Source organism: Sporolactobacillus terrae DSM 11697, assembly GCF_000648615.1.
Lineage (GTDB): Bacteria > Bacillota > Bacilli > Bacillales > Sporolactobacillaceae > Sporolactobacillus > Sporolactobacillus terrae.
Map to the genome: position 1 here is coordinate 1 of NZ_JFZC01000054.1, position 43,306 is coordinate 43,306.

General features: G+C 47.7%; 42 protein-coding genes and 1 pseudogene. 12 read left to right on the forward strand and 31 right to left on the reverse strand.

Going from position 1 to position 43,306, the window contains the following annotated elements; translation table 11 throughout:
• Positions 1 to 145 precede the first annotated feature (145 nt).
• The 5 genes from AA84_RS0111195 to AA84_RS0111220 all read right to left on the reverse strand — a co-directional run bounded on the left by AA84_RS0111195 (position 146) and on the right by AA84_RS0111220 (position 4,807).
• On the reverse strand, positions 146 to 1,597 hold the full coding sequence (locus AA84_RS0111195; protein ID WP_037563521.1) for a glycoside hydrolase family 68 protein: 1,452 nt from the start codon (positions 1,595 to 1,597) through the stop codon (positions 146 to 148).
• 700 nt (positions 1,598 to 2,297) lie between these two features.
• A complete protein-coding gene (gene htpX, locus AA84_RS0111205) occupies positions 2,298 to 3,188 on the reverse strand; it encodes a zinc metalloprotease HtpX (RefSeq protein WP_028977275.1) in 891 nt (296 codons plus the stop codon).
• A 12-nt stretch (positions 3,189 to 3,200) separates the two neighbouring features.
• Positions 3,201 to 3,746, reverse strand: a complete 546-nt coding sequence (locus AA84_RS0111210) for a LemA family protein (RefSeq protein ID WP_028977276.1) — start codon at positions 3,744 to 3,746, stop codon at positions 3,201 to 3,203.
• A gap of 51 nt (positions 3,747 to 3,797) precedes the next feature.
• Positions 3,798 to 3,992 carry a hypothetical protein gene (locus tag AA84_RS0111215; protein WP_028977277.1) on the reverse strand — a complete coding sequence of 65 codons (195 nt, stop codon included), beginning with the start codon at positions 3,990 to 3,992 and terminating at the stop codon, positions 3,798 to 3,800.
• A gap of 38 nt (positions 3,993 to 4,030) precedes the next feature.
• Positions 4,031 to 4,807, reverse strand: a complete 777-nt coding sequence (locus AA84_RS0111220) for a tyrosine-protein phosphatase (protein ID WP_028977278.1) — start codon at positions 4,805 to 4,807, stop codon at positions 4,031 to 4,033.
• Between the two features lie 361 nt (positions 4,808 to 5,168).
• Here AA84_RS0111220 and bla point away from each other — a divergent pair.
• Positions 5,169 to 6,080: pseudogene (gene bla, locus AA84_RS17720) on the forward strand (class A beta-lactamase).
• Between the two features lie 159 nt (positions 6,081 to 6,239).
• Here the strand turns inward: bla and AA84_RS0111230 are convergent.
• Both AA84_RS0111230 and AA84_RS0111235 read right to left on the reverse strand, forming a co-directional pair.
• A complete protein-coding gene (locus tag AA84_RS0111230) occupies positions 6,240 to 6,872 on the reverse strand; it encodes an NUDIX hydrolase N-terminal domain-containing protein (RefSeq protein ID WP_028977279.1) in 633 nt (210 codons plus the stop codon).
• A 7-nt stretch (positions 6,873 to 6,879) separates the two neighbouring features.
• On the reverse strand, positions 6,880 to 7,665 hold the full coding sequence (locus tag AA84_RS0111235) for a glucose-1-dehydrogenase (protein WP_028977280.1): 786 nt from the start codon (positions 7,663 to 7,665) through the stop codon (positions 6,880 to 6,882).
• Positions 7,666 to 7,833: 168 nt separating this feature from the next.
• Here AA84_RS0111235 and AA84_RS0111240 point away from each other — a divergent pair, with 168 nt between their 5' ends.
• Positions 7,834 to 8,517 (forward strand): NAD(P)H-dependent oxidoreductase, encoded by a 684-nt coding sequence (locus AA84_RS0111240; RefSeq protein WP_028977281.1) that lies wholly within the window; start codon positions 7,834 to 7,836, stop codon positions 8,515 to 8,517.
• Between the two features lie 142 nt (positions 8,518 to 8,659).
• Here AA84_RS0111240 and AA84_RS0111245 read toward each other — a convergent pair whose 3' ends face one another.
• Both AA84_RS0111245 and AA84_RS0111250 read right to left on the reverse strand, forming a co-directional pair.
• Positions 8,660 to 9,598 carry a coiled-coil domain-containing protein gene (locus tag AA84_RS0111245; RefSeq protein ID WP_028977282.1) on the reverse strand — a complete coding sequence of 313 codons (939 nt, stop codon included), beginning with the start codon at positions 9,596 to 9,598 and terminating at the stop codon, positions 8,660 to 8,662.
• A 213-nt stretch (positions 9,599 to 9,811) separates the two neighbouring features.
• Positions 9,812 to 10,450: a GNAT family N-acetyltransferase gene (locus AA84_RS0111250; protein WP_028977283.1), complete on the reverse strand. Its 639-nt coding sequence runs from the start codon at positions 10,448 to 10,450 to the stop codon at positions 9,812 to 9,814.
• Between the two features lie 173 nt (positions 10,451 to 10,623).
• On the opposite strand from AA84_RS0111250, the gene AA84_RS0111255 reads away from it, so the two are divergent.
• Positions 10,624 to 10,980, forward strand: coding sequence for a hypothetical protein (locus AA84_RS0111255; RefSeq protein ID WP_028977284.1), 357 nt, complete (start codon positions 10,624 to 10,626; stop codon positions 10,978 to 10,980).
• A 513-nt stretch (positions 10,981 to 11,493) separates the two neighbouring features.
• Here the strand turns inward: AA84_RS0111255 and trpB are convergent.
• Together trpB and AA84_RS0111265 are read right to left on the reverse strand one after the other, a co-directional pair.
• Positions 11,494 to 12,666, reverse strand: a complete 1,173-nt coding sequence (gene trpB, locus AA84_RS0111260) for a tryptophan synthase subunit beta (protein ID WP_028977285.1) — start codon at positions 12,664 to 12,666, stop codon at positions 11,494 to 11,496.
• Between the two features lie 132 nt (positions 12,667 to 12,798).
• Positions 12,799 to 13,170, reverse strand: a complete 372-nt coding sequence (locus tag AA84_RS0111265) for a DUF2500 domain-containing protein (protein ID WP_028977286.1) — start codon at positions 13,168 to 13,170, stop codon at positions 12,799 to 12,801.
• 117 nt (positions 13,171 to 13,287) lie between these two features.
• On the opposite strand from AA84_RS0111265, the gene AA84_RS0111270 reads away from it, so the two are divergent.
• Complete coding sequence (locus AA84_RS0111270) at positions 13,288 to 14,160, forward strand: cation diffusion facilitator family transporter (protein WP_028977287.1); 873 nt, start codon at positions 13,288 to 13,290, stop codon at positions 14,158 to 14,160.
• A 67-nt stretch (positions 14,161 to 14,227) separates the two neighbouring features.
• Positions 14,228 to 14,845 carry a cupin domain-containing protein gene (locus AA84_RS17725; protein WP_037563525.1) on the forward strand — a complete coding sequence of 206 codons (618 nt, stop codon included), beginning with the start codon at positions 14,228 to 14,230 and terminating at the stop codon, positions 14,843 to 14,845.
• 220 nt (positions 14,846 to 15,065) lie between these two features.
• Here AA84_RS17725 and AA84_RS0111280 read toward each other — a convergent pair whose 3' ends face one another.
• The 10 genes from AA84_RS0111280 to AA84_RS0111330 form a co-directional block, all read right to left on the reverse strand.
• Positions 15,066 to 16,391 carry a 6-phospho-alpha-glucosidase gene (locus tag AA84_RS0111280; protein WP_028977288.1) on the reverse strand — a complete coding sequence of 442 codons (1,326 nt, stop codon included), beginning with the start codon at positions 16,389 to 16,391 and terminating at the stop codon, positions 15,066 to 15,068.
• 21 nt (positions 16,392 to 16,412) lie between these two features.
• The gene (locus AA84_RS0111285; RefSeq protein ID WP_028977289.1) at positions 16,413 to 18,008 is read right to left on the reverse strand and encodes a PTS transporter subunit EIIC; all 1,596 of its coding nucleotides are present in this window, start codon (positions 18,006 to 18,008) and stop codon (positions 16,413 to 16,415) included.
• 151 nt (positions 18,009 to 18,159) lie between these two features.
• Positions 18,160 to 18,912, reverse strand: a complete 753-nt coding sequence (locus AA84_RS0111290; protein ID WP_051577961.1) for a MurR/RpiR family transcriptional regulator — start codon at positions 18,910 to 18,912, stop codon at positions 18,160 to 18,162.
• A 235-nt stretch (positions 18,913 to 19,147) separates the two neighbouring features.
• Complete coding sequence (locus AA84_RS0111295) at positions 19,148 to 20,518, reverse strand: amino acid permease (RefSeq protein WP_028977291.1); 1,371 nt, start codon at positions 20,516 to 20,518, stop codon at positions 19,148 to 19,150.
• Between the two features lie 245 nt (positions 20,519 to 20,763).
• A complete protein-coding gene (locus AA84_RS0111300; RefSeq protein WP_028977292.1) occupies positions 20,764 to 22,233 on the reverse strand; it encodes an MDR family MFS transporter in 1,470 nt (489 codons plus the stop codon).
• 203 nt (positions 22,234 to 22,436) lie between these two features.
• Positions 22,437 to 23,012: a DUF4811 domain-containing protein gene (locus AA84_RS17730; RefSeq protein ID WP_051577962.1), complete on the reverse strand. Its 576-nt coding sequence runs from the start codon at positions 23,010 to 23,012 to the stop codon at positions 22,437 to 22,439.
• A 45-nt stretch (positions 23,013 to 23,057) separates the two neighbouring features.
• Entirely contained in the window at positions 23,058 to 24,533 is a 1,476-nt protein-coding gene (locus tag AA84_RS0111310; RefSeq protein WP_028977293.1) for an MDR family MFS transporter, read from the reverse strand.
• A gap of 273 nt (positions 24,534 to 24,806) precedes the next feature.
• Positions 24,807 to 25,844, reverse strand: a complete 1,038-nt coding sequence (locus tag AA84_RS0111320; protein WP_028977294.1) for an NADH:flavin oxidoreductase/NADH oxidase — start codon at positions 25,842 to 25,844, stop codon at positions 24,807 to 24,809.
• A 6-nt stretch (positions 25,845 to 25,850) separates the two neighbouring features.
• A complete protein-coding gene (locus tag AA84_RS0111325; RefSeq protein WP_028977295.1) occupies positions 25,851 to 26,888 on the reverse strand; it encodes a DUF1835 domain-containing protein in 1,038 nt (345 codons plus the stop codon).
• A gap of 278 nt (positions 26,889 to 27,166) precedes the next feature.
• Positions 27,167 to 28,084 (reverse strand): ketopantoate reductase family protein, encoded by a 918-nt coding sequence (locus AA84_RS0111330; protein ID WP_028977296.1) that lies wholly within the window; start codon positions 28,082 to 28,084, stop codon positions 27,167 to 27,169.
• Between the two features lie 161 nt (positions 28,085 to 28,245).
• Here AA84_RS0111330 and AA84_RS0111335 point away from each other — a divergent pair, with 161 nt between their 5' ends.
• The 4 genes from AA84_RS0111335 to AA84_RS17735 all read left to right on the forward strand — a co-directional run bounded on the left by AA84_RS0111335 (position 28,246) and on the right by AA84_RS17735 (position 31,246).
• Positions 28,246 to 28,872: a DUF421 domain-containing protein gene (locus AA84_RS0111335; protein ID WP_028977297.1), complete on the forward strand. Its 627-nt coding sequence runs from the start codon at positions 28,246 to 28,248 to the stop codon at positions 28,870 to 28,872.
• A 257-nt stretch (positions 28,873 to 29,129) separates the two neighbouring features.
• Positions 29,130 to 29,516: a GntR family transcriptional regulator gene (locus AA84_RS0111340; protein ID WP_028977298.1), complete on the forward strand. Its 387-nt coding sequence runs from the start codon at positions 29,130 to 29,132 to the stop codon at positions 29,514 to 29,516.
• Positions 29,517 to 29,679: 163 nt separating this feature from the next.
• Positions 29,680 to 30,723 carry a DUF5808 domain-containing protein gene (locus AA84_RS0111350; protein WP_028977299.1) on the forward strand — a complete coding sequence of 348 codons (1,044 nt, stop codon included), beginning with the start codon at positions 29,680 to 29,682 and terminating at the stop codon, positions 30,721 to 30,723.
• 76 nt (positions 30,724 to 30,799) lie between these two features.
• Positions 30,800 to 31,246, forward strand: a complete 447-nt coding sequence (locus AA84_RS17735) for a ferritin family protein (RefSeq protein ID WP_051575075.1) — start codon at positions 30,800 to 30,802, stop codon at positions 31,244 to 31,246.
• A gap of 9 nt (positions 31,247 to 31,255) precedes the next feature.
• On the opposite strand, the gene AA84_RS18850 is transcribed toward AA84_RS17735, so the two are convergent.
• Entirely contained in the window at positions 31,256 to 31,453 is a 198-nt protein-coding gene (locus AA84_RS18850) for a hypothetical protein (protein ID WP_139693408.1), read from the reverse strand.
• A 101-nt stretch (positions 31,454 to 31,554) separates the two neighbouring features.
• On the opposite strand from AA84_RS18850, the gene AA84_RS0111360 reads away from it, so the two are divergent.
• The gene (locus tag AA84_RS0111360; RefSeq protein ID WP_028977300.1) at positions 31,555 to 32,649 is read left to right on the forward strand and encodes a metallophosphoesterase; all 1,095 of its coding nucleotides are present in this window, start codon (positions 31,555 to 31,557) and stop codon (positions 32,647 to 32,649) included.
• Positions 32,650 to 32,795: 146 nt separating this feature from the next.
• Here the strand turns inward: AA84_RS0111360 and AA84_RS0111365 are convergent, their stop codons facing one another.
• From AA84_RS0111365 to AA84_RS0111405, 9 genes are all read right to left on the reverse strand, one after another.
• On the reverse strand, positions 32,796 to 33,188 hold the full coding sequence (locus tag AA84_RS0111365; RefSeq protein WP_081791776.1) for a PTS glucitol/sorbitol transporter subunit IIA: 393 nt from the start codon (positions 33,186 to 33,188) through the stop codon (positions 32,796 to 32,798).
• Positions 33,189 to 33,242: 54 nt separating this feature from the next.
• A complete protein-coding gene (gene srlE / locus AA84_RS0111370) occupies positions 33,243 to 34,244 on the reverse strand; it encodes a PTS glucitol/sorbitol transporter subunit IIB (protein WP_028977302.1) in 1,002 nt (333 codons plus the stop codon).
• 14 nt (positions 34,245 to 34,258) lie between these two features.
• Positions 34,259 to 34,813, reverse strand: a complete 555-nt coding sequence (srlA, locus tag AA84_RS0111375; protein WP_028977303.1) for a PTS glucitol/sorbitol transporter subunit IIC — start codon at positions 34,811 to 34,813, stop codon at positions 34,259 to 34,261.
• 15 nt (positions 34,814 to 34,828) lie between these two features.
• Positions 34,829 to 35,293, reverse strand: a complete 465-nt coding sequence (locus AA84_RS0111380) for a transcriptional regulator GutM (protein WP_028977304.1) — start codon at positions 35,291 to 35,293, stop codon at positions 34,829 to 34,831.
• A 15-nt stretch (positions 35,294 to 35,308) separates the two neighbouring features.
• A complete protein-coding gene (locus AA84_RS17740) occupies positions 35,309 to 37,222 on the reverse strand; it encodes a BglG family transcription antiterminator (RefSeq protein WP_051577964.1) in 1,914 nt (637 codons plus the stop codon).
• Positions 37,223 to 37,271: 49 nt separating this feature from the next.
• Entirely contained in the window at positions 37,272 to 38,078 is an 807-nt protein-coding gene (locus tag AA84_RS0111390) for an SDR family oxidoreductase (protein WP_028977305.1), read from the reverse strand.
• Positions 38,079 to 38,406: 328 nt separating this feature from the next.
• On the reverse strand, positions 38,407 to 38,787 hold the full coding sequence (gene crcB, locus AA84_RS0111395; protein ID WP_037563527.1) for a fluoride efflux transporter CrcB: 381 nt from the start codon (positions 38,785 to 38,787) through the stop codon (positions 38,407 to 38,409).
• A complete protein-coding gene (locus AA84_RS0111400) occupies positions 38,777 to 39,175 on the reverse strand; it encodes a fluoride efflux transporter FluC (protein WP_028977307.1) in 399 nt (132 codons plus the stop codon). Before AA84_RS0111400 ends, crcB begins: the two co-directional genes overlap by 11 nt.
• A gap of 395 nt (positions 39,176 to 39,570) precedes the next feature.
• Entirely contained in the window at positions 39,571 to 41,238 is a 1,668-nt protein-coding gene (locus tag AA84_RS0111405) for an alpha-keto acid decarboxylase family protein (RefSeq protein WP_152540367.1), read from the reverse strand.
• 190 nt (positions 41,239 to 41,428) lie between these two features.
• On the opposite strand from AA84_RS0111405, the gene AA84_RS0111410 reads away from it, so the two are divergent.
• Positions 41,429 to 42,151, forward strand: a complete 723-nt coding sequence (locus tag AA84_RS0111410) for an MBL fold metallo-hydrolase (protein ID WP_028977309.1) — start codon at positions 41,429 to 41,431, stop codon at positions 42,149 to 42,151.
• On the forward strand, positions 42,144 to 42,707 hold the full coding sequence (locus tag AA84_RS0111415) for a TetR/AcrR family transcriptional regulator (RefSeq protein WP_028977310.1): 564 nt from the start codon (positions 42,144 to 42,146) through the stop codon (positions 42,705 to 42,707). Before AA84_RS0111410 ends, AA84_RS0111415 begins: the two co-directional genes overlap by 8 nt.
• Positions 42,708 to 43,306: the final 599 nt, after the last annotated feature.

Sequence of the window (43,306 nt, forward strand, 5' to 3'; positions counted from 1 at the left end):
TCCCGCAGGCGTCTCGCACCTCCGCTTTGTTTCTCGGCCAAGACACTGGGCTATTGGTTTGAAGACAGGGCAAAATCATATACTTTCTTATCCTGCAAAAAAATGTCACCGATAGGCGACATTTTTCAAAATCTATTCCGTTTAATCAGTCAATCGTGAGCTGTCCTTGATCAAGCGTACTGTCAGGAACGACCGAGCTGCGTGATCCTTGCAACTTCACGAGGAAGCTTGGTGCAAACGTTGAGTGTTGATCGTCAAATGTACCGCGGTTGGTCATATAGCTCGTAATCACTACGTTGTTGCCGCGCTTTTGCGGTACGGCAAAGTGCGAGTAATTCCAAGTGATGTCATCGGTATCCAAGTCCATGTGGAGCACTAGACCGCTGCCATTCATTGGACGATAGGTTCCGGTCAGCGAGTTGGACACGTAACCGAGCATGTAGATATCTTTGTCTCCGATTCCGTCAATCGTCATTTTCGCGCCGCGTGAATCGGTAAACAGATACCATTTGCCATTCTTTTTAAAGAGGTTCGCCCTCTCGATTTCATCGGTGACCGTATTCGATGTAATCAATGGTTTCATGACTTTTTTCAGCGTGTAATCGTTATTCAGCTCAATGATGCCCAAGGCCCCATTGGCCAGCGATGCCAGATTCTTTTTCGGGCTTTCGAGCAGTGCTTTTCGCTCTTTTTGGAAATACCGGAGCCCGCCGCCGTAGTAGGCCCGGTTGTCCAGCTGGTTGTCTCCCTGATAGCCGACCTTCGTCCCGGTATTTGCTTCAAAGACAAGGTATTTGTGCCCTTTATCTTCTACGTAATGTGGATCACGCAGCGTATGGTTATCTGCGCCCTTGTCACCGGCCACGAATTGATCAACGGTTTGATAATATTTGCCGTCGCCATCAAAAATTGATTTCAAATCTTCGATGCCGTCAACCTTTAAGGTCGTTGCATCAGGCTGTGACAGATTGATCTGCGCAGTCGTTAAGGTTTGTTTTCCGTAGAGTTTCTTGCCTTCGTCCCATGGATGACGGTTTGTGTAAAACAAACGCACTTTGCCGTCCGAGGTCAGCGTTGCCGATCCCGACCATTCCTCTGCCTGATTCTTCAAGATTTCATCATTCGTTTTCAAGTGATCATCCGCTTGGAAAACGCGACCTGCGTTCTTCCAGCTGTCAATCGATGTGTCGCCTTTCTTTTGGTAAAAAAGGTAAATGAATGTGTCGCTGCCGACATTCGGATCACCGGCGAGTGCAAAGACAATGTTATAGCCTTTATAGTTGGCTACCGTGCCGTCCGCGTTCTGCAGCGGCCAGCTGTCCCAAACATCCAAATCGATTTCGTTTCCATCTTTATCCTTGCCAACTGCCGATGGTAAATTTTCAATCGTTGATTCATCAAATTGCGGAACTTCGAAGCGTTCGTTCCCCTGCTGATCGGGAATTTTACTCATATCATAGCGTGTAATATGGGAAACGCCATAAGTCTGGTTCTTCCCAAAAGCATCAATTGGTTTCGCGGATACATTGCCTGCACCTACAATCAAAAAGGTTGCGGTAAGCAGTCCTGCAATAAGCTTCTTTGGCTGTTTTCTCACGGTATTCTTCTCTCCTCCGACGATTTTGGATTCATCGTTTCATAAACGTTGCCCTATTCACTTTTTCTCTGTTGTGCGCACAGGATAAGAACAATTGTCAACCGGTTGTCAATCAATCGATGACTGGGCACCTCTAGAATACGGTGAAGCCAGCTGTCTGTCAATTCACCAAAATATGTCGGTAAGCGTTTCCCAAACTAGACCTTATTAAGCCTTTAGTCCCTCTTTAGATGACTGATGTAACAAACTATGCAATCTTTTGTTTTTGCCCCGTTCAAGTCGATATACAAATTAATCTGCCCTAGTCCATAACGGACTGGGATTTTCAAGCGCGCAACGCAACGAATGGACAGTACTTTTGAACCATTCGTAAAATTTCAATGATCGTTACACAAACGCAACAAAAACGGGTCTATAGCCCCCAATTCATTCCAGAAAAATTTACATTACATTTTATTATCAACCGCATTTTGTCAACCGATTGACAATTGAATCATCCTTAATCGATAGGACCGTTCACTAGCATTCATCTCCATCCATGTGTAATGGGCTTTCGTCTTTTCGGTGCTGAATCCCGCAAACGCCGGAGCATCTGCGCGTTGATGCACGGGTTTTTTGCATGTCCAAAAATCACATCCTGTCTTTACCTGCAAAAAAAATTCCTCGCACAACGTTCTGTACGAGGAATTTTTCATTATGATTACATGGCCCTGAGCCGTTCAATCCGGCTTTCGATCGGTGGATGCGTTGCGAACCAGTTCGTTTTTTTCTTGTTTTTGCCGAATGGATTGGAGATGTACATTGAGGCCGTCGCGTCCTTGACCCGTTTCATTCCTTTGTCGTCGCTGCTGATTTTGGTAAGCGCGTTGATCAGTCCTTGCGGATCGCGGGTCAGTTCAACCGCTGAGGCATCTGCCAAATATTCACGATTTCGCGAGACAGCAAGCTGGACGAATTGTGCAACAAGCGGCGCAAGTATGATCAGAACCAGTGCAAGAATCATAAAGATTGGATTTGACTTTTCATTATTGCGTTTGTTGTTTCGCGCGCCGCCCCAGAAAAGCATGCGCTGTCCGATGTCGGCAACAACCACAATAACGCCGACAAGTGCAATGCAAAGCGTCATCAAACGAATGTCGTAATTGCGAATATGAGAAAATTCGTGTGCAGCAACTGCGGCAATTTCCTCACGGTTCAACCGTTCGAGTAAGCCGCTGGTGAACGCAATCACGCTTGACTCCGGTTTCATTCCGGTCGCAAACGCATTGGGCGACGGATCGTTGACAATATAGATTTTCGGCATTGGCACATTGGCGGCCAGCGCCAGTTCCTCGACAACATTGAACAGCATCGGGTTGTCCTTTTTCTCAATCGGATGCGCACCGGCCATGCTGAGCACTTGCGCACGCGCACTGGCAAAGGTGATCGGCACGTAAACAGCAAGCACAACCGCTGCAATGATTGGCCCGGAGAACAGGTCGCCGTTCAGAAAATAGCCGACCGCCCAGCCGATCGCCAGTACAAGCACGCAGAAAAAAGTAAGCAAAACAAGCGTTTTCCGCTTATTTTGTTGAATTTGCTGATAGAGCATACGCCGCCTCCGTTAGAACGTAACCTTAGGCACGTCGCGTTCGGCTTCCGGAATCGAGAGCAGTTCTTCTCTTTGGAAGTTGAACAATTTTGCAATAATGTTCGATGGGAACGATTCACGCTTAATGTTGTAATCTTTAACCGTTTTGTTGTACAGCTGGCGCGAATAAGCAACCTTGTTCTCAGTCGTCGCCAGTTCTTCCTGCAGGCTGAGAAAATTCTGATTGGCTTTCAAATCCGGATAGGATTCCGCCAATGCAAAAATTGACTTCAATGCACCTTCAAGTTGATTGTCCGCTTCAATCCGCTGCTGCGGCGTTCCGCTCACCAGGCCATTGCGCGCAGCAATGACTTGATTAAGCGTTTCTTTTTCATGTTTGGCATAGCCTTTGACCGTTTCGACAAGATTTGGGATCAGGTCATGGCGCCGTTTCAGCTGGACATCAATCTGGCTGAATGATTCCTGCACCCAGTTACGCAGCTTGACCAAACCGTTGTATTGCGCAATAAAATAGATCACAATAATCGCAATGATCGCAATAATAATCCAAGTTGCCATCTTTTTTCTCCTCTTTAAATCATTTTCTTAAGTATAGCATTGGAACGCCGCTTATAAATGATTCATCGTAAAATTCCCATAAGCGATGCGCGCAAAAAATGTACTGAAGTGGCAATACGCTTCGATTGGCCATGCCGACGGGCGAATGCCCTGACCGCGGCTCAAGCCATTGCCGCGGGTTCGCTGATTTGTAAACGTCCCGCCGGCATGATTGATCGCCTGGAAGTGAATTTCGCTACTCTGCATTTAAAAACAGCAGCTTCTCAAAGCCGCTGTTCCAACCTTTATTCGAGGCAGTATGCTTGAAGGCGCCGGCGATCCGCGCGGGTAATTCCGAACTCTGTTTCCAAGTACTTGCCGAACTTGCCATAGCTGCTGAAGATCGCGCCAATCGCTGCGTCCAGATATTCTTCATGAACGAGGAAGCCCTCCTCGAACCGCTTCAGCTGCGGCCCGCTCACGTAGCGTGCAGCATCCGCGAATGTTTCCTCGTGGTAGCGAGTAAGCGTTTGATTCGAGAGCAAATAATCATCCATAATTGTCTCAAAGGAGACACCGAGCGTACGCAGCAGCAGCATGGCGCCGACCCCGGTGCGATCACGGCCGCCGGCACAGTGATGCAGTACCGGCAGATTTTCCTCCGGGTTCTTGAACAACTGCATCAGCCGGTAGTACGATTTGTTGTGCACCGGCATTTCTCGATAGACTTGCGCAAATTTTTCTCGTGTAAACGTTTTATAAAAAGTCGCCGGATCCCATTCCTCGCGCGCCGTCGTTTTGTCCTCGCCGTTAACCGCAATCCGCTCATGGCGCTCGCCGCCGATTTGCGGATCCGGCCGCGCATCTGCTTCTGCTTTATCACGATAGTCGTAAATGACTTTGAGATTCAGATCCTGAATATGTTTTCTATCTTGCTCGGTACTATCTGTTAAATCGGCCGACCGGAAGAGCAGACCGCGTTTCACTTTCCGACCATCCCGCGTTTTGATTCCGCCCATATCACGGAAATTATAGACGCCTTTTAAAGGCAGTACACGTTCCATTAATCCGTTTGTTTCCATCGGATCCCCTCTTTCCATCCACTTTTTTTCTGTTTTCATTTATCATATCATAGTTTATAAGCGGAATTATTTCGTGTATGCAAACGAATCGTAAACATTTTCGGGACCGTTCACGCAGCGGAGATTCGCTTTCGCTTTTTGCGATTTCGCTTTAACCTCGCGGATCAGTCGATCGCTTACGGTACATCACAAAATCACGACTCTATAGGCGCAACCTGGTGAATTTTCTGGAGGAAGTGATGCGTTGAAATAAAGCGATTTACTAGACAAATCGTCAACACTAACCACCTTAGCCATCTTATTCTCATTGAACAACACACTATGATTTTTAGGATTATAAAATCCGAAAAAAGTGACCCTTTTGAAAAGGACAAGGTTGTTAACAATAGGGATTTGTACGGGCCTGCTAACTTTAAGTCGTATAGGCGCAAAACCTTTCACGGGCAGATCAGTGCAGGTGGAAGCAAAAAAAATAGCGCAGCGAACAAACCGTCCGACTGATCAAGCGTTCGTTCAACTTGAGAAAAAGTTCGACGCCCGGATTGGCGTTTATGCTTTCGATAGCGGTACACAACGGACAGTCGCTTATCGACCGGATGACCGGTTCGCCTATGCCTCTACCTATAAGGCCCTAGCTGCAGGAGCCGTGCTGCAACAAAGCTCGATTCACCAATTAAATGAAGTCATCCTGTTTAGCAAAGATGACTTAGTCACGTATTCTCCAATCGCTGAAAATCGCGTGAATAGCGGCATGACCCTTGGTGAAATTTGCGAGGCTGCCATTCGCTACAGCGCTAACACTGCGGGCAACCTTTTACTTAAGAAACTAGGCGGTTCTAATGGATTTGAAAAAACACTCAATAAGATTGGCGACAATGTTACGAAGGCGAACCGCTTTGAGACAGATTTGAATGAAGCGATTCCCGGAGACCTCCGTGACACAAGCACGGCAAGCGCACTTGCTACCGATCTTAAAGCTTTCTCGGTTGGCAAGGCACCGCCAACTCATAAACGTAAAATGCTCGCCGATTGGATGCGTGGAAACACTACTGGAGACCAACTCATTCGTGCCGGCGTGCCAAAAGGCTGAGCGGTCGCTGATAAGTCCGGAGCCGGCGGTTATGGAACGCGAAACGACCTTGCCATCGTTTGGCCACCGAAAAGATTGCCCATTATCCTTGCAATTCTGTCCAGCCGTGATACAAAAGATGCCCCCTATCATAACGAACTTATTGCGGAGGCTGCGAAGCTCACAATCAGCACCCTTAAGTGAGTGTAGCGATTGGAATACTAAAAATAACGGATTCAAGCGTCTAGAGTGACGGTTAATCAAACTTATTCTGAACCAACAAAGGTCCTTCAAACCATTATTGCGCGATTGGCAGTGAGATCGTCAAGATCAGAAACAAAGGTATATAATAAGGTCCGCGCGTTAGTCAAACACGGCGGTCCAATTTGGATCGTGATATGCGGCGAAGCACATCTGAATTTGTTCCTTTGTATTTTTTTCTTCGGCGAGCGTCGGCAGCTCGTCCAGTGCGAAGCAGCGGCTCTCGGTGGTTTCACTGTTCGCTTGGAATTGTCCGCCGATTCGTCTGCATTGGACGAAAACTTTGCATACCCCGTACGCGTAGCGCGGTCGGTTGTGCGCATTGCGGTCGTGAATCGCAATGATCCGCATCGGTTCAACCTCCAGCCCTGCCTCTTCTTTTACTTCTTTTTTCGTATTGGATTTAATCGATTGATCAACATCGACCCAACCACCGGGCAGCGACCAGGTGCTGTTGTTTTCTTTGACAAGCACTATTTTTTCATCTTGAAAAATGGCGGCTCGCGTATCGAGCTTCGGCGTCTGATAGCCGGTTTCGTTGCAGAAAAGGTCATGAACCTGCTCTAGCGAGAGGCCGCTTTTCGTGGCAAGCATTTCCGCGGCGATTTCGCGAATGCGGGTGAACCGCTCCTGATCAAAACGGTCCTTCGAGTAAGCGAGCCCTGCTTGGGCAAGCGACTGAAGCTCAATCGCCCAGTCCAGCCAAGGCTTATAAAGCGCTTCTTTTTGCTCCATGTATGGCTCAGCCCTTTCCCTCTTCGAATTCGGAATAAAGCGACATGCCGCCGTCGACGAAAAGGGTTGTCCCGGTGACATAGCTCGATTCACTTGACGCCAGCCATGCAGCGGCGGCAGCCACTTCTTCCGGCTTCCCAATGGCGTTGATCGGAATCATCTCCAACGTACTCTGTTTCTGCTGCGGATCAGCGAATTTTTCCGCATTAATCGGCGTTTCAATCGCGCCCGGGGCAATACTGTTGACGCGAATGCCGCGTTTTGCATACTCCAAAGCAATCGTTTCGCTAAACAGCTTGACCCCGCCCTTGCTCGCCGCATAGTGGGCAAATGTCGGCCACGGAATCCGCTCATGAACCGAAGACATGTTAATGATGTTCCCTTTCTTCTGATGCTTTAGAAAATGGTTGATCGCCGCCCGCGCACCGAGAAAAACACCGGTTAGGTTGACGTTGATCACCTGCTCCCATTCTTTGAGGCTCATCTCATGCGTGGGGACGCGATTCTCCATGCCGGCGTTATTGACCCAGACGTCCAGAGCGCCGAAATGCTGTTCAGCCGCATCAAGAAGTGCCTGAATCCCTTGCTCGCTACCGACATCTGCTTGAATCGCAACCGCGTCGCCGCCGGCTTTTTTCAATTCTTCAGCGGTTTGTTCCGCCTGCTCACGGTCGCTGTGGTAATTGATCACAACGGCCATTTTTTCTTCAGCCAGTCGGCGCGAGATCGCATTTCCAATCCCCTTTGAGCCGCCGGTCACGACCGCTACTTTTCCTGCCAGATCTGAATACATCGAAAAACCTCCGATCATACGTCTTCTTTTTATTGTGAAAAAGAAATGGCTCAATTGCAAGCCATCCGCAAAGGTCTACCCGTTCGCTCAAGCCTTCTCGCTCATTTTTCCCGCCAAACTGATTTATAATAACCGTTGGGAACACGATTGAAGAAAGAGGGATTGTTCATGGAAACCACAAGAAACAAAGAGCAAATTAAAGCGCAGATTTTGTCCGCGTTTCACTTCCGCCATGCCTGCAAGGCGTTCGATTCGACCAAGAAAATCAGTGATGACGATTTTCGCTTCATTCTGGAAACCGCGCGACTGTCGCCGAGCTCATTTGGCCTTGAGCCGTGGAAATTCGTCGTTGTACAATCTAAGGCTCTGCGGGAAAAAATCGCCCCAGATGCATGGGGTGCAACCGAAAAACTGAAAACAGCCAGCCACTTCGTCCTCGTTCTGTCGCGTCTGAAATCGGGACTTGCAGCAAACGCGCCGCATGTTCAGCACATGATCCGTGAGGTACAGAAGTGTCCGCCGGATATTGCCAAGATGATGACCGGCGCGATCGATAATTTTCAAAAGGTTGATTTTGATCTTGCAAGCAATGATCGTGTCTTCTTCGAATGGGGCTGCCGGCAATGCTACCTTGCCCTCGCCAACATGATGACCGCTGCTGCTGAAATCGGCATCGACTCCTGCCCAATTGAAGGATTTAATAAAGAAAAAGTTGAAAAAGTGCTAAAAGATGAAGGGATCATCAAAGGCGGCGACTTCGGCATCGCCTGCATGGCGGCGTTCGGCTACCGCGCCAAAGAGCCGCGGCCGAAAACGCGCCAACCGATCGAAGACATCGTCGACTGGCGTTAAGGAAGTGAATCATCCTTGAAAAGCGCAGCCAGCTCAGGCTGTGTTTTTTTTGCACGATTAGAAGGATAAGCGCCCTAAGGCTTCTCCAAATTCTCTTTATAGGCGCGACTGCAACGGTACCCCGCTCAATCTTTGGGCGTGCTCAATAGTTCTCGATCATTTTCGTTCGTCGCTTTTCCGTTTCTTCAAGCTTCTTTTTCAGATCAGCGCTTTGTTGGCGGAGCTGATCAAGCAATTGAGCAATCTGCTGCAGAATTCGCTCGATCTGCGCGCTGGATTTCTGAATCTTCGTGTGCACCATCCAATCGGTCACCACGTTATCAAAAAAATAGTCGGCAAAGGTTAGCAGCCCATTGCTTTCGAGCTCAGAAAACGACGCGCCGGTCACGTCACTTAATTCCTTTTCAAAGCGGCGCAGTGCTTGCTGGGCATCATGAATATCGCCGCGTGCGCCGTCCATTCGCTCATGCTTCATCGCGGTTGAGATAAATCCTCCGCCAAACAGGTCGAGATTGGACCAATTTTTCGCTGTGTTGAGCGAAGCTTGGGCGTGCTCCAATGCCTCGTGCGCCTGTTGACCTGCCGCAATCGCTTCCTTATGTTCCTTGAGTCCTGCACGCAGATCTGCTTCCTGATCGAGCAGCTGGTACAGCGCTTTACTTATTGGCGATGCCGTATCATGAATCAATTGCTCTTTATGCTGCATCCAAGCCTCGTAGCGCGTGTCTGCACCGGCAACCTGTTTCAGTTTTTCAACGAGCTCCGCTTGCTCTTTTTTCATATCTTCCAGTGTTCGTCGCGCTTCCTGTTCCTTCAACTGTGCCGTTATCGCTTCCTGCTTCTCTTTGTCGATCTTCTCTAGTTTGCGGCCGATCAACGTATAGAGAATCGATGGCACACTTAACGATTCCATCCGCGTGACGTCCTTCTGCTCTTTGGTCAACGTTGCTTGAAGCCTCGCCCATTTTTGTTCCTGCTGCTGCGTCTCGTCCTTCAGACGCGCCAGCTGGGCTTCCCACTTCTTCTTATTTTTCACCTGTTCTTTAATTTCTTGAAGTTCTTGGTTGAATGCATCAAACATAGCCTCTCCTCCATTTTAAGAAAAACCAAGCTGTACTTGGCACTTAAACCATCTTATTTTTGTGTACGCTCCGATTGCTCGCTTGCCGCGGGCGCCCGTGCACCTCCGTTTTGATTCTCGGTCAAGACACGGGTCTATTGGTTTGAAGGCGGAGCAACATCCTATTCTTTCTTTGAATCGTGACGGATAGGGGGATGTGTATGTTTTTATTTTTCACTTTTCTCGTGGCGCGGTCGCGGCCCATTCTGAATCGAGCACACCGTAAACGACATGATCCACGTAATGATCGTAGAGCCACTCGCCGGAACGGATGCAGCCTTCCTGCTTAAAGCCAAGCCGCTCAGGAATCGCGCGGCTCTTCGAATTTCCAAGCGCAGCGCGGATTTCCACCTTATGCAAACCGAGTTCTCGAAATGCGTAATCCGTTAATGCTGATGCGGCGCGTGTCATGATCCCTCGGCCTTGGTATTGCGAACCGAGCCAATAGCCGATTTGCGCGGTTTTGTTCGCCCAATTGATTTCGTTAAAACTGATCAGCCCCGCTGTCTCGTTATAAAGGAAACTTGGTGAAGCCAAGTTTTCAGGCACCGGCTGGGCCTTCGTGGCCTTTACACGATCTTTTCTTATTCTATGAAAAAGGATGACCGCCGTCATGCTTCGGTTCTCGCCATAGCCTTTGCGCGCTGCTCGAATAAACGCTTGAGTATCCGTGACCGCGCGCGTCACATCCAGCCACGGCAGCCATTCGCGCAGCGAATGCCGCGACTGTTCCGTCAAATCGAAAATCGCTTCCGCATCTTGCGGCTCCACGAGTTTCAGAACAAGTTCATCGTCAATCTTATGAAGAAACATAAGTAAGCATCCTTTCTGTTTTTTCATTATTGTATCATGCATGGGTTGAATAGTTGGGTTAAAATGGAAGAAAAACATTGGAGGGAACGGTTTGAAAAAATTAGTCCTGCTTTTCGTATGCATGATGCTTTTCACCGTTTCATCGTGCACCTCACTCAGCGCAGAGCCGCCAAATGTACAAGTCACCGTGCAACACAAAAAAAACGGAAACACGCAAGGGCGGCTATGAATGGAGCTACGGGTTGTTCAGCCGCACCTCTGTCGTCGCCGATGTTTCATCGCAATGGACGGAAACTATGCACCGGCGGTCTATTGATCCCGGTCAAAAAGCAACCGTCTCCTTTTCCGATCGTTCCCATCCGAAATTCAGTGCGCATCTCTATAATCAGTACCGCAAAGGATCAGCGCTCCCGGTTCATAAAAACACGATAACGTTGCCAACAAAACCAGGAATTTATGTGATCCTGATTCAAGCACATTGGCGATCCGGCAAATCAGATTATGCATTTTCTGTTAACGTAGACAAATAGACACTTTGATTTTCATAGGAACGTTCCGTATCGATAAGCATCTGAGAAAAGCTGTCATCTTCATCACCGGCATGTCGGGAGCCTAGAAGATCCACCTTGCGTGATGAAGTTTAGTGCAGAGGGTACAAAGCTGTCGATACCGCCAATAACGCCTTCATTTGGGAAGTGCTGCTTCCTGACGGACCAGGTTTTGAGCAGCGCTGGAAGGAGCAGCAAATAAGCAATCTTCTTTCAAATCATGATGAAAGTTGTATGGCTTCTCTTGAGATACGTTCCGAATCAAGTGACGTTTTATCCTCAATTCGATGCAATTGTACTTATTTAAGTGCAACACACGGTCGCTATGAAAAGTCGGTTTAACGTACGAAAATACAAGCTCAATGCGCGCGAGCTGTTCTTCACTTAGGAAAAAAGCGGCTTAAGCATTTGAATGCCAAGCCGCCTTTTTGATCACGCCTGCATGAGCGTTCCTTTTCTTTTACAAATCGTAGCGTTAAACCTTATTTCAACCTTTTATTTTTTGTTCAGCATTTCATAGACTTGCTTGACGTCTTTGTCGCCGCGGCCGGAAAGGTTGACGATGATGCTTTCGTCCTTTGGCAAGGTCTTGGCGAGCTTCGTCGCATAGGCGACGGCATGCGCGCTTTCGAGCGCCGGGATGATCCCTTCGACCTTGGACAGATTCAGGAAGGCATCCAGCGCTTCTTTGCCGGTGACCGTGACGTATTCGCCGCGCCCCGATGCTTTCAGGTAGCTGTGTTCCGGACCGACACCCGGATAATCAAGACCGGCGGCAATGGAGTAAGTCGGCTTCGGATTGTTGTTTTCATCGACAAGCGCGTAGCATTTGAAGCCGTGAATCACGGCCGGTACGCCTTCGGCAATGCTTGCGGCTTCTGCCGGCTCGACGCCGATAAGGCGGACGCTCAGCTCGTCAATGTAATGGGCAAAGGCCCCGATTGCGTTGCTGCCGCCGCCGACACAAGCAACAACCGCAGCAGGAAGTTTGCCTTCTTTTTCAAGAATCTGCCGCTTCGACTCTTCGCTGATAATCGACTGGAAATGATGCACCATCGTTGGGTACGGGTGCGGACCAACCGCTGACCCCAGTAAGTAGAACGTTGTCTCATGATTTTGCACCAAATCTGCCAGCGCAACATCAACTGCGTCCTTCAAACGGCCCTGACCCTTTTCTACAGGCACGACTTTAGCGCCAAGCAATTCCATCCTGAAGACGTTCAGTGCTTGACGTTCGGTATCGTATTTACCCATGTAGATCGTACATGGCAGACCGAATAGTGCGGCAACGGTGGCTGTTGCGACGCCATGCTGTCCGGCGCCGGTTTCTGCGATGATGCGCTTTGCACCCATCCGTTTGGCCAGCAGAATCTGACCGATTGTGTTATTAATCTTGTGCGCACCGGTGTGGTTCAAATCCTCTCTTTTCAGATAGATTTTGGCACCACCGGCTTGTTCCGTCAGGTTTTTTGCAAAAGTCAACGGATTTTCGCGTCCGACATAGTCTTTCATGTAGCCACGCAGTTCTCTGTTAAATTCCGGGTCGTCCTTATATCGGTCGAAGGCTTCGGCAAGCCTTGCCAAGACCTTCTGCAATGCTTCGGGGACATAGCTGCCGCCGAATTCACCAAATGTTCCTACTGATGCTGTACTTAAATGATTACTCAACTCTGCTCAGCTCCTGTTCTTTTTCGTACCCGCCCTCCGGAAGGTACCGAAAATGTAGTGCTCTTTTAGTCTCTAACTTTCAAAAACGATTGTCAATCGATTTTTTAATTGACAAAAAGTTTTCAACCTCGGTCACGGTTCAAGGCTTCCCCCGGCATTGCGCTGATAACCCAGATAGCGTGTGCCTTGAAATTCGAGCATGCCATGATCGCCTTCTGCAAGCATGCCGTATTCTGACCCAGACACTTCAAACTCGATCCGGTCGCCACTCTCCATCTCAAATGTGGCATAATAGTGGGTAATCACAGGTCTTTCGTTTCCTCCGGCCGTTCCGGTTCTTTTGCCAACAACCTGTGCTGGAACACGAAGACGCGGCTTTTGCTTGTTGGATGACCACGTTGCCGCTCGCTTTACAAAACTGAAAATAATGCCGCCGATCACAAGCGCAAAGCCAATAAAAATAATGATTTGCACCATTTGAAATGAAGCATCAACCGTATCCAATAAACCAACCTCCACATGCAGATTCATTCATTTGTTTATGGGGTATAGATGAAACGTTGCGCTTAGTATAACAAATGATTCACAATCTTTTTATGAAAAGAAAGTCTGGTGTCCGCTATGATTCAAGACCGATATTTGAACCTGAAATTAAGTGAACGCGGTGCAATCATAAGTATCATCACTTACTTGATTTTATCTGCGCTCAAGCTGTTTGTCGGTATTTCAATGGGCTCGCGCGCGCTTCGTGCCGATGGTTTTAACAATGTCACCGATATTTTCGCTTCGGTTGCTGTGCTGATTGGCTTGAAACTTTCCCAGCGTCCGGCTGACAGCGACCACCCGTACGGGCATTGGAAAAGCGAGACGATCGCCTCGCTCTTTGCCTCATTCGTCATGATGGCGGTCGGTGTTCAAGTGCTTTTCGACGGCGCGCAATCCATTTTTAACGGGCATGAAGAACGTCCGGATCTGCTCGCCGCTTGGATTGGCCTTCTCTGTGCAGCGATCATGTTCTCCGTTTACGCATACAATAAACGGCTGTCCAAGAAAACCGGCAGCACCTCGGTCCTTGCTGCAGCAAAGGACAATTTTTCTGATGGCTGCGTGAGCATTGGCGCCAGTATTGGTATTTTCGGTGCACAAATCCACTTAAACTGGCTGGACTCGGCGGCAGCGTTTGTGATCGGACTGCTCATCTGCAAAACCGCCTGGGACATTTTCAGAGAATCCTCATACTATCTGTCGGACGGCTTTGATGACAAAACGCTGCATGCCTTTAACCATTTGGTCCATTCGGTGCCCGGCGTTGAAGGTGTGCGCGATATCCGCGGGCGGAAATATGGCAATAACACGGTTATTGATTTAGTCATCGTTGTCAACCCGGACATGAGCTTGCGCGAAGCACATCGCATTTCTTCTCGTGTTGAAGCCGTATTGATGGATAAATATGACGTCTTCGAGGTCCATGTACACGTCGAACCGAATGAATAGGCGTTTCACCCTTGGCCGGCTTCAGGCATAAAGTAGAGAGAAATGAATCAAAAAAGGGATGATGCTTATGCCGGTTAATCCATCCGACCCGTCTTTTACCCTGTTCGGCGATTCGATGCGAACCGTTACGGAACAACGCGATGCAAACAACTACATTTTCCAGCTGTTCGGGCCGCAGCTTCCGACAATCAAAACCGGTTTTTTCAACGCCCGCATGACGCGCGGAATCATTATTCAGCCGCACTGGCACACCAATGCTTCTGAAATGGTCTTCGTGATCAGCGGTACGGTGGTCACATCGGTGTTCAATCCATTTACGCAAAAGGTGATGACCTATCGTCTCAATCCAGGTCAGGTGTGCGTTCTGCCGAAAGGATGGTTCCACTGGATCCTTGCCTTGACGGATGACGTGCACCTACTGACAATCTTTGATCAGCCGACTCCGGACGTTGTCTTTGGTTCCGATTTTCTACGCGTCATACCGGCAGAAGTCATGAACCGTGCCTATTGTGTTGATCCGTCCGCCTATGCTCAAACCGTTGCGCCCATTCAGCAGTCTACCATTCTCGGTCCACCGGTCAGCTGCACCAATCAAAAGCAGCCCAACGAAGCGGGCCCGCAGCCGAAGCCGTACCCCTCCTCCTATTTCGCAGGACCGGCCGCGCCGATACCTTATGACGCATAAAAGTAAAAAGACGCAGATCCCGATAATCTGCGTCTTTTTGTTAATGAACTTTATAAAGCATTATATTCAGTTTCTGAGTCATCATTGTTTATTTTAATTCTTCTACCCATTTTTCTTCCAATCAATCCGTTTAGACCTTTGGACTTATCGGCCCGTTATTACTAGAGTGAATCGCCGCGCCCTCGTACTTGTTTGCTTCACCTTCTGTTTTTTGAAGAAATTATTTTAATTCCGGCCAATAGCCTTTATTCACCTCAATTAAATCATCTAAGACTGCTTTAGCGACTTTGGCACTTGGTACTGTTTTTGAAAGAATTAACGCCTGCCAAAGCTTTTGATAGCTCCCTTCAATATATGCCTGAACGACCAATTTTTCTACGGTTACTTGCTGATACATGAGTGCTCTTTCAAATTCGGGAATGATGCCTTGAGTTAATGGCTCCGGTCCATCCGTTCCGACAATACAGGAAACCTCCACCATTGCATGATGATCAAAGTTTGCAATTGCTCCATTATTTTCCACAATCATAACCATTCGCTCATGTGTATTAAAAGCGATTGCTCGTGCTAAATCTACTATAAAAGTAGCATGGCTACCAATTGAGAATTCACTTCCATCTGCTGTACCTTTTTCAATAATTCTTCTAGCCGTTGAAAAGACTTCCTTTTCCCTACCATCGATAACTTCGTTTGTGCGCGTATAACTGATATCCGAATGGTTCACAACATAATCAGGATAAAAATAATATTTTAAATACGTATTAGGCAGAAATCTTGGATCAACAGCCAACAAATCTTTGGCTTTTTTATGTGTCTCCTGCCAACTTTGATCCATATGCTGTGTATCTACTTCGATTTGCGTCAGATAACCATTTTTTGCGACATAATCACGAATTTGAGGTAAATATTCATATCCATTTTTATCCTTGACACTGGTCCACCATCCGAAATGATTTAAACCAAAATATCTAACTTCCAAATCTTTTGGTGTCTTCCCAATGATTTGAGACATTCTACGTAGTGTCCCAACAGGCATATCACAAATGTTCAATACTTTCGATTTCGGTCGAAGCACGCGACACGCCTCCGCAACAATGGCAGCAGGATTTGAATAATTGAGCATCCAGCAATTCGGCGCATAGCTTTCCATAAAGTCAATCAGTTCGATCATTCCAGTAATACTACGCATTCCATAAGCAATCCCGCCTGGTCCACAAGTTTCTTGACCAACAACACCATGTTTCAAAGGAATCTTTTCATCTTTTTCACGCATTTCGTATTTTCCAACCCGGATATGCGCGAAGCAGAAATCTGCGTCCGCAAAAGCTGTTGCCGGATCTGTTGTATAAGAATACTCTATTTCTGGCGCTTGTTCTTTTAATGTTATATTTAATGCTTCACCCAATACTTTTTGTCTTTCCATGTCATTATCATATAATGTCAATTTCTTCAGTGGAAATCGATCCGCATTGTCTAAAAGCATCATGACAATTCCCGGGGTATACGTACTCCCGCCACCTGCGATAACAACTGTAAATTTTTTCATTATAAATCATCCTTTCTCATTTTAGTCGTTTTCCTTTCTTCCCAAATACTGATCTACAGCCTTTCGAATACTCGTTACCCGTAAGCCATAAACAACATGAACATTTTGTCCTTTAACAATAATTCCGCTGGCTCCAGTATCATTTCTCAATATAGATTCATTAACTAGCTCAGGATTTTTTAACGTTAGTCTCAACCTTGTATAGCAATTTGTCACTGTATTAATATTTTCTGCTTTGCCCAATGCATCAATAATAATTTTGGCAAGTTCTGAATTGTTCTGAAGTTTTTCCCCTTTACCTTGATTTTTCTTTTCTCGGTATTCCTTTTTAGAATATAACTTGGTTTCCTTCCCATGATCTTCACGTCCAATTGTTTTGAAATTTAATTTTGTAATCAAGAAGCGGAAAGTAACATAGTAGATTCCAAAAAAAACTAAACCGACCAGAATGTACATCGGCCATGATGTTTTAGCAATTCCTAATGGTAGATTAAACAAAAGAAAGTCAATCATTCCATTTGGACCGATAGCACGGACATCGAGAATACTTAAGACCACAAAGCTTAAACCACTCAAAACAGCGTGCACGACAAAAAGCAGCGGTGCCACAAACATAAAAGAAAATTCAATAGGTTCCGTTACTCCCGCCACAAAGGACGTAAATGCAGCAGGAATAAGTATTGCTTTTACTTTTGCTTTATTTTCTGGTCTAGCTGTATGATACATCGCGAGACATGCACCCAGTAAACCAAACATTTTAGAAATACCACGTGCATCCCAGATCACACTTTTTGATAGTCGGGTCACACTTGGATCAGCAATTTCCGCATAATATATATTCCTTGCTCCTTCAAAGACATGCCCGCCTACTTCCTGAACTCCGCCTAACGAAGTATATAGAAATGGTGTATAAACTAAGTGATGCAGACCAGTCGGAATTAACAACCGTTCCAAAGCTCCATACATAAATAGCCCAAAATTGCCACTTCTGTGTATTATTGTTCCCAAGCCGTTAATTCCATGCTGAAAAAATGGCCAGGTATAGGTGAGGGCAACAGCTAAGAGAATAACCACTGGAATTAAAACGATAAATACAAAACGAGATCCTCCATAAATTTGCGCCGCTCCCTTGAATTCTGTATCAATAAACTTATTGTGAATATAAGCGGTTACAATTCCAAGTATAATTCCTAGAAAAACTCCCATATCAAGGATCTGAATTCCAAGAATCAAAGTTTGGCCGGTGCCTTGCAAAGCGTCCTCTTTAAGTAGTAATCCATTCAATTCCATAAATTTGTTCATCGCATTTACAAAAACTAGATAGCCCAATAATGCGGTAAAACCAGCTACTGATTTTTCTTTTTTTGCTAAGCCCACCGTAAGTCCTACACAAAAGATCAGCCCTAAGTTGCCCAATATTGACACTAAGGAACCAGATAAAATCATGCCTAAACCTGTTGTGACTGGGTTATCCAAAAACGGAAAAATATCAATGAGTTTTTGATTGGTAAATACATTTCCAAGAGCGATTAATATACCTGCAATTGGCAAAATCAATACAGGAATAAACATTGCTTTTGAAAACGCCTGCATTGATCCCATAATTCTTTCCTTCATTTTGTCACCTCCGATTAATTTGTTTTACCAACACACTCCTAATTTATATTGTAAGCGCTTACCTGTATACCCTATATCACCAATAAAAAACGAGTTTCAGTTATTGAAACTCGTTTCACTTCAAAGTGATTAAGTTTTACGATTTGCTCCCCTATTGTTTACGTTCCAAGTAGGCTTTAATAATTAATTCAAATGCCATCAATAATCTTGGAAAAAAAAGGTTAGGCAACATATTTCGATCATCTAGTTTGTTATTATCAATAATTTTAAAGTTAAGATCTGATAATTTTGCTACTGTATTTTTTGTTTCTTTAGTGAAAGATACGATAAATATTCCATGTTTCTTTGCAACTTTTAATCGATCAATAACTTGATTTGTCTCTCCTGATTTTGATATAACAACGAGCGCTCCTATATCCTCCAAGTTATTTTCAAATACCCCAACAGAGTCCATTCCTGTGGCAAATATTGCCTTCTTTCCAAGGACCAATATTTTCTTATACAAATACTCAGCTGCAATTCCTGAAAAACCAGTTGCGTAAATAAAAATGAAGGTCTGACTCAGACAAAGTACGCCTTGAACGAATCGTTCAATATCATGTTTCGAATTATAGTTTAAAAGATCTTTAGGGCTTATTTCCGGAAAATCTTCGATAGTTCCTTTCTGTTGAGTAATCACTTCTTCTACTTGTGGCAATAAATTATAATACATGTCAATAAATCCAGAATATCCTATTTTTTTTGACAGTCGAATTACTGTGGCCGGCGAAGTATAGTTTTCTTGAGCTATTTTTCGGACGCCCATCTTGAGAACGCTGTCAAAATGATCAATGATATATTGCAAAACCTGACGATCCAAGTCCGTCAGATGCTTTCCTCGAATAAGCTTACCTATTTCAATCATATATGATCATCTCATCCTAAACTTAACGATTTTATTTTGATTGTCTCACAACAATTCAAAGGATGCTATGCACGCCCTACTCATTACTGACTTACTTTACGCATATATCCATTCAACTAGAACAAAGGGTGTCTCATCATCATAGACTTGTGAGACACCCTTTGTTTTACGATTTAGATTTTGAATGACGCTTGTGAGAAATCTCTTTTTATGCTGCACGCATTAAAGCCATCTATTAATTTCCGCTTTCCGTCTCGCGTCCTTCTTTTTTCACAAGAAACGAAATGACAATCAGTACAGCCATAATGACGAGGCAGGTCAGCGTTCCAGTCAGATTAGCGCGATTGAACACAAACGATAGGAAAATCAGAACGAGTGCAATCAAGCCGACAAAGGTCATGTATGGGAAGCCCGCCATTTTAAAGAAAGGCATTTTTGGATAATGCGGACGCAGTTTTAATTCTGCAGCGCAAATGGCAATCCAAACTAAAGATACCGTGAATCCAGGAATACTCATCAGCTGATTGATGATTTGAGCCGGAGAAAAATAGGCAAGTGAAACGCCTATAGCTAAAAAGCTGGTCGTCAGCGCAATCCCGCCCAGCGGGACACCGTGTTTGGACAATTTACGGACAAAACCCGGCGCCTCGCCGCGTTCAGCCATCGCATAAAGGGTACGCGTTGTTGCGTAGATCCCGGAATTGGCTGCGGACAGCACGGCAGTCAGCAGCACAAAGTTCATCAAATGCGGGACACCCGGAAGCCCGACTGTCTCGAATACTTGTACAAATGGACTGCTCTCTGTCGCGGAAACACTGCTCCACGGCATCATGCCGCAAATAATAAGGATCGGCAAAATATAGAATAAAGCAACCCGTGAGACAACGCTTTTAATCACTCGAGGCAGAATATGCTCCACTTCTTTTGCCTCGGTTACCGTAAGTCCAATCATTTCCGAACCGCCGTAAGAAAAAATAACGACCAGAAATGCGGCAATCATTCCACCAAAACCATTTGGGAAAAAGCCGCCGTGACCAAAGATATTTTTCACCGGATCGGCAGGACTTGGAATCACACCAAACAAGATTAAGAATCCGAGGATGATAAAGACAATAATCGCCCCGATCTTGATCCCTGCAAACCAGAATTCAAATTCGCCGTAAAGGCTGACTTGAAAAAGATTTATGCCAACGATGAACAGGCCGCACAGACCGGCAAGTACCCAAAGTGGAACACTCGGGAACCAATATTGAAGAAAACTTCCCGCCGCCAGCACCTCGACAACCGTTACAATCATCCAGTTGATCCAATATAGCCAGCCGATCATAATTGATACCCGAAAGCCAAATGCCTTATGCATTAAGTGCTGCATGTTCAGCCCTGGATAAGCAATCGCCATCTCGGCAAGCGCGACCATGACAATAAATAAAATAAGCCCACACACAAGGTATGCGATCGTCACACTTGGGCCGGCAATCGCCAGCGTGTCGCCGCTTCCTTTGAAAATGCCGGTGCCGATCATCCCGGCCATGGCCATCAACATGATGTGGCGCGGGGCCAAACCACGTTTTAGTTCCGTTTTTTTCTTTTCTGTTGCACCCATCATCATTAATTCCTTTCTCTCTATTTATGTCGCTTGCTTTAAAGTCATAAAGCAAGCGACAATTTTCATTTTATAAGAATTCCCAAAAAACTGTCAAGCCATGATCGTTAGCAGAGGTCGAATCCCTTACGATGCATAAACTCAGTAACACATCCAAGCGGAAGATCCTTTGTGTATTTTCCTCGGCCAGCTGATCTTTTGTTCGTTGTTTGTCCGCAGCTGATAATGCGCTTCCATATGCCTGGCGGTCAATCCTGATCAAATGAATCGCTGCGCGGCTTTTCTTTGATAAAAAAAGTCAGCGCCCAGGCAACGATGCAGAAGCCGAGCGCAACTAAAAAAGCTGCATTGACACCGTTCAGTACGGCGTCTGTTTTTAATACGCGATTGAGGTGCGGATCGATGCCGAACATGGTTTTTACCGGCATTTCACTTTTGGTGACATCGGACATCACGCTGATCAAGACCGCAGTTCCGATTGCACCACAAATGGTTCGTAACGTGTTCGTAACGGCGGTTCCGTCACCCATCCATTCCTCAGGCAAGGTATTCATTCCCGCAGTTGTGATCGGCGTCAGTACAAGCGAAACGCCAAGCAGCCGAACCGCATAGAGCGTCGTCAGCGCACCAATCTCCGTTGACATGGTTAAAAAAACAAATGGAATTGTTGCCATCGTTAGAAGGCCCATTCCCGTGATTGCCAGCTTGCGAACGCCGATTTTTTCGAAAACGATCCCACTGAGCGGACACATCAGACCCATAATGGCCGCACCAGGCACCATCATCAGGCCGGAAAACAGTGCACTTTGCCCGCGTACGTTCTGGATATAGAGCGGCAGCATAAGTTCCGCACCGAACATCTCAATCATCACCACTGCGCAAATGATTGCCGATAAACAGAAAAGCGGTGAACGCAGAACATTAAGATTGAGCATCGGGTTATCAATCGTGAGTTCCCGCCAAATGAACAGACTGACGCAGCCGGCACCGATAACCAAACTAACAATAACCAGCCGCGAGCTCCAGCCGTGATGCCCGACGCTGCTGAATCCAAACAGTAGCGCGCCGAACCCAAGCGTTGACAGCAGCAGTGAGAGCGGATCGATTCGCTTCGGATCAAGCGGCACGACATTGCGCATGGATTTGGACGCCAGTCGTAAAATCACAAGAACAACCGGCAGAAACAAGCAAAAAAGAATGCGCCAGTTGAAGTGATCCATCACCCAGCCGGCCATTGCCGGTCCGACAACCCGTCCCAAAGCCAGCACCAGCCCCTCCAAACCCATGGCCAAACCGCGCTCGTGTTTTTGAAAAATGAGCAGCAGAATGGTTTGCATCAACGGCATCTCCATGCCTGTAGCTGCCGCTTGAACAACCCGCCCGCATAAAAGCAGCGGAAAATTCGGTGCCGATACCGCGATGATCGTCCCCACGAGAAAAATCAGCATCGCAGCCATGAATAGCCGCTTTGAATTGATCCGGTGCATCAGCATCCCGGTAACCGGAATCATAATCCCGTTCGTCAGCAGGAACCCGGAAGTCAGCCATTGCCCGGTATCGGCATCAATATGAAAATCATGCATGATGCCCGGCAGCGCTGTAACGATCATGAGATGATTGACGACCACACAAAACGTTCCCAGAAGCAGCACGGCAACCAGAACCCATCGTTTATACGGCTTCCCCTCACAATCCCTTGCATGCGCTTGGGCAGCCATTGTCCCACGTCCCTTCGTCCAAAGTCTCCTGACCCGTAGTATGGCTCAATACACCGATTTACACTCATAAAATGCGGCCGAATTGTCCCTTGCAGCCAAATCCGTTTCAGTGCGCTTTGGGTTTGGTGCGGCCCATACGTTAAAGTCGCAGGTAAACCAAAAAATCGCCCGCCACATTATGGAGGACGATCTTCAGTATCTTTTTAGTTCAGTGCTTGCTTCTTTTGCATCGCTTTCTGCATTTTCTTCATTTCTTTGACGCTCATCACTTGATGGTTTTCCGGAACGTAGAAGACGTTGCGCGTAGAAACCACTACATCATTGCTGCCGCTATAGGCAAACAGCATCTTAAAGCGATTGTTCTTGAATACACGGCGTTTCTTTTCAATCGCCAGATAAGCCGGCTGATCGGTCTTTTTGACGACACTTTTGTCCGTAATCGCCGTGTGCTTCATTTTCGGTTTGCCTTGTTTGCTCGTATTGTAGAGATATAGGCGATCCTTGCCGACAGCCTGATTCAGCAGCAGAAACGGGCCCTGCGCTGCTGCGGTTCCGGCGGCTGAATAGATCGGCACTTTTTGCGTCTCTACCTTCGTGGTCATCCCGAAATGATTGTGTTCATTCATAATCAACAACGTCTCGCTGCCGAGAAAGACGATCAAGGAAACAGCGGCCAGTCCGTAGTGCAGCCAGCGGTATCTCGCAAATTTCTTTACTCCGCCCGTGAAAATGAACACGACAAAGAGCACAACACCGACGCTTAAACTATATAAAACCAAACGATTCACTCCCTATTCGTAAAATAGTCTTGCCGACTGTGTCGCTCAATCCGCTCCTTGCGCTTCAACCGCTTGTTTGTTTTTCCCTTTAATAAAGAAGGTCAAAATCAGCGTCAGCACGCAGAAACAAATCGCAACAATAAATGCCGCGTTCATCCCATTAAGCGCTGCATCAAGCATTTGCTTCCCATATTGCGATGGATGGGTATGCATCAACTGTTTACTTGGTGAATCATTTTTGGTCACGTTCGTCAAAATACTGATCAAAATGGCTGTTCCGATTGAACCCGCCACCGTACGAATCGTGTTGTTGACGGCAGTCCCATGACTCATCAACGAATCAGGCAGGGCATTCATCCCTGCGGTCGTCACCGGCATCATCACCATGGAAATGCCAACGAAGCGCACCGCGTACAGCACGATAATTGACGTAAAGCTTGTATGTTCGGTCAGGAACATGAACGGCAGCGTGCCTACTGTCAGCAAAAACATACCGGTAATCGCCAACTTACGCGAGCCGATCTTGTCGAAGATGATCCCGGTGACCGGGCTCATCAGACCCATAATAATCGCGCCCGGAAGCAGCATCAGTCCGGAGTTAAGCGCACTCTCGCCGCGGATATTCTGAATATACAGCGGAAGCACAAGCTCCGCACCGATCATCGCCATCATGACAATACTGCTGATTACCACCGATAGCGTAAAGATCGGTGACTTGAACACCCGCAGTTCCAGCATCGGCTCCTCTGCAACCAGTTGCCGCCAAACAAAGAAAACGGTAAAGACCGCCCCAACGACCAGCGGCCACACCACGCGGCCATCCGACCAGCCGTAGTTGCCAACACTGCTGAATCCATAAAGAACCCCGCCAAAACCAAGCGTTGACAGCACAAGTGACAGAAAATCAATACGCGGATTGGTGAGCGGCACAACTTTTTTCATCGCTGCAAACGCAAGAATAATCACGACCACCACGATCGGAATCATCATCTCGAAAAGCAGTCGCCAATCATAACGATCCACAATCCATCCGGAAAGTGTCGGTCCGAGCGCCGGCGCAAAGGCAATGACAAGGCCGCCAAGCCCCATAATCACCCCACGTTTTTCCCTTGGAACAATTAACAACGAGATGGTCTGCATCAGCGGCATCATCGTTCCGGCACCGGCAGCCTGAATCAAACGCCCGACAAGCAGCACCGAGAAATTGGGGGCAAGCGCCGCCGTAACCGTTCCCGCCAAAAAAAGGATCAAAGCACCAATGTACAATACTCTCGAGTTGATTTTATTGATCAACAGTGCCGTTACCGGAATCATTACACCATTCATTAACAGAAACCCGGACGTGAGCCACTGCCCTGTCGCGGCAGAAATATCAAAATCCTTCATAATATCCGGAAGTGCGGTTGCAAGCAGCGTCTGATTCAGAATAGTACAGAACGCCCCGACCAGCAAAATAACAATTAAAAAAGTTCGATTATACGCTTTCCCATCGATATCCATGGGTTGTTTCTTCTCAGTCATACACGAAACTCCTTTTCCTCCATTTATCTCAATCTTATCGTGGATCGGCGCACACTCCACAACACCCTATTGAAGAGGATAGCGCCGCTTTATGAACACGCTATGAATTCAACAGCATTATTTTTAATTAAACGAGCGTTTGTGAAAATTGATCGTTGGGTGAAGCGACCAACACGGTTGGAGCGCATCCGTTGCAGCCAGCAAGAAAACGGCTGCAAAATGCGCACAAAAAAAAGCTTCCCCTTCAGAGGAGAAGCTTAAACAAGCGTTTATTTAATGCCTCAGTGACGGAAACCCGTAGCGATACTGGCGCGGCAGCTCGGTCTCTTTATGCAGCTCGGATGCCGCCTGCAGCGCCCAGTACGGATTGCGCAGCATGCCGCGTCCGACGGCAATCAGGTCAGCTTCTTCATTGCCGATCACCGCATTGGCCAGCTGCGGATCCTCAAGACGACCGACGGCAATCACCGGCGTGCCGACCGCTTGCTTGATTTCGCGAGCAAACGGCACTTGGTAAGCCGCATGCGTGCCTGGCTTACCGGCTGCCGCAATCGGTCCTTCACCGCCGGCGCTGACATGGAACACATCGACGCCGGCTTCTTTGTACTTTTTCGCCAACGCAATACTATGATCCAGACCATAGCCGCCGGCTATATACTCAATTGCTGAAATGCGCATGATCAGAGGCATGTCGGCTGGCATGACGCTTTTTGCCGCTTGCACAACCTCAACACCGAATTTCGCTAAATCGTTGCCGTACGCATCGGTGCGCTTATTGGTATACGCGGATTGGAACTGATGAATTAAGTAGCCATGAGCGCCGTGCAGCTCAATGGCGTCAAACCCGGCTTTTACTGCACGTGCAATCGCCGCAGCATATTTTTCCGGCATCGCTTTCACCTCTTCGGTTGTCAGCGCACGCGGCGTTTTATAGTGTTCATTAAACGCGATTGCCGATGGCGCAACCGGTACCGCTGCGTCCTCTGCTTTGCGTCCGGCATGGGCGATTTGAATCGCCACCTTCGCGCCGTATTTATGGCATTCATCAACAATCCGAGTTAACGCCGGGATCTGCTTATCAGACCAGAGCCCGAGATCATTGTCGGTAATCCGGCCATCCGGCTCCACATCGGTCATTTCAATGATGATCAGTCCGGCGCCGCCGATTGCCCGGCTAACATAATGTACGAAGTGCCAGTCGGTTGCAATGCCGTCCTTCTTCTCGACGGAGTATTGGCACATCGGCGGCATGACGACACGATTTTTTAAATCTAAGCCTTTGAACGTCCATGGTGTGAAAAGATCGATCACTGGAATTCACTCCTTATTAAGGGTTAATTTCATATGCAGTATCTGCTTGGGAGATGCATTCACCGTCAATTTTCCTGCTTCAATCAGTTTTTTAATGCGCCAATAAATAAAGGTATCACCGACCCATTGTTTATCATGCAGCTCACCGATCACTTCGCCGATTAAACGCACGCACAGAAAGCCTTTGCGGGTTTCCGTTTGACGAGCAAGCCGGCGTGCATGTCGCAAAATTTCGGCGTCAAAGTAATCCGGCGACATCGGTTGCACGTGTTCGTTTTCCCAGATGCGCAGCACTGCGGGATCGGCAGACACACGCAGCCATTCACTTTCCAGTTGGCGGCGCTCATTTTCAGTCAATGGCGGCTTCTGCGCATATTTTTTAAACAGCATCGCCAACGTCTCCGGAGCCAGTTCGCCGCTATACGCCGAGTGTGTCCCCTCTCCAAATTCTTCAAAAAGCTGTTTTTCGTAAGCAGAAGGATTGATGACCCGAATGGGATTCTTGCGGCCACGCAAAAGATAGGCAACGAGAGCGAGCCCGCACTGCTCCCAAGCATTATCCGATGCCCAAACGGTAACCGGCACATGCTCAGGAATCGCTTTGATCGCTTCAAGTTGATTCGTCAGCGCGTCGAGATCATCCTCATCAAAGGAACATCCGTCAATGAACGTTTTGAGCCATGCGTTTCGATGGCGCACTCCATCTGCTTCGTCCAGTTTTGCCAACGGTCCGTTTGAAAGGTCTGTTGCCATGGCAAGGACGCGTTCGCTTCGAACCTTAATGCTGCTTAGCCCATACCTCAGACTCCCGGCAACCGAATCGCCAAACGCAATATGCCGGTGATTCAAGGCCTCTTCAGCCAGCGGCTGCTTCGGCTGCAACCGGATCAGATCTTTATACATGCGGCAGATTCGCTTTGTCAGCTGCCGCTCATCCAACAAACTCTGTTCGGTCATTTCGGCTTCCTGAAACAGTTGCAACAGCATCCGCTTACTCTCGCGTTCATTCAATTGGTTAATCGCTTCCGCTAGCTTTTCATTCACGAAATCAATCGCCTCCACTCAAATCCTATCACCATCACTGAGGATCGACCAAGCACAAAGGCTTGCAGCCGAACCCTGTGCTCATTCGCTTTAATTTTCGCGGGGTTCGCTTTTACTTTTGCGTGTACCGTTGGTCTGCGCTTTCATGGTTTTGCATCAACGCTTCGGTCGCTCGCTTTTGATGCTCAGTCAAGACACTATGTTATGGCGAATGGATTTTGCTTTAACTTTTGCTCGGTTCGCTTTAACTCACGCACATGCGGTTTGCTTCCTGCTATTTATGAATAGCTTGCTTCAATCTTACAAAGCTGCGTGTAAAGAAAGTCGTTCACCGGTGTTGGAATCCTATGCTTTTTGCCGAGTCGGCGAATCGTACCGGCGAAAAGATCAACCTCGGTCGGGCGATGCTGCAGCGTATCTTGGCGCATGGACGGCATTCCCTCGGGGCTGAGCGCATCGTTGATCTTCAGCCAACCGGCAATTTCCGACTCGCGCAGCGGCACGCCTTCCGCATTGGCCACCTTGATCACTTCTTTCATCGCTGCAATCACCGTATCGCGCGGTTTGCCCGGCACTTGGATACCTCCGTAGTTGGTCGCAAAAACGGCGGTCGACTGGTTGACTCCGGTATTGACCATCAACTTGCTCCACATTTTGTGCATCATGCGCGCGGGAATCTCATAAGGAATCTCCGCTTTCTCAAACAATTGCTGAAGCGCAGCGACCTTTTCTGTACGCGCGTCATCCTTTTCGCCGAAGCTGACAAAACCGATTTTCGTATAGGTCAATTGATTGCCGATTTTCGATGCGTCCATCCCGGCAACAATGCTGTAGAGCAGCTGTTTGAAGCCAAATGCTTCACCGATCATTTGCTCGCTGCTGATTCCATTCAAAAATGAGATGAGCGTTGTATTCGGCCCAACTTGATTGCGTGCACTCTCAATCGCCTTCGCCAACCCGGCGTATTTAACGGTAAAAACCAGCAGATCTGCCGGTTCCATTTGCTCGTCTGCAGCAACATAATGAAAGGCACAGGGTTCTCCGTTGCAGTACACGCCCTCCTTTTTGTAGCGCTCAATGCGGCGCCTGTCGGCGACAATACGAACCGCATCGTTCCCCAGATGGTCCGCAAACTGTTTTCCGTACATCATGCCAAGCGCACCGAGCCCAATGATTGCCACTGTTTTGATTTCCATTCCGTTCTCCAACCCCGTTTCAATTTTCTGTAAGTTTCCTTTAGTATAACCGCTCTGCTTTGCACTTGGAAGAGTTATCGTGCTTCCGGATGCCAGGCCCGTTCTGTATAAAAGCAATATGCTTTGTCAAACTAAGTGCAAGACGTAACGGAGGGCTGTTTATGAACGGATTCATGCGTGTGATTGATTTTCATCCCAATTGGCTGTGGCAAGCGGTCGTTATCCTTCTGTTCGGTGTTCTTTTAATACGGGTTTCCGGAAGGAAGTCCATTTCGCAGATGACCATTCCGCAAACCGTGATTATGATTTCAATTGGGACGCTACTTGTCCAACCAGTGAGTGGCAAAAGTATTACCTTGTCCTTTATCATTGGAGCTATTTTTGTTGCCACACTGTCTGTCATCGATCAGCTTCAATTAAAATGGGACTGGGCGGAGTCGCTTTTCTCCGGACATGCAAAAATTATCATTAAAAACGGTAAACTGCGTGCGCGACGGTTGCGAAAAATGAAAATGACGGTCGACCACATTGAAATGCAGTTGCGGCAGAACGGGGTCGAGCAACTTGAAGATATCGAAATGGCGACGGTGGAACAGAGCGGACAAATTGCCTGCCTGCTTGTTCAAAAGAAGCGCCCGGCGACAAAAGAAGATATTGCCGCGCTGCAGCGAGATCTTGCGGTGATTGCAAAAGCCTTGCATGTTCAGCTCCCCTCCCAACAGAAAAAAAAGCCGCAAGAAGCGAAACTCTTTACTGAGATCGAAAACCACCGCAAACAGCCGCGCTGAGCAGCCATTTAATGATTACCAGACTTTCGACCGGCTGATTCAGTATCTCGATGATTAAACGCTTCGTATTGTTTGGCTTTATCCACGACATCCAAATTGCGACTTACCCTTTGCGCCGGTTCTTCCATTTCTTTTCTCATTCCATTTTCTCTGATTTATAGGCAAACCCTAATTATTTTCAATCATCCTCGATCTTGATCTTCTGTTCTATCTGTTATACAATTAGTATAACAGATAGAACAAAGAGGTGTTCGATCATGCTTCTGTCGATTGATTTCAGCTCGGATCAAGCGATCTATATGCAAATACGCGATGCGATTGTCACCGGGATTGCCTCGGGAAAACTTCAGGACGGCGATACACTGCCCTCGGTTCGCGTGCTTGGCTCCGAACTTGGCGTGAATCTCCATACTGTGAACAAAGCGTATCAACTGCTTCAAAGCGAAGGGTTTATTGATATTCAGCGACGACGCGGAACATTCATCAAAGCCGGCAAAACCGCTCAAAGCACGGCTGCTTTCTTAAGGAAATACGGCGTGCCGCTTAAAGACATGGTGCACGCGGCGGTCACAGAACGTGTTGACCGCGCTGTGCTCCATAAAATGATTGATCATTTGTACGACGAATTGGCGGGTACAGAATGATGCCGTTCCTGCATCTTGGTGCTTTTTTGTATGCCGCTTTCTGCGAAACGTTCAGTACGTCGCCCAAAATCTTTGTGCGCTCGGCGGTCGAATAAAGCATTGCCGCGCCGTCCTGCACCAGATCATTGACTACGCTTATGACAAAACTGGAGGGAACCGAATCATGATCTCATTACTTCTTATTGGAACATTTTTCATTGTCGCCTGTCTTTTTATCGCTCAGCCTTGGTTTGCACGCAAAAATGTCTTTTTCGGCGTTGTCTTTGCTAATGATCAGGTTCGTAATCATCCGACTGCTCAGAAAATCATGCGCCGCTATCTGATCGAAAGTATCGGTACGGCGCTGATCCTGCTGGTACTCCTAATCGTGGCACGGTTATTCAGCAGCCGGGAGCTCGTACTGGCGATTGCCTGCAACTTGATCTTTTTTGCACTCCTCGCGCTGGAAACGCTTCTCTTCATCCGCGGCAACACGGGAATGCGCCGACTGAAAAAACAACTTCAACCGAATCCGCAGCTGAGCACAAATAAAATTTCTGTTGCGATCGGCCGGAACGCACGCGAAAACGTCCTTCCGCTTCGCTGGCTGCTGCTGCTTCTCCCGTTCTTTATTGCAACACTTGTGGTCGCCTGCTTCGGTTATCCTTATATGCCTGATTCCATTCCTGTTCATTTTGGGCTGACCGGGCCGGATCGATGGGCAGCGAAATCGTGGTTGACCGTATTGAATCCGGTCTTCTTCCAGCTGATCTTTGGCGCACTGATCCTGTTTGTACGCCGGGCGCCGGCATCCGTTAAAGGAAATCCGAATGCCGCACCAGGGTATGCGGCATACCGCAAAATGCTGAACCTGATTCTAATCCTTTTTTGCCTAGCAACCCAGTCCATCTTTTTTCTAATGGTCGCAAGCCCCCTGCTCCACGTTCATTACGTCTGGTTTCTTATCATCGGCGTGCTTGATTTCGGGCTAATGTTTGCCATGTTCCTCATTCACGCCCGCTTCGTGCGCCGTAAAACGGCATCCGGTTCGATTTTGGATGATGATGACAAATGGATTGGAGGCATCTTTTACTTTAATCGTTCGGATCCATCACTTTTCATTGAAAAACGCGTGGGAATCGGCTACACCGTGAATATGGCACGTCCTGTTGTCTGGATTGCGCTTGCCCTTATCGTCACCTCGGTCGTTCTGTTCAGCCTGTATTAAGCATAACTGTGCCCTCACCGAATCGAACGCCTATCATAAACTGTAGCGTAACGATTAATCTTAGGAGTGGTGACCTATGCCTTTTGATGATGCACATGATCGGCAGCCATTGGAACAAAATTCTGGTGCGCCCTTTGTCGATGCAATTCTGAATGCAATTAAGGGAGAGGCAGCGGCGGTCGATTTTTATGGTCGCTTGGCTGAGGCTGCGCCAAACGCGGCTATGCGGGACCGTATTCTGAGCATCCGCCGTGATGAACAAGATCACTTTCACTTGTTCAGCCGGCTCTATGAACCGTTCACTGAAGTGCAGGCATCGGTTCCGATCACAGCGGTTGCTTTCGGTTCTTTTTCCAATGGGCTCAGGATTGCTTATCGCGATGAACTTAACGATTATGAAACGTATCGCAATCTTTATCTAAACACGCAAGCCCTCACCACCCGCAACATTCTCTTACGCGCTTTTACCGATGAAATCAAGCATGCCGTACGTTTTGGTTTCATGACCGTCTCTCTGGTCTAAAGAATTCGTTTACGTCTGCCTGTCTGGTTGCCGGACAAGGGCAGATTTTGTTGTCTCCGGGGAGCCGCGTTGTTTCCATTTCACACGGCAAACAGCAGCACTTTTTTCCCGCATGTTCACCGAGCGGCAGACTGCTGCGCTATAATGATAGGTAACGTGGATACACGGCTTCTGCTTGAGATGGCGCACTCGGTCAATCGTAATCATCGCTGATCCCGCACTTCTATTTATTGAGCGAACGCCGCTTTTTCGAGTATCCACAGGTTCAAAATCACATACTTTCTTTCTTGGAGCAAAGGAGAATTCGCATGATTCGCATACAAAAAATAGCGCTCCCGGAAACCGGACGAGTCCTGGTCATTTCCGACATTCACGGCGATTTGACGCTTTTTCAAAGGCTTCTCGAAAAAATAGCCTATACTCCCGAGGATACATTGATTCTTAACGGCGATCTGTGCGAGCGCGGGCCGTCCAGTCTCGGTGTGATCCGATATGCGCGAAAGCTCATGGACTCGAGCAGCCGCGTCTTTATCACCGAGGGCAACTGCGACCGGCTGATCCATCACGTCTTCGACAACGATCCGGCTGTCTTCGATCACTTGGCGCAGCATCCGCATTCCCTTATGAACGAATGGATTGAGGAACAGGGTAAAACGATCGCCGATTTTGATTCCGTTCCTGCACTTGCCGCATTTTATCGGCAAACATGCGGCGATGAAATCGACTGGCTGTTCTCGCTGCCGACCGCCCTGGAAGCTGACCACTATCTGTTCATCCACGCCGGTATCGACGACCGCGCGGACTGGCGCGAAACGAGCCATCGATCCGCCGTCGCCATCCCGCACTTTTATACACGCACGCATCAGTGTGAAAAGAACGTTGTCGTCGGTCATTGGCCGGTCGTTAACTATCGAAGTGAAGCAATCACCTGCCATAATCCAATCATCGCTCTTGATAAACGAATGATCTGTATCGATGGCGGCAATCAAGTCCGTTTTGACGGCCAGTTGAACGCGCTGATCATCGAGCGGAACCCGAAAGGCGATCGGATTCGTTTCGCCAGCGTTGACCATTTTCACAAAGTCGCAACGATCACACAGTGCTATACGCCGCCGGCTGATTTTGTCGGCACCTTGAACTACCCAAATTACGCCGTTCGGCTGCTGAAACGCGGAACTTATTTCAGCCTCTGCGAAAACATCGCGCTCGGACTCACTCAATGGATTAAAAATGAATATCTGGAGAAAAAGAACGACGGATTCACTGCCGCAGACGATCTCAGCTGTTCCGGCCTCCCGGTTTGCACAGGCGACCAGGTCGCTGTGGTCGATGATGGCTGCGCCGGTTATACACTGATCAAAAAAGAAGGATCGGTTGGCTGGGTCCCGAAACAATGCCTGTAAGCACGTCCAACCGATTCGGCGGACGTTTGTAGTGAACGGGTCAAAATCGTATCAAACGGTCGAAAATCGTATCAAACCGCAGTCAAACCAACGAAACCCCTGATCCAGAAGTGCTGCACTTGTGGATCAGGGGTTTGCGTTTGAGATCATCGTTCAATTTTAATGGTTGATCCGACGCTCATTGCGGGGATCGGCTTTGCTTGAAGATACAACGTGCCTGCAAGGTCTGCTTTGCTGCTGCCGTCGAAGCGCATCGTGATGTGACCGAGGTCAACAAGATTTTTCTGAACCAAATTGCCAACAGCCGTTATTTTAAAAACATCGGTATCAATGGCTACCTGCTGCCCCACTTTGATTTCGCCTTGGATTGGTCTCACTTCAATGCCAAAGCAATAATCTTTTAATCCTGCCGGGGCTTCGTCTCCAAAAAGAACCAACATATTTTCCTTCAGAAATTCTTTTGCGGATTTGCCGATACTTTTTATAGTGGTCTGATAGATTTCTGCGCGATCGGCTGTCTTTTTCTTCATACTAAACATTTTTCGTCCTCCTTTTGATTTAAAGCGCTTCATCTTATTAGCGTGAAAAATCACTTAGACATAGAGACCGAAGCTGCACAGCCATGCAAAAGCCACGCGCGGGGCACCGGTTAGGAAACGGGAGTAGAGTACCGCAGGAACACCGACTTCGACCGTTTCCGGTTTTGCTTCGGCAAGCCCGAGACCAACCGGAATAAAATCACATGCATTCTGCGTGTTAATCGCGAATAGTGCCGGAAGTGCGAGCTGCGGCGGGATGTTGCCCTTTCCGATTTCCACGCCGATTAGCGTGCCGATCACCTGGCCGATCACACCGCCAGGGCCAAGCAGCGGCGACAAGAAGGGCAGCGAACAGATAAAACCAATCAGCATCAGGCCCCATATATTCCCGGCGAGCGGCGACATGACCTTGCCGAACCAATTGCCGATGCCTGATCCTTGAATGATCCCGATAATCATTGCGACAAAAGCCATGAAGGGAAGAATCGTATTCAGCATGGTTTGAATCGCATCACGGCCTGCTTGATACAACGTGTTGATCACTTTTCCGGCGCCGAGGCCGATCTTTGTAAATAAGTCTTTATTCTCGCGCTCAGCCAGTGTTTCCGAAATCTTTTTATCCGAACTGTAGGTGAATTCCTTTTGCGTATCCGGTGCTATCGTCATTTCCGACTGCTCCGATGCATCCGCAGCTGTGATTTGATCAACGCCAACATTCGATACATAAATCGATGCATTAATGTATTGCGCGAGCGGTCCGCTTTTCCCGGTCGGCATGACATTAATGGTCGGAATGCCTTTTTTCGGATAGATGCCGCAGCGGAGCGTCCCGCCGCAATCGACAATCGCAACAGCAACTTCTTCATCCGGCACGCTGGTTTTGAATCCGTTAACCGGGATGCCTCCCGTCAGTTCCGCAAGTTTGTCGACAATCGCCGGTTTATTGCCGCCGCCGACAATATATAAGATCTTATCTTTTCCTTGTTTCGGGGTTATGGTGAGCGGTCCGCCATAACCGCCGCTTCCTTTAACGACTTTCGCTGATCGATAGCTCATCATCGCTCCTCCTCTCAAACCGATTTAATATCCGTCTTTTTACTTAAGGTCACATTCTGCTGTTTGGACACCCAGCCCGTAATAAAATCGGTAATCCATCCGCAAAAGAAGTTGGCCACCAGCCCAACAAGCAAATATCTGATCGCAAGCGGCGTTGTATCCAAGCCTAATCGCTGAACGCCTTGGGCGATCCCAAGCCAAATAAACAGTTCAGCGGCATTGATATGCGGGAATACGCCGTTGCTTGTATGGCAGAAAAAAGCAGCCGATGCAAAATAACTCGGTTTATAGTATTCCGGCATAAACCGTCCGAGCGAATGCACCATCGGATTGGCCAGCATAAACGCGCCGAGAAAGGGCAGAACCATGTAGCGCAGCAATGGATTGCTCGCTGATTTAGCAGCCAATTTATTAATCTTCTCCGCTCCAATTAAACCGATTAAGGCATTCATCGCAACGAGTAGCATCAGCACAAGAGGTACAATTGAGGTCATCCATGAGAGAAAGGTCTTTCCGCCTGTTTGAAAAAGGTAAATAAATCCCTTTGCTGCTTCGACAACAAAGTCCATGTTCATCACCCCTGATTAGTTTGATTTTCGCCGTCTTAGAAACCGATTTTTAATCATCATTGACGCGCCGCTGAGCGGCGTTCGAGCGTTTGACTGTTCAATCGTCCCCCCGTTTGCGACAACCGTATAATTGTGCACACTGTCGGCAATCGCCTGTTGCAGCAGTTTGTTAAAGCCTTTCAGTTTTGCTTCAGGGAGCGTTTGAATGTTCTCGCCGATGAGCGCCTTCATCGTTTGAAATCGAGCGAGAATGGTGACGCCCTGCATCTTTCGCGCATCGAAGATTTGTCCCGTATCCGTGACATTGAAGAAGACAATCGTACCCGATCTGAAATGGCCTTTCTTACGGCCAATCGCTACTTTTCCTTTCCGGCGCATGTCGACAAACACATTGGAAAAATGTTTGATTTGAAAATAGCCAAGAAAGATCTGAAGGAGAAAGGCACCACCAATGAAGATCATTAACTCATAAAAAAACAAATACGTTCACCTCTTTTATGCGTTGGCAATGGTGCATAGTCGTTGCACACGCTTTTTCATCTCGGCACAAGTCCGTGCACTTAAATCATTGTGAAGCAGATCTATCTTTTTGGAAAGCGCTATCATTTCTTCGTATAATTGAATCAGCAACGTTTCATTATGCTGACTTTCCGGTATGCCCAACAGAAAAACCATGCGTATTTCCTCTTCGCAGACCTTTTGTTTTAACGGATAAATGCCAACCGCTAGAACAATCTGACGGGATGCTCGATTCATGGTGTGCGGAAAGGCAATGCCTCGGTCAAACAGGGTTTGCTTAACCTGCTCCCTCTTCATAATTCTTTGCTTAAATCCCGAGTCCACTAACCCGCCTCTCTCTAAACTCGTGATCATCGCAACCATATTATCATGATGCGTTTTTTGGTTGGACAGCATAAAAAAGTGCTCTTCATCAAGCAGTTGGCTAATCAGCGAAACCCCCTGCCCATTCTTTTTCATTTTCAGCGTATCGAGTGCCCAGTATTTGTTAATTTTTTGGGCAAGCTTCCGTTCATCAAAGATGTCCTTAACCTCGATCACTGCTGTGTTCAGATTGGGCAGAGGGACCGTTGAAAAGATCATATCGAATTGTTCCAATTCTGCTTTCGTAACGGCCAATGAAGAAAACAATTGTTTCTCTACAGTCGACGGAAGAATTTTATTGAGCTGCATCGCAATAATTCGTGCCGACCCGCGCCCGGTATCGCAGACAATGGCCACACGGCTGAGCTGAAACAGCGGTTCCTCATTCTCGGTGAGCGCAATGCCAAAATAATAGGCAAGGTAGCTGAGTTCTGCTTCATTCACCTTGATTTGATAACGCTCCTGAATCACTTCATCGGCGATCTGAGCAATCTCACAAGCAAGCGGATATTTTTCTTGAACCTCATGGATCAGCGAATGATGAATGGTGACACCGAAAACGAGCCGATTCAGCATGAACATGAGATGATAGCCAAGTTCGTTGCTAATCGTTCCGAAATGAATGTCAATCGATAATTGTACCTTCACCTGTCGTTCGATTTCAATGATCAGCTGCCGGACGGCCATTGGCAGCGCAACTGTACTCCTATTGGGCAGATGAACCGGAGACCGTCTTCCTAAAATGGGAATGGTCAAAAAAGCACGTTCTGCATTGGAAAGCACCCGATCGTTTTTTTCAAGCTGACTTGCGAGTTGGTCAATGCAGGCATATTCTTTGGTCTGCATCATATGGGTCACATCAAAAGCGGTACTGTTGCGCGGCAGCGGATGCTTTGCTGCGCGCGCCAACACAACTCCGACGTAGCGAAGCAACACGCGTTCGGTTGCCTCAGCTAAAAGGTGCCGGATCGCAAACGCGTGAACAGATGCGGCAATGGTTTGATCCAGCGGCTGATCCAAAACGTGATCATTATTCTGCAAGATATAAAGCCTTTTCTCCCACTCGGATCCTTGTAAATGAATGCCTTGATTCGGCTTCCCCTTGACTTCCAAATCGTACGGTTCGAACGTAATTCGCAAATGATTCAGATCACTCACGAGCGTTGAACGACTCACATGAAGTTGTTCGGATAAATCATCAATAAGCAAGGGCTGGGTTGCATCGAGCAATTGAGCGGCAAGCCGTTTTACTCGCTTCTCCGGCGTGTCTGCAGCCTGCTGTTGGCTCAATTCAGCAGCTATTTTTCGATAGTGTTGCTCATGATGAATCTGCAGGATGCACTGTCCCTTATTCAAATCAATTTGGGCAGCTGATCGCAGCGTACGATTGAGCAGCGCTGCATCATTTCGAATCGTTCGTTTGGTCACAGAGCAGCGGTTTGCCAACGCATCAAGCGACACGGCTTGTTTCTTTTGCAGTACATCAAGAATTATTGAGAGCCGATCATTTTGCGTGGGTCTGTTCATTTTATCCCCCTCTCATCTCATCACTTTCGTTTGAGAGGCATGGATTCGCTCATCCTCTCGATTTACCGCCGGTTATATTGATGGTCGTTCCTGTGATATAATCGGCACGATCCGATAGAAGATAGGTTACTAGATTGCCAATATCATCGAGTTTGCCCGGCCGGCCGAGCGGAATCGCTTTTGCATAGTCTGTTCCGAGCTGATCCACGGTAATGTTTCGTGTATAAGCAAGTGCTTCATTGTAAGCAGCCGTTGTCAGGTCCGTTTTTTCATTGATTCCCGGAGCAACGGCGACAACACGAATATGATGGCTGCCCAGCTCCTTCGCCCAAGAACGGGTAAATCCATTCACTGCGGCTTTCGTCGCCGAGTAGCAGCTCTGTCCCTGCGACCCTTCCATTCCTGCCTCAGAGGCGATATTTATAACGACACCTTTACCCTGTTTCAAGAATTTGCGAACCGCCGCTTGGGTCATCAAGAAAAGTCCTTTTTGATTGACACTGACCATCAGATCGAAAACCTTTTCATCCAGTTCGTATTCCGGCTTCTTGCCTTTAAAGTCAACTAAAAGTCTTGGTAAATTAATGCCCGCATTATTCACCAGACCATCAATGGTCCCAAAGGTTTTCACAACATGGTCTGTCAAGTGCTCGACACTATCTTTTTTCGTTACATCTAATTGAACAGAATAGATTCCAGAAGCATCACGCGTTCCCGTTTCTGCGTTCAAGTCTCCGACAATAACCTGTGCACCGGCATCGCTTAATGTTTGCGCGATATGTTTGCCAATTCCGGAAGCGCCTCCTGTCACAATAATGATCTTATTTTCTAAACCAAGCCATGATGCATCAGCCATCTTCAATCACTCCTCAATGTTTGTTATTTCTCGTCCTAGGATTATCGCTTATCCCTTGATGCACGGTTCCTCTCTCTACAGGTTCATTATAATAGCGCTTACACTTAGGATTAATACAGACTTTTTCTCGAGTTTCGGAAATCGATGGTATGAATCATGGGACGTCGGGATTTTTTCAAAGATACGCGTGGTCGGCTGCATCCTTCCCCCGTCACACTTGGGTATTTTTTCGCGCTTATTGCACTACTAGCGAAGCAAAATCATAAGCTTTCTTCCCTAAAAAAAATGCCTGCCCGGATCACTCCAGACAGACGTTTTTCGCTTTTTCCTACATGCCTAACAGTGATCGTGCTACTGCGCCCAGTGAGGTACCTAGGAAAACCGCCGCAATTCCTAGAACATAAGAACTGATGATATAGCTATAAAAGGCGCGTTTTTTCTTTCTGCGATTCAGAGAAATATTTTCCATATTGAACGTTGAAAAGGTGGTATACGCGCCCATGAATCCGGTGCCCAGCAGCAACGATGCGTGTACGCCGATTCCCAATCCGGTAATCAGACCGAGGGCAAGCGAACCCGACACATTTATAATAAAAGTCGGCAGCGGAAAATCATGACTCCATCTGCGCTTGATCCAATTCGACAACGAGAATCTGGCGAGTACACCAAACGCGGCGCCGAACGCTACCATGAGATAATTAACCAGCATGGCGGAGACGCCTCCTCTGCTTAATCAGCAAGATTTTGCTCAGGCGAAAACCAAGGGCAGATGCCGCAAGTCCGCCAAATCCGCTAAGTACAAGATAAATAGCCGCTTCCAAATAGTGACCGGATTGAATGAGTGCGAAGGATTCCAGCGAAAAAGTAGAAAAGGTCGTAAACGAACCCACAAAACCCGTGCCGAACACTGCAACAAGTTTGGGTGATACGCGCGGAATCCAGATTAGAAAACGCGTGACGAATGCGAGAATGAAGCACCCTAATAGATTAATGATTAGCGTTGCAAGCGGAAAATAAGAGACATGAATGATGAGCGACAGGGAATAGCGCGACAGTGCGCCGAGCACACCAAACAGTACAAGAAGTACATAAACCAACAGTTGAACCTCCTTTGCTTGAATGAATCCATCAACAAGGCGCGCGTGTAATGACTATCATTCATGCATGGTTTGTTTTTGTTCCACACTTAATCTTAATTTTTTAGTGCGTCTATTTTTTGATTGCATCATGACCTTCAGCAAATATGCTGACTGCTTTCGATTTCTCGTGATCTCTGACGTCCATTATAAACCTAACCCTCCCGTTTGGGGCGAATAAAAAGGAGCGCTGATCGAATAACTTCCAGTCACGGCAAGCACGCTCTATCATTGAGTCAATATCATTTCTGCAACCCTTTCAATCGGAGCTGAACTTGATCGTTTTCAATACATCAAAAAACGGGCATCATCCGGAAATAGCTTCCAAATGGTGTCCGTTTTCAAATGTGCGACGTTCACTTGAAAAGAGCCAGCAAGCCCTCACTTTTATTCTCCATCTCTAGCACCGTCTGATGCATTTTATGAATAATCTTCGGGGCATCCATCGGGTCGGTGATCATTTCAATGATACACAGCTGTTTGGCGCACTGCTTCTCGGCATCGGCAATGGCCTGACGAAGCGCATTGCTTGTGCGTACTTGAACAGTGAACGCATCCTGTTTAAATACTTCCGGTAGCTTATGGTAATCCCAATTCGGAATGTTGTTGTACCTAGTCTTGTCTACGGTATTAATGTATTTCTCAATCGTGTACCCTTTATTGTTAAGAACAAAAATGATCGGCTTACAGCCGTTATCGAGCATTGAGCTTAGTTCCTGGACGTTGATCTGCAGTGATCCTTCGCCGGAAAAAAGCAGTACTCTGCGATTCGGATTGGCGATGCAGGCTCCAAATGCCGCAGGAAGCCCATAGCCAATGGCTCCCCAACCCCCTTGAGCGATGTAGGTCACCTCTTTTTTCAATCGAACCTCCGCCATGCCCCAAGCAAAGGTTCCGGCATCGACAACCACAATATCCCGCTCGCGGAGCATCGCCTGAAACTGTGGGTAATAGTTGCTGGCAGTCAGTGCATCATCCGTTGCATCCTGCCTGTCAAATGGAAAAGTCGACGGTTGCGGGAGTGTCCACGACTGTCCGTCCGCCGGAAAGGCACCGATCAGATCATCCATGATAATGTTCGGATAAATTGTTTTGCCGATCTGCACATGGTCGGGCATCACATTAATGACTGCCAGCGGGTCGATTTGATCGGTAAATAATCCGCTATTGTAATCATTCCAGACTGCGCCAAATGCCAGCACACAATCTGAGGATTCAACCCGTTGCCGTACGGTTTCATCACTGCTTAGTTTTCCACAGCAAAAGCCGGCGTAGTTCGGCAAGTTTTCATTGCAAACGCCTTTGCCCATCATCATGGTGACTATCGGGATGTTCATTTTCTCCGCTAGCTTCTCAACCTGCTGCCCAAGCCCCTCGTGCATCGCGTAAACATCCGGAAGCATCACCGGACGCTCGGCAACTTCTAAACGTGCGCGAATCATGCGAACGGCTTCTTTTAGAGACGTTCGATCCGTTTTCTTTCGCTGCACATTTTCAGCTCGCGACATCATGTCCGCAGTCACCACATCTGAAGGCAGTGTCAAATATACCGGTTTCTTGGTTTCTCGTGCCTTAGCCATGGCATTAGGGATCTCAACACCGGCATTTTCCGGCGTAATCGAAGCGGCATAACACGTGATTTGCTCGTATACTTTTTGAAACGTGTCGAAATTACCGTCAAGCAGGGTATGGTGCATCAGCTTGTGCTGCTTTTGCAGCATTGATTTCGGTCCTCCGACAAGATGAATAAGGGGGACCGATTCACTATAGGCACCGGCAATCGCGTTGCATGTGCTCAGCTCACCCACGCCGAATGTGGTGATTAAAGCCCCGATTCCTTTTACGCGTGCATACCCATCCGCGGCATAACCTGCGTTGAGTTCATTGCGGCACGCAACAAAGTTGAGCGCCCCATCCGCCTCAAGCGTATCAAGCAAAGAAAAATTATAATCACCCGGCACCCCGAAAATTTCGCTAATCCCTTCATTTTTCAGACAGTCAAACAAAAATTCGCCAACCTTCATTCTTGCGCCTCCTTGATCGAATCTATGTCTATTTTGAACGGGAACACAGTGAATCATGTATTGGCGAGGCGATGCGGATCATGACTGACAATTAAAAAGCAAAGGATTTGCAGTATGGGCCTTTTTCATGACAAAACTAATCACATTAGTTAAAATGATAATACAATTCGTTTATCAGGAGGTTCAATGCATGCGACTTCTAAACTTTGACCGTTTTTATCAGCTCACTTTTTTCCCATCTTGGTTCCCAGTAAATTGTTATCTGGTTGAGGATGGGGCGGCATTGACTTTAATTGACTGCGGGCTTCCCATGAGCACTCGAGGAATCATGCAAGCAGCCGATCAAATTGGCAAACCGATTACGCGTATTGTCCTGACGCACGCACACAGCGATCACGTTGGTGCGCTTGATGCTTTGAAACAAGCACTTAAAGATGCTGCCGTTATGCTGTCCGAACGCGACGCGCGGCTCTTGGCGGGCAAAACCGCTCTTGATCCGGATGAACCACAAACACCAATTCGTGGCGGTATTCCAAAGGCAATCCAGACTGTACCGGATCGGTTGCTGCAGGGTGGCGATAAAATTGGTGTGTTGCAGGTCATTTCCTGTCCCGGACATACGCCCGGTCATATTGCTCTATTCGATCAACGAAGCGGCGCGCTTTTTGCTGGTGACGCCTTTCAAACACGTTCGGGGATTGCTGTCAGCGGCCAAATCCGTCCGTTTTTTCCCTTTCCTGCACTTGCCACATGGAGCAAAGCAACGGCGTGCACCAGTGCCAGAGAACTGATCAAATTAAATCCCCATTATTTAGCAGTCGGTCACGGCAATGTGCTTGAACATCCCGAACAAGCAATGACCCGTGCCCTCGCCAAAGCCGAACAAAAGATGGGGATGAATACACATGCGTAGAGGTTTGACCCGGCAGCACATTATTGAGCAAGCTGCCAAGCAGGTTGAGGAAGAAGGGCTGCAAAATCTGACGCTCACTGAGCTCGCGGAGCAGCTTCAAATTCAGACGCCTTCACTTTACAATCATATAAAAAACATGCATGATCTGAAAAATGGGCTTGCAAGCTTTAGTCTCGCTCAGTTTGCAGAGGTGCTGATCCAGTCTGTGATCGGAAAAGCGCGCGATGACGCACTGTTTGCGATCGCAGATGCTTATCGCGCTTTTGTAAAAGCGCATCCGAATCTGTATCGGGCGATCATTGAAGTCCCTGATCCCTTTGACCCTGATTTTCAGAACATTTCAGACCGTCTGTTAAGCTTCTTGTTTAAAATTCTTGAAGGATATGCATTGAGCGAAGAAGATCGCGTTCATGCAGTTCGGGGCTTACGCAGCATCATCCATGGGTTCATCAGCTTGCAGCTTCATCATGGATTCAATATGAATGACGATCAGGAAGAATCATTGACGTGGATTCTGTCTGCTTATCTCCATGGGTTAAAAGCGAAAATGAAATAAGTGATGAACACTCAACGCCCGAGCTTGGCCCATTGCTTTTTTTCTGCATGGGTCTGTTAAGAAAAACCGGGCAAAAAGCGCCCGTCCTTACTTCCGCCTTCCATTCGGGCTTTGTTCATCACCTTGTGCACAAACGACACTCAGCTGCTCGCTTGCCGCGGGCGCACCGCGAGCCTCCTCAGACAGGCAGGGATCTGCGGGGTCTCGCTGGCACGCATCAACTAAACGCGATCCCGCAGGCGTCTCGCGCTTTCGTGTCTCGAGCTAACTCTTATTGATGAAATTGCCGCTTATCGTTCTACACCAAAGCAAAATCATAAACTTTCTTTTCCTGTAAGAAAAACCGGGCAAAATACGCCCGGTCCTTAATCTCCAACCATGTGTGATGGACTAGTGTCTTTTCGGTGCTGAATCGCCGCTTCGGTTACTCGCTTGCCGCGGGCGCACCGCGAGCCTCCTCAGACAGGTAGGTATCTGCGGGGTCTCGCTGGCACGCATCAACTAACCGCGATCCCGCAGGCGTCTCGCACCTCCGCTTTGTTTCTCGGCCAAGACACTGGGCTATTGGTTTGAAGACAGGGCAAAATCATATACTTTCT

Bases quoted from the DNA above. Each gene is read 5' to 3' on its own strand.
- htpX (WP_028977275.1), bottom strand. From the start codon at position 3,188: ATGCTCTATCAGCAAATTCAACAAAATAAGCGGAAAACGCTTGTTTTG.
- AA84_RS0111210 (WP_028977276.1), bottom strand. From the start codon at position 3,746: ATGGCAACTTGGATTATTATTGCGATCATTGCGATTATTGTGATCTAT.
- AA84_RS0111215 (WP_028977277.1), bottom strand. From the start codon at position 3,992: ATGCAGAGTAGCGAAATTCACTTCCAGGCGATCAATCATGCCGGCGGG.
- AA84_RS0111220 (WP_028977278.1), bottom strand. From the start codon at position 4,807: ATGGAAACAAACGGATTAATGGAACGTGTACTGCCTTTAAAAGGCGTC.
- AA84_RS0111230 (WP_028977279.1), bottom strand. From the start codon at position 6,872: ATGGAGCAAAAAGAAGCGCTTTATAAGCCTTGGCTGGACTGGGCGATT.
- AA84_RS0111235 (WP_028977280.1), bottom strand. From the start codon at position 7,665: ATGTATTCAGATCTGGCAGGAAAAGTAGCGGTCGTGACCGGCGGCTCA.
- AA84_RS0111240 (WP_028977281.1), top strand. From the start codon at position 7,834: ATGGAAACCACAAGAAACAAAGAGCAAATTAAAGCGCAGATTTTGTCC.
- AA84_RS0111245 (WP_028977282.1), bottom strand. From the start codon at position 9,598: ATGTTTGATGCATTCAACCAAGAACTTCAAGAAATTAAAGAACAGGTG.
- AA84_RS0111250 (WP_028977283.1), bottom strand. From the start codon at position 10,450: ATGTTTCTTCATAAGATTGACGATGAACTTGTTCTGAAACTCGTGGAG.
- AA84_RS0111255 (WP_028977284.1), top strand. From the start codon at position 10,624: ATGTACAAGTCACCGTGCAACACAAAAAAAACGGAAACACGCAAGGGC.
- AA84_RS0111270 (WP_028977287.1), top strand. From the start codon at position 13,288: ATGATTCAAGACCGATATTTGAACCTGAAATTAAGTGAACGCGGTGCA.
- AA84_RS17725 (WP_037563525.1), top strand. From the start codon at position 14,228: ATGCCGGTTAATCCATCCGACCCGTCTTTTACCCTGTTCGGCGATTCG.
- AA84_RS0111280 (WP_028977288.1), bottom strand. From the start codon at position 16,391: ATGAAAAAATTTACAGTTGTTATCGCAGGTGGCGGGAGTACGTATACC.
- AA84_RS0111285 (WP_028977289.1), bottom strand. From the start codon at position 18,008: ATGAAGGAAAGAATTATGGGATCAATGCAGGCGTTTTCAAAAGCAATG.
- AA84_RS0111290 (WP_051577961.1), bottom strand. From the start codon at position 18,912: ATGATTGAAATAGGTAAGCTTATTCGAGGAAAGCATCTGACGGACTTG.
- AA84_RS0111295 (WP_028977291.1), bottom strand. From the start codon at position 20,518: ATGATGGGTGCAACAGAAAAGAAAAAAACGGAACTAAAACGTGGTTTG.
- AA84_RS0111300 (WP_028977292.1), bottom strand. From the start codon at position 22,233: ATGGCTGCCCAAGCGCATGCAAGGGATTGTGAGGGGAAGCCGTATAAA.
- AA84_RS0111310 (WP_028977293.1), bottom strand. From the start codon at position 24,533: ATGACTGAGAAGAAACAACCCATGGATATCGATGGGAAAGCGTATAAT.
- AA84_RS0111330 (WP_028977296.1), bottom strand. From the start codon at position 28,084: ATGGAAATCAAAACAGTGGCAATCATTGGGCTCGGTGCGCTTGGCATG.
- AA84_RS0111335 (WP_028977297.1), top strand. From the start codon at position 28,246: ATGAACGGATTCATGCGTGTGATTGATTTTCATCCCAATTGGCTGTGG.
- AA84_RS0111340 (WP_028977298.1), top strand. From the start codon at position 29,130: ATGCTTCTGTCGATTGATTTCAGCTCGGATCAAGCGATCTATATGCAA.
- AA84_RS0111350 (WP_028977299.1), top strand. From the start codon at position 29,680: ATGATCTCATTACTTCTTATTGGAACATTTTTCATTGTCGCCTGTCTT.
- AA84_RS17735 (WP_051575075.1), top strand. From the start codon at position 30,800: ATGCCTTTTGATGATGCACATGATCGGCAGCCATTGGAACAAAATTCT.
- AA84_RS18850 (WP_139693408.1), bottom strand. From the start codon at position 31,453: ATGATTACGATTGACCGAGTGCGCCATCTCAAGCAGAAGCCGTGTATC.
- AA84_RS0111360 (WP_028977300.1), top strand. From the start codon at position 31,555: ATGATTCGCATACAAAAAATAGCGCTCCCGGAAACCGGACGAGTCCTG.
- AA84_RS0111365 (WP_081791776.1), bottom strand. From the start codon at position 33,188: ATGTTTAGTATGAAGAAAAAGACAGCCGATCGCGCAGAAATCTATCAG.
- srlE (WP_028977302.1), bottom strand. From the start codon at position 34,244: ATGAGCTATCGATCAGCGAAAGTCGTTAAAGGAAGCGGCGGTTATGGC.
- srlA (WP_028977303.1), bottom strand. From the start codon at position 34,813: ATGGACTTTGTTGTCGAAGCAGCAAAGGGATTTATTTACCTTTTTCAA.
- AA84_RS17740 (WP_051577964.1), bottom strand. From the start codon at position 37,222: ATGAACAGACCCACGCAAAATGATCGGCTCTCAATAATTCTTGATGTA.
- AA84_RS0111390 (WP_028977305.1), bottom strand. From the start codon at position 38,078: ATGGCTGATGCATCATGGCTTGGTTTAGAAAATAAGATCATTATTGTG.
- crcB (WP_037563527.1), bottom strand. From the start codon at position 38,787: ATGCTGGTTAATTATCTCATGGTAGCGTTCGGCGCCGCGTTTGGTGTA.
- AA84_RS0111405 (WP_152540367.1), bottom strand. From the start codon at position 41,238: ATGAAGGTTGGCGAATTTTTGTTTGACTGTCTGAAAAATGAAGGGATT.
- AA84_RS0111410 (WP_028977309.1), top strand. From the start codon at position 41,429: ATGCGACTTCTAAACTTTGACCGTTTTTATCAGCTCACTTTTTTCCCA.
- AA84_RS0111415 (WP_028977310.1), top strand. From the start codon at position 42,144: ATGCGTAGAGGTTTGACCCGGCAGCACATTATTGAGCAAGCTGCCAAG.